Source organism: Streptomyces sp. NBC_00358, assembly GCF_036099295.1.
Lineage (GTDB): Bacteria > Actinomycetota > Actinomycetes > Streptomycetales > Streptomycetaceae > Streptomyces.
Window position 1 is genome coordinate 6490221 of sequence record NZ_CP107976.1, and the last position, 56832, is coordinate 6547052.

Annotated in this window: 50 protein-coding genes, 1 other RNA gene and 1 pseudogene (2 of these 52 running past the window's edge); 26 read left to right on the forward strand and 26 right to left on the reverse strand. The window is 72.6% G+C overall.

Features of this window, described 5'->3' with window-relative positions; all coding sequences use genetic code 11:
* The 3 genes in view from OHT01_RS27605 to OHT01_RS27615 are tightly spaced (at most 10 nt apart) and all read right to left on the reverse strand, a layout consistent with a single transcriptional unit that may run on beyond the window.
* On the reverse strand, positions 1-1082 hold the 5' portion of the coding sequence (locus OHT01_RS27605) for an energy-coupling factor transporter transmembrane component T (RefSeq protein ID WP_328555804.1). 238 nt of this gene lie to the left of the window's left edge; the window shows 1082 of its 1320 coding nt (coding positions 1-1082); it begins with the start codon at positions 1080-1082; its stop codon lies beyond the left edge, outside the window.
* A gap of 10 nt (positions 1083-1092) precedes the next feature.
* Positions 1093-1746 carry an SCO2322 family protein gene (locus OHT01_RS27610; RefSeq protein ID WP_328555805.1) on the reverse strand — a complete coding sequence of 218 codons (654 nt, stop codon included), beginning with the start codon at positions 1744-1746 and terminating at the stop codon, positions 1093-1095.
* Positions 1743-2984: a prenyltransferase/squalene oxidase repeat-containing protein gene (locus OHT01_RS27615; protein ID WP_328555806.1), complete on the reverse strand. Its 1242-nt coding sequence runs from the start codon at positions 2982-2984 to the stop codon at positions 1743-1745. Before OHT01_RS27615 ends, OHT01_RS27610 begins: the two co-directional genes overlap by 4 nt.
* Positions 2985-3335: 351 nt before the next feature.
* Between OHT01_RS27615 and OHT01_RS27620 the strand changes: the two genes are divergently transcribed.
* Positions 3336-3998 carry a phosphotransferase gene (locus OHT01_RS27620; protein ID WP_328555807.1) on the forward strand — a complete coding sequence of 221 codons (663 nt, stop codon included), beginning with the start codon at positions 3336-3338 and terminating at the stop codon, positions 3996-3998.
* Between the two features lie 115 nt (positions 3999-4113).
* Here OHT01_RS27620 and OHT01_RS27625 read toward each other — a convergent pair whose 3' ends face one another.
* Positions 4114-5223: a PP2C family protein-serine/threonine phosphatase gene (locus tag OHT01_RS27625; RefSeq protein ID WP_328555808.1), complete on the reverse strand. Its 1110-nt coding sequence runs from the start codon at positions 5221-5223 to the stop codon at positions 4114-4116.
* A 160-nt stretch (positions 5224-5383) separates the two neighbouring features.
* Between OHT01_RS27625 and OHT01_RS27630 the strand changes: the two genes are divergently transcribed.
* Entirely contained in the window at positions 5384-7480 is a 2097-nt protein-coding gene (locus tag OHT01_RS27630; protein WP_328555809.1) for an ATP-binding protein, read from the forward strand.
* Between the two features lie 145 nt (positions 7481-7625).
* Here the strand turns inward: OHT01_RS27630 and OHT01_RS27635 are convergent, their stop codons facing one another.
* Positions 7626-8705 carry an MBL fold metallo-hydrolase gene (locus tag OHT01_RS27635; protein ID WP_328555810.1) on the reverse strand — a complete coding sequence of 360 codons (1080 nt, stop codon included), beginning with the start codon at positions 8703-8705 and terminating at the stop codon, positions 7626-7628.
* Between the two features lie 234 nt (positions 8706-8939).
* Here OHT01_RS27635 and OHT01_RS27640 point away from each other — a divergent pair, with 234 nt between their 5' ends.
* Together OHT01_RS27640 and OHT01_RS27645 are read left to right on the forward strand one after the other, a co-directional pair.
* On the forward strand, positions 8940-10397 hold the full coding sequence (locus OHT01_RS27640; protein ID WP_328555811.1) for an aldehyde dehydrogenase: 1458 nt from the start codon (positions 8940-8942) through the stop codon (positions 10395-10397).
* Between the two features lie 2 nt (positions 10398-10399).
* On the forward strand, positions 10400-10633 hold the full coding sequence (locus OHT01_RS27645; RefSeq protein ID WP_328555812.1) for a ferredoxin: 234 nt from the start codon (positions 10400-10402) through the stop codon (positions 10631-10633).
* A 236-nt stretch (positions 10634-10869) separates the two neighbouring features.
* Here the strand turns inward: OHT01_RS27645 and OHT01_RS27650 are convergent, their stop codons facing one another.
* Complete coding sequence (locus tag OHT01_RS27650) at positions 10870-11577, reverse strand: TetR family transcriptional regulator (protein ID WP_405917264.1); 708 nt, start codon at positions 11575-11577, stop codon at positions 10870-10872.
* A gap of 240 nt (positions 11578-11817) precedes the next feature.
* Between OHT01_RS27650 and OHT01_RS27655 the strand changes: the two genes are divergently transcribed.
* From OHT01_RS27655 to OHT01_RS27665, 3 genes are read left to right on the forward strand one after another with little or no spacing between them, the layout of a single operon-like run.
* Positions 11818-13296 (forward strand): glycosyltransferase family 4 protein, encoded by a 1479-nt coding sequence (locus OHT01_RS27655; protein ID WP_328555813.1) that lies wholly within the window; start codon positions 11818-11820, stop codon positions 13294-13296.
* Positions 13290-14066, forward strand: a complete 777-nt coding sequence (locus tag OHT01_RS27660) for a class I SAM-dependent methyltransferase (protein WP_328555814.1) — start codon at positions 13290-13292, stop codon at positions 14064-14066. The genes OHT01_RS27655 and OHT01_RS27660 overlap by 7 nt, the downstream gene beginning before the upstream one ends.
* The gene (locus OHT01_RS27665) at positions 14063-15145 is read left to right on the forward strand and encodes a prenyltransferase (protein WP_328555815.1); all 1083 of its coding nucleotides are present in this window, start codon (positions 14063-14065) and stop codon (positions 15143-15145) included. The genes OHT01_RS27660 and OHT01_RS27665 overlap by 4 nt, the downstream gene beginning before the upstream one ends.
* Positions 15146-15220: 75 nt before the next feature.
* Here the strand turns inward: OHT01_RS27665 and OHT01_RS27670 are convergent, their stop codons facing one another.
* Positions 15221-15514, reverse strand: a complete 294-nt coding sequence (locus OHT01_RS27670; RefSeq protein WP_328555816.1) for a hypothetical protein — start codon at positions 15512-15514, stop codon at positions 15221-15223.
* 161 nt (positions 15515-15675) lie between these two features.
* On the opposite strand from OHT01_RS27670, the gene OHT01_RS27675 reads away from it, so the two are divergent.
* Positions 15676-16239 (forward strand): hypothetical protein, encoded by a 564-nt coding sequence (locus OHT01_RS27675; protein ID WP_328555817.1) that lies wholly within the window; start codon positions 15676-15678, stop codon positions 16237-16239.
* On the opposite strand, the gene OHT01_RS27680 is transcribed toward OHT01_RS27675, so the two are convergent.
* The 5 genes from OHT01_RS27680 to OHT01_RS27700 all read right to left on the reverse strand — a co-directional run bounded on the left by OHT01_RS27680 (position 16236) and on the right by OHT01_RS27700 (position 22022).
* Positions 16236-17246, reverse strand: a complete 1011-nt coding sequence (locus tag OHT01_RS27680) for an LLM class F420-dependent oxidoreductase (protein ID WP_328555818.1) — start codon at positions 17244-17246, stop codon at positions 16236-16238. The two genes, OHT01_RS27675 and OHT01_RS27680, sit on opposite strands and share 4 nt — an antisense overlap.
* A 113-nt stretch (positions 17247-17359) precedes the next feature.
* Positions 17360-18193, reverse strand: coding sequence for a hypothetical protein (locus OHT01_RS27685; RefSeq protein ID WP_328555819.1), 834 nt, complete (start codon positions 18191-18193; stop codon positions 17360-17362).
* Between the two features lie 172 nt (positions 18194-18365).
* A complete protein-coding gene (locus OHT01_RS27690; protein ID WP_328555820.1) occupies positions 18366-19343 on the reverse strand; it encodes an N-acetylmuramoyl-L-alanine amidase in 978 nt (325 codons plus the stop codon).
* 22 nt (positions 19344-19365) lie between these two features.
* On the reverse strand, positions 19366-20016 hold the full coding sequence (locus tag OHT01_RS27695) for a class I SAM-dependent methyltransferase (RefSeq protein WP_328555821.1): 651 nt from the start codon (positions 20014-20016) through the stop codon (positions 19366-19368).
* A 260-nt stretch (positions 20017-20276) separates the two neighbouring features.
* The gene (locus OHT01_RS27700; RefSeq protein WP_328555822.1) at positions 20277-22022 is read right to left on the reverse strand and encodes an MFS transporter; all 1746 of its coding nucleotides are present in this window, start codon (positions 22020-22022) and stop codon (positions 20277-20279) included.
* 294 nt (positions 22023-22316) lie between these two features.
* Here OHT01_RS27700 and OHT01_RS27705 point away from each other — a divergent pair, with 294 nt between their 5' ends.
* From OHT01_RS27705 to OHT01_RS27725, 5 genes are all read left to right on the forward strand, one after another.
* A complete protein-coding gene (locus OHT01_RS27705; RefSeq protein ID WP_328555823.1) occupies positions 22317-24593 on the forward strand; it encodes an acyl-CoA dehydrogenase in 2277 nt (758 codons plus the stop codon).
* Between the two features lie 9 nt (positions 24594-24602).
* On the forward strand, positions 24603-25796 hold the full coding sequence (locus tag OHT01_RS27710) for a lipid-transfer protein (RefSeq protein WP_328555824.1): 1194 nt from the start codon (positions 24603-24605) through the stop codon (positions 25794-25796).
* A gap of 152 nt (positions 25797-25948) precedes the next feature.
* Positions 25949-27376, forward strand: coding sequence for an MFS transporter (locus OHT01_RS27715; protein ID WP_328555825.1), 1428 nt, complete (start codon positions 25949-25951; stop codon positions 27374-27376).
* A 51-nt stretch (positions 27377-27427) separates the two neighbouring features.
* On the forward strand, positions 27428-27967 hold the full coding sequence (locus OHT01_RS27720; protein ID WP_328555826.1) for a SigE family RNA polymerase sigma factor: 540 nt from the start codon (positions 27428-27430) through the stop codon (positions 27965-27967).
* Between the two features lie 29 nt (positions 27968-27996).
* Positions 27997-28812: a hypothetical protein gene (locus tag OHT01_RS27725; RefSeq protein WP_328555827.1), complete on the forward strand. Its 816-nt coding sequence runs from the start codon at positions 27997-27999 to the stop codon at positions 28810-28812.
* 190 nt (positions 28813-29002) lie between these two features.
* Here OHT01_RS27725 and OHT01_RS27730 read toward each other — a convergent pair whose 3' ends face one another.
* Positions 29003-29635, reverse strand: coding sequence for a response regulator transcription factor (locus OHT01_RS27730; protein WP_328558292.1), 633 nt, complete (start codon positions 29633-29635; stop codon positions 29003-29005).
* A 368-nt stretch (positions 29636-30003) separates the two neighbouring features.
* Between OHT01_RS27730 and OHT01_RS27735 the strand changes: the two genes are divergently transcribed.
* Complete coding sequence (locus OHT01_RS27735; protein ID WP_328558293.1) at positions 30004-31497, forward strand: alpha-L-arabinofuranosidase B; 1494 nt, start codon at positions 30004-30006, stop codon at positions 31495-31497.
* A 235-nt stretch (positions 31498-31732) separates the two neighbouring features.
* Here the strand turns inward: OHT01_RS27735 and OHT01_RS27740 are convergent, their stop codons facing one another.
* Entirely contained in the window at positions 31733-32542 is an 810-nt protein-coding gene (locus OHT01_RS27740; RefSeq protein WP_328555828.1) for an SDR family oxidoreductase, read from the reverse strand.
* Between the two features lie 149 nt (positions 32543-32691).
* On the opposite strand from OHT01_RS27740, the gene OHT01_RS27745 reads away from it, so the two are divergent.
* On the forward strand, positions 32692-33723 hold the full coding sequence (locus OHT01_RS27745; protein WP_328555829.1) for a TetR/AcrR family transcriptional regulator: 1032 nt from the start codon (positions 32692-32694) through the stop codon (positions 33721-33723).
* Positions 33724-33742: 19 nt separating this feature from the next.
* Here the strand turns inward: OHT01_RS27745 and OHT01_RS27750 are convergent, their stop codons facing one another.
* Genes OHT01_RS27750 through OHT01_RS27760 form a run of 3 tightly spaced genes read right to left on the reverse strand, consistent with a single transcriptional unit; the run spans position 33743 to position 36608 of the window.
* Positions 33743-34993 (reverse strand): sensor histidine kinase, encoded by a 1251-nt coding sequence (locus OHT01_RS27750; RefSeq protein WP_328555830.1) that lies wholly within the window; start codon positions 34991-34993, stop codon positions 33743-33745.
* 14 nt (positions 34994-35007) lie between these two features.
* Positions 35008-35727: an ABC transporter permease gene (locus OHT01_RS27755; protein WP_328555831.1), complete on the reverse strand. Its 720-nt coding sequence runs from the start codon at positions 35725-35727 to the stop codon at positions 35008-35010.
* Positions 35727-36608, reverse strand: coding sequence for an ABC transporter ATP-binding protein (locus OHT01_RS27760; RefSeq protein WP_328558294.1), 882 nt, complete (start codon positions 36606-36608; stop codon positions 35727-35729). The genes OHT01_RS27755 and OHT01_RS27760 overlap by 1 nt, the downstream gene beginning before the upstream one ends.
* A gap of 390 nt (positions 36609-36998) precedes the next feature.
* Here OHT01_RS27760 and OHT01_RS27765 point away from each other — a divergent pair, with 390 nt between their 5' ends.
* From OHT01_RS27765 to OHT01_RS27775, 3 genes are all read left to right on the forward strand, one after another.
* The gene (locus tag OHT01_RS27765; RefSeq protein ID WP_328555832.1) at positions 36999-37856 is read left to right on the forward strand and encodes a MaoC/PaaZ C-terminal domain-containing protein; all 858 of its coding nucleotides are present in this window, start codon (positions 36999-37001) and stop codon (positions 37854-37856) included.
* A gap of 33 nt (positions 37857-37889) precedes the next feature.
* The gene (locus OHT01_RS27770) at positions 37890-38966 is read left to right on the forward strand and encodes a Zn-dependent alcohol dehydrogenase (protein ID WP_328555833.1); all 1077 of its coding nucleotides are present in this window, start codon (positions 37890-37892) and stop codon (positions 38964-38966) included.
* A gap of 106 nt (positions 38967-39072) precedes the next feature.
* A complete protein-coding gene (locus tag OHT01_RS27775; RefSeq protein WP_328555834.1) occupies positions 39073-40029 on the forward strand; it encodes a 3-oxoacyl-ACP reductase in 957 nt (318 codons plus the stop codon).
* Positions 40030-40306: 277 nt separating this feature from the next.
* Here OHT01_RS27775 and OHT01_RS27780 read toward each other — a convergent pair whose 3' ends face one another.
* A complete protein-coding gene (locus OHT01_RS27780) occupies positions 40307-40477 on the reverse strand; it encodes a hypothetical protein (RefSeq protein ID WP_328555835.1) in 171 nt (56 codons plus the stop codon).
* Between the two features lie 48 nt (positions 40478-40525).
* Positions 40526-43231 (reverse strand): hypothetical protein, encoded by a 2706-nt coding sequence (locus OHT01_RS40190; protein ID WP_443043447.1) that lies wholly within the window; start codon positions 43229-43231, stop codon positions 40526-40528.
* A gap of 242 nt (positions 43232-43473) precedes the next feature.
* Between OHT01_RS40190 and OHT01_RS27790 the strand changes: the two genes are divergently transcribed.
* From OHT01_RS27790 to OHT01_RS27800, 3 genes are read left to right on the forward strand one after another with little or no spacing between them, the layout of a single operon-like run.
* A complete protein-coding gene (locus tag OHT01_RS27790; protein ID WP_328555836.1) occupies positions 43474-44334 on the forward strand; it encodes a Nif3-like dinuclear metal center hexameric protein in 861 nt (286 codons plus the stop codon).
* Entirely contained in the window at positions 44331-45074 is a 744-nt protein-coding gene (locus tag OHT01_RS27795) for a zinc ribbon domain-containing protein (protein WP_328558295.1), read from the forward strand. The genes OHT01_RS27790 and OHT01_RS27795 overlap by 4 nt, the downstream gene beginning before the upstream one ends.
* A 12-nt stretch (positions 45075-45086) precedes the next feature.
* A complete protein-coding gene (locus tag OHT01_RS27800; RefSeq protein WP_328555837.1) occupies positions 45087-46673 on the forward strand; it encodes a bifunctional RNase H/acid phosphatase in 1587 nt (528 codons plus the stop codon).
* 108 nt (positions 46674-46781) lie between these two features.
* On the opposite strand, the gene eda is transcribed toward OHT01_RS27800, so the two are convergent.
* Together eda and yaaA are read right to left on the reverse strand one after the other, a co-directional pair.
* A complete protein-coding gene (gene eda / locus OHT01_RS27805; RefSeq protein ID WP_328555838.1) occupies positions 46782-47426 on the reverse strand; it encodes a bifunctional 4-hydroxy-2-oxoglutarate aldolase/2-dehydro-3-deoxy-phosphogluconate aldolase in 645 nt (214 codons plus the stop codon).
* Between the two features lie 78 nt (positions 47427-47504).
* Positions 47505-48305 (reverse strand): peroxide stress protein YaaA, encoded by an 801-nt coding sequence (yaaA, locus tag OHT01_RS27810; protein ID WP_328555839.1) that lies wholly within the window; start codon positions 48303-48305, stop codon positions 47505-47507.
* A gap of 146 nt (positions 48306-48451) precedes the next feature.
* Here yaaA and OHT01_RS27815 point away from each other — a divergent pair, with 146 nt between their 5' ends.
* From OHT01_RS27815 to rnpB, 4 genes and pseudogenes are all read left to right on the forward strand, one after another.
* On the forward strand, positions 48452-49885 hold the full coding sequence (locus OHT01_RS27815) for an RNB domain-containing ribonuclease (protein ID WP_328555840.1): 1434 nt from the start codon (positions 48452-48454) through the stop codon (positions 49883-49885).
* Positions 49886-49990: 105 nt separating this feature from the next.
* Positions 49991-50881, forward strand: coding sequence for an AraC family transcriptional regulator (locus OHT01_RS27820; protein WP_443043448.1), 891 nt, complete (start codon positions 49991-49993; stop codon positions 50879-50881).
* A gap of 145 nt (positions 50882-51026) precedes the next feature.
* A pseudogene (locus OHT01_RS40195) lies at positions 51027-51743 on the forward strand (DMT family transporter); the annotation flags it as partial.
* A gap of 118 nt (positions 51744-51861) precedes the next feature.
* An RNA gene (gene rnpB, locus OHT01_RS27835) (RNase P RNA component class A) lies at positions 51862-52268 on the forward strand.
* A 65-nt stretch (positions 52269-52333) separates the two neighbouring features.
* Here the strand turns inward: rnpB and OHT01_RS27840 are convergent.
* From OHT01_RS27840 to OHT01_RS27850, 3 genes are all read right to left on the reverse strand, one after another.
* Positions 52334-53656 carry a DUF3616 domain-containing protein gene (locus OHT01_RS27840; RefSeq protein WP_328555844.1) on the reverse strand — a complete coding sequence of 441 codons (1323 nt, stop codon included), beginning with the start codon at positions 53654-53656 and terminating at the stop codon, positions 52334-52336.
* A 226-nt stretch (positions 53657-53882) separates the two neighbouring features.
* A complete protein-coding gene (locus tag OHT01_RS27845) occupies positions 53883-54245 on the reverse strand; it encodes a MazG-like family protein (RefSeq protein ID WP_328555845.1) in 363 nt (120 codons plus the stop codon).
* 88 nt (positions 54246-54333) lie between these two features.
* Positions 54334-54879 carry a DoxX family protein gene (locus OHT01_RS27850; RefSeq protein ID WP_328555846.1) on the reverse strand — a complete coding sequence of 182 codons (546 nt, stop codon included), beginning with the start codon at positions 54877-54879 and terminating at the stop codon, positions 54334-54336.
* 132 nt (positions 54880-55011) lie between these two features.
* Here OHT01_RS27850 and OHT01_RS27855 point away from each other — a divergent pair, with 132 nt between their 5' ends.
* On the forward strand, positions 55012-55338 hold the full coding sequence (locus tag OHT01_RS27855; RefSeq protein ID WP_328555847.1) for a nuclear transport factor 2 family protein: 327 nt from the start codon (positions 55012-55014) through the stop codon (positions 55336-55338).
* A gap of 193 nt (positions 55339-55531) precedes the next feature.
* On the opposite strand, the gene OHT01_RS27860 is transcribed toward OHT01_RS27855, so the two are convergent.
* Together OHT01_RS27860 and OHT01_RS27865 are read right to left on the reverse strand one after the other, a co-directional pair.
* Entirely contained in the window at positions 55532-56308 is a 777-nt protein-coding gene (locus OHT01_RS27860; RefSeq protein ID WP_328555848.1) for an ABC transporter ATP-binding protein, read from the reverse strand.
* 92 nt (positions 56309-56400) lie between these two features.
* Positions 56401-56832 carry the final stretch of an ABC transporter permease gene (locus OHT01_RS27865; RefSeq protein WP_328555849.1) on the reverse strand. It continues 1035 nt past the right edge of the window, so only the last 432 of its 1467 coding nucleotides appear in the window; its start codon lies beyond the right edge, outside the window; it ends in the stop codon at positions 56401-56403.

Consider the following 56832-nt stretch of genomic DNA (forward strand, 5'->3'; position numbering starts at 1 on the left):
CGGTACCGCGTCCGCGGCGAGCGGCGGCCGCCCAGCCACAGACCGCCGAGCGCCGCGCCGAGTCCGGCCAGCAGGACCGGCAGACCGTAACGGTCGCCCGCGGCGGTCAACAGCCCGTAGGTGCCCGCGCACACGCCGAGCAGACCGCCCAGGGTGAGGGCTCCGGTGGTCCGGCGGACGGCGGGCGGTACCTGTGCCGTGCGCCCGTACCCGCGGGCGTCCATCGCCGCCGCCAGTGCGACCGAGCGTTCCAACGCCCCCTCCAGGACCGGGAGTCCGACGTGCAGCAGACCGCGAAGCCCCCGGTCGGGGCGGCCGCGGAGCCGGCGCGCGGCGCGCAGTCGCTGGACGTCGGCGATCAGATGCGGCGCGAAGGTGAGCGCCACGACCACCGCGACGCCCGCCTCGTACAGCGCACCGGGCAGCGACTTGAGCAGCCGCGCCGGGTTCGCGAGGGCGTTGGCCGCGCCGACGCAGACGAGCAGCGTGGCCAGCTTCAGTCCGTCGTACAGGGCGAAGAGCAGGCCCTCGGCGGTGACCCGGCCGCCGACGCGGATGCCCTGTGCCCAGTGCGGGAGAGGGATCTCGGGGAGCGTGACCAGGACATGGGTGCCCGGGATGGGCGAGCCGAGGAGGACGGCGAAGCCCAGCCGGACGGCGAGCACGGCCACGCCCAGTTTCACGAACGCGGTGTAGGAGCGGGCCCAGGGGGCGTCGGTGCGGTGGGTGGCCACCACGAAGCCCGCCACGCCTATGAGGAGCGCGAGCAGAAGGGGGTTCGTGGTGCGGGAGGCGGCCGTGCCGAGACCCAGGGCCCAGATCCACCAGGCGCCGGGGTGCAGGGCGTTCGCCCGGTCGGCCCCCGGCGCACGGGAGGAGGAGCGGGCACGGGAGACGGAGCGGGAGACGGAACGGGGGCCGGGCTCGGGCGGCCGCCCGGCCGGGGCGGAGTCCGGTGCAGGGCGCAGGCGCCCCACCGCTCCGGACTCCCGGTCCCGCTCGGCGCCGGGGGAACCCCGGCGCACCGCGGTACGGCGGCCCACGGCGGTCGCGGTGGGGCGTTCACGGTCGCCCTTGGTCATGATCCGCGCCTCAGGCCCTGCGCCGGCGGGCCTGCCAGACGGCCGCCGCGCCCAGCGCGGCCACCGCCGCCGCACCCGCGAGCAGGCCCACCGAGGGGCCGTGGCGGGCCGGTTCGGAGGCGTGCGGGCGGGTGGACGCGGTCGGTCCGGCGGCGACCGGGTCGCCGCAGCCCGTTCGCGGATAGCCCGCGAGGGCGCACAGCAGGGCGTTGGTGTCGTAGCGCAGCGGTTTGGCGACCGTGGCCAGCGCCTCCGCCGTGCTCGCGTCGGGGGCGACACGGGCGCAGGCGGTGCGCGGGGACGGCGGCCGCTCGCCGGACGGCGCGTCGGCGACCGTACCGGGGTCGATGACCAGCGCCACCCGCTTCATGCCGTGCCGGGCGGGAGTCCTGGCGCATATCGAGGTGAACTCCCGCTCCCCGCGCGGCTGTACGGCACTGCGGGAGTCCTCGCTCACCGCGAACCGGAAGCCCTCGACATCACCGTCGGACGGCCGCGCGGTCGACGGACCCTGGGTGGCGTACGTCCACTTGCCGCCGGTCAGGTCCCAGAAGGACCAGTAGCGGTAGCCGACGGCCCGGGCCTGCCCCGCGCCACCGAGGACGAGGAGCAGGAGGGCCAGCGCGAGGGCCAGGGCGGGCGCGGTCGTCCGACGGGAGGTCACAGCTGGCGCTTCTTGTTGCGGCCGCTGATCAGGAAGCCGATGCCGATTCCCGCGACCAGGCCGACGCCGACGATCCACCAGACGCCGAGCCCGTTGCCGTCGTCCTTCTTCTCGTCGTTCTTCTTCTCGCTCGGGGTGGCCGAGGCGCCGGCCGCGACCGGCGCCGGGCCCGTGGCGCCCAGCAGCGCGACCAGGTCGTCGCCGCCGAAGGCGCGCGGGTCGGTGCCGGTGGCGTGCGCGGCGAAGATCAGCTGCGCGTACGCGGCGGGACCGGACTTGGCCGCCCAGTCACCGGAGTTCTTCTCCAGCCAGGTGAGCGGCTTCTGCGCGTCCTTCGTCGCGCCGATGGCCGCGAGGGCCACGACCGCGTCCGCCGTGTTGCCGTAGTCGGGCTGGTCCTTGGCGCCCGGGAGCGCGGACTTCAGGTACGAGGTCTTCGCCATCGCCTTGGCGAGATAGTTGGCGCCGTTCCCCGCCGCGGTCGCCATGTCGGGGGCGTCGGAGATGGCGCAGCCCGTGAGGTCGAACTTGTAGCCGGTCGCCGCCACGAAGCCCTGGCCCATGCCGGCCGTCACGCCCGCCGCGGTCGCGTCCGCGTTCGCCGCCAGCTTGCCCTTCTTGTCGGGCTGGTAGGCGAAGGCGCCGTCGCCCTGGGCGTCGCAGGCCGTCGACAGCTTCAGCAGGGCGTCGAAGGGTGACTTGCCGTCCTTGGAGACGCTCGCGGGCTTCTTGCCGACCGCCTTCAGCGCGCCGATGACGACGGACGTCGAGTTGGTGTCGCTGGGTCCGCCGGCCATGTAGCCCCAGCCGCCGTCCTTGTTCTGCGCGGACTTCAGCCAGGTGACGGCCTTGCCGGTGGCGTCGTCGTGTCCGCCGAGCGCGCCGAGGGCCTGGACGGCGGCCGCGGTGCTGTTGGTGTCGACCTGCGTCTTGGCGTCGCACGCGGCACTCGCGTCGGCGCGGTACGCGGCGAAGGCCCCGTTCGCGCACTGCTGACCGGTCAGCCAGTCCACGGCCTTGGCGGCGGGGCGTACGCCGACGGTGTGCTGGGCGAGCAGCGCGAGCGACTGCCGCCAGACACCGTCGTACGTCGGGTCGGCGGAGCCGTACAGGCCCGAGGGGAGCGCCGTCGAGGGCGACGGCGAGGGGGACGAGCCGGCGGCGGACGCGGCCGGTGCGACGACCGCCCCGATCACGGCGGTGGCGGCCAGTACCGCTGCGGTGCGGCGAACAAACATGACTCTCCCTGCGGGGAGCCGGGCAGCACCGGGCACGCTGAGGTATCCGGGCGGCTCCGGCTCCGTATCCCTCGACGGTGCCGGCCGTCGGCGGGCTGCCGAGGGCACGAGCCGGTCACTTCCCGTGCGAGGCGATCCGGCTCACCACCGAAGTGGCTCACGGTTGCGGGTCAGCGCCGGATTTGCACCGGCTTCTCCTCGTACGGATGTGATGACGACGCGCTCACTCTACCGGCCGCCCGGAATCGCCCGGGTGCCGCCTGTGGAGCGGGTGCGGGACCGGTACCCGGGTTCCGTCGGGACCACCGCGGACCCCGTGGCGACGGGGCCGGCATCCGCTAGGTTCGGGGTATGCGAACGGGGAGACTGCTCGGCTCGGGGCGTTCGGCGGACGTCTACGAGATGGACGAGGCGTGGGTGCTGCGGCGGGACCGCGCCGGCTGGGGCGACGCGACGGCCGAGGCGGCGGTGATGCAGCACGTGCGCTCGCACGGCTATCCGGTGCCGCGGGTGCGGGCGGCGACCCGCGGCGATCTGGTCATGGAGCGGCTGTCCGGGCCGACCATGCTGGAGGCCTTCGGCCAGGGCCTGCTCTCCGCGCAGGAGGCGGGCCTCACCCTGGCCCGGCTGCTGCGCAAGCTGCACACCGTGCCCGCCCGGCTGTCCGCCGACCCCGCCGTCCGCGTCCTGCACCTGGATCTGCACCCCGACAACGTGATGCTCACCCCGGACGGGCCGAAGGTCATCGACTGGTCCAACGCCGAGGAGGGTCCGCCCGGCCTCGACTGGGCCATGTCCGCGGTGATCCTCGCCCAGGTCGCCGTCGGCGGCGAGACGATCGGGGGCGTGGCCGAGGAGGTACTGGAGGCGCTGCTCGACGGGAACGAGGACCAGGTGACCGAGGAGGGGCTCGGGGAGGCGGGGCGACGCCGGGCGGTCAATCCGACGATGAGTGTCCAGGAGGTCGAAGTCCTGGGCGAGGCGGACGCGTTGATCCGCGAACTGCTGCGCTGAGGCCGACGCGGCGAGTAGCGCGCCGTCGTGCCGGACGGCGGTGGGCCGTGGCGGGTCACCGCACCCTCGGAGACCTCGGGCACGGCCGTTTCGGCATCCGCTCCCGGCTCGGGGATCACCGCACCCGCGCCGGGACCGCGGCTTCCACCGGCTGGCACAGCACCAGGGCGAGATCGTCGACCAGGGGCGCTCCGGTGTGCTGGAGCAGGCGCGCGTGCAGGGTGTCCAGGGCGTCCTCGGGGAGGGGTTCGCGCAGGGCGACGGCGGCCTCGCCGAGCAGCGGGAACGGGATGCCCTCCGGATCGCGGCCCTCGGTCAGGCCGTCCGTGTAGAGCAGCAGACGGTCACCGGGCTGGAGCCGCACACGGTACTGGCGGGGATCCGGGCGCAGCCCCAACGGCGGTGTGGGGATCTTCGGTTCGAGGAACTCGATGCTCCGGCCGGAGCGCAACGGCGCGGGGTGACCGCAGTTGACCAGCCGCACCTCGCCGGGCGCGAACTCGGCGAGCAGGGCGGTGACGAAGTCCTCCGGTCCGAGTTCCGGAGCCAGCCGGGTGTCGAGACCGTCGGCCAGGGCGGGCAGATCGGGCGCGGTGTAGGCGAGTTCACGGAATCCGGCGATCGTCTCGGCGGTCAGCCGCAGGGCTTCCAGACCATGACCGCGTACGTCGCCGACCAGGACCCGCAGCCCGTACGGGGTCACCGCGACGTCGTACAGATCGCCGCCGACCGACGACTCGGCGGCCGAGCAGTGGTAGCGGGTGCACACCTGAGTGCCGCCCAGCGTGCGGGAGATGGGCCGCAGGATCGCCTCCTGGGTGACCCGGGCGACCTCGCGGACCCGCGCCAGCGTGGCGGTCAGACGCTCGTGCCGGCCGGCGGCGTACACGGTGATCGCGCAGCCGAGCAGCAGCCCGCCGAAAGGGACGCCGAACGCGGGGCGGGTCAGCCCGTCGTCGGTCAGACCCGTGGAGAGCCCGAGCACCAGTGACCAGCAGCAGACCAGCAGGGTGCACCGCGCCCCGGAGCGCGCGCACGCCAGAACCGGCCCGATCAGCAGCAGCGTGACCAGGGGCGGCAGCCGGTGGTCCAGCAGATGCGGCAGAACGGCCGCGAGACACGCGGCCGGTGGCACGAGCATCGGCCAGGAGAACCCGGCTCCGGCGGTTTTGCCCCCTCCGCCGTCGGCGGACGTCCGTTCGTCCCGCTGCTCCCTCTCGTGCATCACCCGACAATCGCCGAAAAAAGCCCCGGTCGCCCACACCGACGGTGAGTTGATCACATATCGTCGGAAGGTGCCCGGAAGTGACGTCGTGCGGTGGGCCTTTTGTCCGAGTGGAGGGAGCGGGGCATCGCACGCGTGCGATCGGGTCACACTGGTGCGCGTGTCCGACAACACGACCGGTGGACGGCCCGGCAGCACATACGGTGGACGGCCCGGCAATCTACCCTCACCGACGCGGAGTTTCATCGGCCGGCTGGAGGAACTCGGCCGGCTGGAGCGGGAACTGGATCCGGGTGCGGGGACCGGCCGGCCGGTGAGCCTGGTCGGCGTCGGCGGAGTCGGCAAGACCCGGCTCGCCCTGCGGGCCGCCGGCCGGATCGAGAGCGCCTACCCCGACGGCGTCTGGCTCGTCGAACTCTCCCCGCTGCACACCGCCGGGCTGGTGGGCCTGGCGGTGGTGGAGGCGCTGCGGCTCTCCGACCGGTCGACGCGGCCGGTCACCGAGGTCGTCGCGGAATGGGCCGAGGGGAAAAGGCTGTTGCTCGTCCTCGACTCCTGCGAGCACGTCCTCGCGGACTGCGTGGAGTTCGTCGAGGCGCTGCTGCCCCTGCTGCCGGGACTGCGCGTCCTGCTCACCAGCCGCGAGCCGCTCGGCCTGCCGGGCGAACGAGTGCTGCGCCTGGACCCGCTGCCGGTCACCGGCGACGCGGTCGCCCTGTTCGCGGACCGCGCGGCCGAGCGCGGGTTCACGCTCGACGACACCGACCGCCCCGCCGCGGAGGCCGTCTGCCGACGCCTCGACGGCATCCCGCTCGCCATCGAACTCGCCGCCGTCCGGCTCGGCGAACTCACCCTGGACCGGTTGAGCGGCCTGCTCGGCCGGCGGCTGCCGTCCCGGCTCGACCTGCTCGCCGCGCGCGAGGGCGAAGGGCCGCCGCGCCACCAGACCCTGCGGACGGCCATCGGCTGGAGCCACGAGCTGTGCGCGCCGCTGGAACGGCTGCTGTGGGCCCGTCTGTCGGTGTTCGCGGGCGGCTTCGGCGCGAGCGCCGCCGAAGAGGTCTGCGCGGGTGGTCCGCTGCCCGCGGGCCGGATCCCCGGCCTGCTCGACCGGCTCGTCGAGCAGTCCATCGTGAGCCGCCACCCCACCGACCCCGACCGCTACCGGCTCCTCGACACCGTCCGGGAGTTCGGTGCCGACTGGCTGCGCGCGCTGGGCGAGGAACACACCCTGCGGCTGCGTCACCGCGACCACTACCGGCGGCTGGCCCGCGAGGGCTGCGCGGAGTGGAACACCGGACGCCAGGCGGCCTGGTGCGAGCGCGTCCTCACCGAGCACGCCAATCTCCGCGCGGCCATGGACTGCGCGCTCACCGGGCCCGACGGGCGGGTCGCCCTGGCGATGGCGTCCGACATCGGCTTCCTGTGGCGGCACTGCGGCCGTCTCCGTGAAGCCCAGCACTGTCTCGACAGGGCGCTGATGAGCGGTGCGCCGCCCGGCCCCGACCGCGTCCGCGCGGTGTGGACCCGGGGCGCGGTCGCGCTGCTCCAGGGCGACCTGGAGGCGGCGGCCAACTGGGCGGTGCGCTGTGCCGACGTGGCAAGGGAGCAGGGCGACCCGGTGGCGGTGGTGGCCGCCCTGTACCTCCGGGGCGGACAACTCGCCCTGAGCGGACGCCTGTCCGAGGCGGTCCAGGTGCTGGCCGGCGCGCCTCGGCTGCCCGTCCGGCGGGACTGGTTCGGGGCGGCGCAGCTCCAGGTTCGGGTGGCGCTGGCCTTCGCGTACCTGTTGAGCGGGGACCACGGGCGGGCGCGCGCGGTGGCCGAGGAGGTGCGTGCGGAGAGTGCCGCGTGCGGGGAGTCATGGGCGGGCGCCTTCGCCGACAGCGCCATGGCCCAGACCGATCTGGCTCGCGGGGACATCGGCGCGGCCGTCGACAACGCCCGCACGGCACTGGCCGGGCACGGGCTGCTGCACAACACCGTGGGCGCCGCGATGGCCCTCGACGTGCTCGCGGCGGGAGTCGTCGCCGCGGGCGACGGCCACCGCGCGGCCTGTCTCCTCGGCATCGGCGAACGCGTCTGGGGACTCACCGGGCGGGCCCAGATGGACTCGCCCGACCTCATGGCCACCCGCCGCTCGCACGAACTCCGCGTCCGCGCCGAGATCGGCGACCCGGCCTACGAGAAGGCGTACGAGAAGGGGCGCACGATGCCGTACGAGGAGGGGCTGGACTACGCGGTCCACGACCGCTGAGACACGGTCCTCGACGCCCGCTTCGGCGTCGTTCGGCGACCGGGCGACCCGGCGACCGATGACCGCTGACGGCTTCCCGGTCAGGGGCGACCCGGCGGTCCGACGAGGGCGAGGGGCGACCCCTGGCTCGCGGGGCGGGGGCGCGTCATACCGCCATGTACGTCACCGGATCGCTGCCGGTGACCGCCTCCGCGCGGCCCAGCTTCACCAGCCGGCGCACATGGGCCTCGGCCTCCGAGACCGCGATGTTCCGTGATCCGTAGGGGATGTCGGCCCACGGGCGGTTCCACTCCATGCGCTCGGCGAGCTGCCAGGGCGTGAGCGGGACGGAGAGGAGGGCGAGCAGACCGGTGAGCCGCTCCTCGTGGTGGCCGATCAGCTCCGCGACGCGGGAAGGAGCGTCGGTGAACACATGCTGGTGGGCCGGGAGGACCTCGGCGGGGTCGAGACGGCCGACGCGCTCCAGGGAGTCGAGGTAGTCGCCGAGCGGATCGGCGATCTCCCCGAGGCTCTCGATCCCGTTCGGGTAGGGGGGACGCCCGTGGGCGCCGGGGTCCTCGTAGAGGCCGATGTGCGGGGTGATCCTCGGCAGCAGGTGGTCGCCGGAGAACAGGCGGCCGTTGCCCGGCAGTTGCGCCGGGTGGGCCTCCTCCAGATGGAGGCAGACGTGTCCGGGGGTGTGGCCGGGGGTCCAGATCGCGCGCAGCCGGCGGCCGGGCAGGGCGACGAACTCGCCGGGGACGATCTCACGGTCGGGAAGGGCGGGGGAGAAGCCGGGCAGGGTGCTGGGCCGGCGGACGGACCCCTGGGCCGCGCGCAGCGGGGCGACATGCTCGTCCGGGGCGCCGGACGCCGCCAACTTGGCCGCCATGTAGGCGAACCAGCGCTCGGGCCGGTTGTCCCGGGTGCGCCGGACGATCGCCGTGTCGGCGGCGTGCATCGCGATCCAGGCGCCGGACGCCTCCCGGACCCGGCCCGACAGACCGTGGTGATCGGGGTGGTGGTGGGTGATGACCACACCGTGGATCTCCGACACGGAGGTTCCGCAGCCGGTGTTTCCCTCGACGAGCGTGTCCCAGGAAGCCGGGTCGTCCCAGCCCGTGTCGATGAGCACGGGTCCCGCGTCGGTGTCGACCAGGTACACCAGCGTATGGCCGAGCGGGTTGTCCGGGATGGGGACCCTGATCGACCGGACGCCCCCGCCGTGATCGGTCACCTGCGTCATGCGCTTCCACCCATCGCCGAGTTCTCGCCACTATAACTAGAACGAGTTCCAATGGGAGCCCAAGTCGACTGTCTGTGGCCCGAGTCGGCCGCCGGGTGTCCGAGTCGGCCCTGTGCGTCCTTGTGGACGGTCGTGTTCGCGCCGTGGACTCATCTCGCCGGAACTGGTATCAGTTCTCGTATCTGATGAAGCGTCAGAAATGGTGGCGGAGAGCGTCCTTGGAGGCAGTCGGCCATGACCGAGCTCGTGGAACACGGACAGCTGTTCATCGGCGGGGAGTTGACCGACCCGCTGGGCAAGGGCGTCATCGAGGTGATCTCGCCGCACACCGAGGAGGTCATCGGCAGGGTGCCGCACGCCTCCGCGGCGGACGTCGACCGGGCCGTCGCCGCCGCGCGCCGGGCGTTCGACGAGGGACCCTGGCCGCGGATGAGCCTCGACGAGCGGATCGCGGTCGTCACGCGGATCAAGGACGCCATCGCCGTACGCCACGAGGAGATCGCCCGGGTCATCTCCTCCGAGAACGGCTCCCCCTACTCCTGGAGCGTCCTCGCGCAGGCCCTCGGCGCGATGATGGTGTGGGACTCGGCGATCACGGTCGCGCGCGGCTACACGTACGAGGAGAGGCGGGACGGAGTCCTCGGCAAGCTCCTCGTCCGCCGTGAGCCGGTGGGCGTGGTGGCGGCGGTGGTGCCGTGGAACGTCCCGCAGTTCGTGGCGGCGGCCAAGCTCGCGCCCGCGCTGCTGACCGGCTGCACCGCCGTACTGAAGCCGTCGCCCGAATCGCCCCTGGACGCCTACCTGCTGGGTGAGATCGCGAAGGAGGCCGGGCTGCCCGAAGGGGTGCTGTCGATCCTCCCGGCGGACCGCGAGGTCAGCGAGTACCTGGTCGGACACCCCGGCATCGACAAGGTCTCCTTCACCGGCTCGGTCGCGGCGGGCAAGCGGGTGATGGAGGTCGCCGCGCGCCATCTCACCCGCGTGACGCTGGAGTTGGGCGGCAAGTCGGCCGCTGTCGTACTGCCGGACGCGGACCTCGGCACCTCGGTCCCGGGGATCGTCTCGGCGGCCTGGATGAACAACGGCCAGGCCTGCGTCGCCCAGACCCGCATCCTCGTACCGCGCTCGCGCTACGACGAGTTCGCGGACGCGTTCGCGACGGCGGCGAACGCGCTGGTCGTCGGTGACCCGCTCGACCCGGCGACCCAGGTCGGCCCGCTGGTCGCCGAGCGCCAGCGGCGGCGCAACCTCGACTACATCCGCATCGGCCAGGAGGAGGGCGCCAAGATCCTGGCGGGCGGCGGACGTCCGCGGGGCCTCGACCGCGGCTGGTACGTCGAGCCGACCCTCTTCGGCGACGTCGACAACTCGATGCGCATCGCCCGGGAGGAGATCTTCGGCCCGGTGATCTGTCTTCTCCCGTACGGCGACGAGACCGAGGCCGTGAAGATCGCCAACGACTCCGACTACGGGCTGAGCGGCAGCGTGTGGACGGCGGACGTCGCCCACGGCATCGACATCGCCCGCCAGGTCCGTACCGGCACCTACTCGGTGAACACCTTCAGCCTCGACATGCTGGGCCCCTTCGGCGGCTACAAGAACTCGGGCCTGGGGCGGGAGTTCGGGCCGGAGGGATACGGCGAGTTCCTGGAGCACAAGATGATCCATCTGCCGGCCGGCTGGGAGGCCTGAGGATGGGCGACCGCTGGCAGGTCGAGGTCGACCGCTCCGTCTGCATCGGCTCCGCCCAGTGCGTCCACCACGCCCCGGACGCCTTCCGCCTCGACGTCGGCATGCAGTCCCACCCGGTCGAGCCGGAGACCGACGCCAACGAGAAGATCCTCGAAGCGGCCGAGGGCTGCCCGGTCGAGGCCGTCATGATCTCCCTGCTGGGCAGCGGCGAGCCGGTGTTCCCGCCGGAGGAGTAGGCCGCGGGCCGGACCGGGCCAGTCCGGGCCGGGGCGGCGGTGGCGGCGGGCCCGGATGCGGGAACGTCCGCGTGGCGAGGGCACCCATCAGCGGGAACGCGATGTCCGGCGGGCGTCCGGGCGGTGTCGTCGGCGGCCCCGGAACCGGAGGCGCGCCGGCTGCCGGAGAGCCCGTCCGGGGAGAGGGCGATCGGATGGACCGGGACCTGGACCTGGAGCGGACCGGATCGGGTGGGTCAGTTCTGCCGGCCCCTCGGGTCGGTCAGGTCGATCAGGCGGCATACCGTTTCGATGTCTATCTTGACCTGGGCGATGGACGCGCGGCCGGAGAGCCAGGTGATCAGCGCCGAGTGCCAGGTGTGCTCGATGACGCGGACGGCGGAGAGCTGGGCCGGTGTCGGGTCGTCGAGGCCCATCGCGTCCAGGATGATCACCGTGGTCTGCCGGGAGACCTGGTCGACCTCGGGGCTGACGCTGCGGTCCGCGAACGTCAGCGCGCGGACCATGGCATCGGCCAGGTGCGGTTCGCGCTGCAACGCCCGGAACGCCCGCATCAGGGTCTCCGCCACCCGCTCCGAGGCCGTGTCCCCGGCCGGCGGCTTCCTGCGCAGTGTGCCGTGCATGTGCGCCAGCTGGTCCTGCATCGTGGCGACCAGCAGATGCACCTTCGAGGGGAAATAGCGGTACAGGGTGCCGAGAGCCACCTGCGAGGACTCCGCGACCTCACGCATCTGCACGGCGTCGAAGCCGCCCCGGCTGGCCAGCTGCGCGCTCGCGTGCAGGATCCGGCGACGGCGCGCCTCCTGCCGCTCGGTGAGCGGGGGAGAGGCGGGTGGCGACATGGGGTGCGGAGTGGAGCGCGCGGCGGTGGAGGGTGCGGCGGGCGTGCTGGCCCCCGGCGCCGGTCGCGCGTTCTTCGAGTCCGCCTTGGCTTCCGCAGGCATGGGTCCGTTCCGTGACATCAGCGAGAGGGAGCGACGAGTCGGCGGGGCAGGACGCCGCACCCCTGTGCGGACCAGCCGACCCCGCCGCGCCGTCGTGGCGTGAATCACCTGATCCTCCGCTCACAGCGGCGCTACCTGCCGGTAGATTCAATGCTCCTTGAACGATCAAGTCTGAAACTTGTTCTAGATTAGCGTCCCGGCGTAATCTCGCGGGAAAGTGCAGGGAGAAGGGGACCGGAAGTGACCGCTGAGGCCATGGAGGCGGGCCCCGGTAAGGGTGCGGCTGCCGACGGGGACCGACCCCTGCGCATCGCGCTCCTCACCTACAAGGGAAACCCTTTCTGTGGCGGCCAGGGTGTGTACGTACGACACCTCTCGCGCGAGCTCGCCCGCCTCGGCCACCGTGTCGAGGTCATCGGATCCCAGCCCTACCCCGTGCTCGACGAGGGCCTTCCCGAGCTGAGCCTCACCGAGCTGCCCAGTCTCGACCTGTACCGCCAGCCCGACCCCTTCCGGACCCCCGCGCGCGAGGAGTACCGGGACTGGGTCGACGCACTGGAGGTCGGCACGATGTGGACCGGCGGCTTTCCCGAGCCGCTGACCTTCTCGCTGCGCGCCCGCCGTCACCTGCGGGCCCGGCGCGGCGAGTTCGACGTCATCCACGACAACCAGACGCTCGGATACGGCCTGTTGGGGAATGTCGGTGCCCCGCTGGTGACCACCATCCACCACCCCATCACCGTCGACCGGCAACTGGAGCTGGACGCCGCGGAGGGCTGGCAGCGCCGCGCGTCCGTCCGCCGCTGGTACGCCTTCACCCGCATGCAGAAGCGCGTCGCGCGCCGCCTGCCGTCGGTCCTCACGGTCTCCGGCACCTCCCGCCAGGAGATCGTCGACCACCTGCGCGTCGAGCGGGACCGCATCCACGTCGTCCACATCGGCGCGGACACCGACCTCTTCTCGCCGGATCCGTCCGTGCCCCAGATCCCGGGCCGTATCGTCACCACGTCCAGCGCGGATGTGCCGCTCAAGGGCCTGGTCTTCCTCGTCGAGGCCCTCGCGAAGGTGCGCACCGAGCACCCGGGCGCGCACCTCGTCGTCGTCGGCAGGCGCGCCGAGGACGGGCCGGTCGCCCAGACCATCGAGCGGTACGGCCTCGACGGTGCCGTCGAGTTCGTCAAGGGCATCTCCGACGCCGAACTCGTCGACCTGGTCCGCTCGGCCGAAGTCGCCTGCGTGCCCTCCCTGTACGAGGGCTTCTCGCTGCCCGCCGCCGAGGCGATGGCCACGGGGACCCCGCTGGTGGCGACCACCGGCGGAGCGATCCCTGAGGTCGCGGGACCCGACGGCGAGACCTGCCTGGCGGTCCCGCCGGGCGACTCGGGGGCGCTGGCCGGAGCCCTCACCCGGCTCCTCGGCGACCCCGGACTCCGGGCGCGACTGGGCTCCGCCGGGCGCGAACGCGTCCTCGCCCACTTCACCTGGGCCAAGGCCGCCGAGGGCACGGTGGCCCACTACCGTGCGGCGATGGCCCTTTCGGCGTCCCGCCCGGGATCGCGCGGGCCGGCCTCCGCCGCCCCGGGCACCGACGGGCGCGCCCGGGCGCAGGACGCCGGCCCCTCGGCGACCGCGGCTCCCGACCGCTCCGAGGCCGCGGACGGGACCCTCCCCGCCGAAGAACTAGTTGCAGCCAACCGCGAAAGCAGGGCCACGTGCTGACCGTCGACTTCTCCCGGTTCCCGCTCGCCCCGGGCGACCGCGTCCTGGACCTCGGATGCGGTGCCGGTCGGCACGCGTTCGAGTGCTACCGGCGCGGCGCGCAGGTCGTGGCGCTTGACCAGAACGGCGAGGAGATCCGCGAGGTCGCGAAGTGGTTCGCGGCGATGAAGGAGGCCGGGGAGGCGCCCGCGGGGGCCACCGCGACGGCCATGGAGGGCGACGCGCTCGCGCTGCCCTTCCCCGACGAGTCCTTCGACGTCGTGATCATCTCCGAGGTCATGGAGCACATCCCGGACGACAAGGGCGTCCTCGCCGAGATGGTCCGCGTGCTCAGGCCCGGCGGCCGGATCGCCATCACCGTGCCCCGCTACGGGCCGGAGAAGGTCTGCTGGTCCCTGTCCGACGCCTACCACGAGGTCGAGGGCGGCCACATCCGCATCTACAAGGCGGACGAACTGCTCGGGAAGATCCGCGAGGCCGGGCTGCGGCCCTACGGCTCCCACCACGCGCACGCGCTGCACTCGCCCTACTGGTGGCTGAAGTGCGCGTTCGGCGTCGACAACGACAAGGCGCTGCCCGTGCGGGCGTACCACAAGCTGCTGGTCTGGGACATCATGAAGAAACCGCTGGCCACCCGGGTCGTCGAGCAGGCGTTGAACCCGCTGATCGGCAAGAGCTTCGTGGCGTACGCGACCAAGCCGCACCTGCCGACACTCGCCGACGCGACGACCGCTTCCGCGGCGGACGCCTCCGAGGCGGACGCCACGTGACCACTCCCCGGCGGACAGAACACCTCGTCCTGCCCGGGGTCCTCACCGTCGAGGAGGCCGCCGTCACCGTGCGCGGAATCCTCGGGGTGCAGCGCCCCGACGGAGCCATCCCGTGGTTCCGCGGCCACCACCTCGACCCGTGGGACCACACCGAGGCCGCCATGGCCCTCGACGCGGCCGGCGAGCACGAGGCCGCCGAGCGGGCCTACACGTGGCTGGCCCGGCATCAGAACGCGGACGGGTCCTGGTACGCGGCCTACGCGGACGGGGACTTCGAGGACGTCACCGACCGCGGCCGGGAGACCAACTTCTGCGCCTACATCGCGGTGGGCGTCTGGCACCACTACCTGGCGACCGGCGACGACGTCTTCCTGGACCGCATGTGGCCGGCCGTCTTCGCGGCCGTGGAGTTCGTACTGCGGCTCCAGCAGCCCGGCGGGCAGATCGGCTGGAAGCGCGAGGACGACGGGACCGCGGTCGACGACGCGCTGCTGACCGGGAGTTCGTCGGTCCACCATGCGCTGCGCTGCGCGCTCGCCATCGCCGAACAGCGTGAAGAGCCGCAGCCCGACTGGGAGTTGGCGGTCGGCGCGCTACGGCACGCGATCCGGCTCCACCCGGAGCGGTTCCTCGACAAGGACCGCTACTCGATGGACTGGTACTACCCGGTGCTCGGCGGCGCGTTGACCGGCGCCGAGGCCAAGTCCCGTATCGAGGAGGGCTGGGACCGTTTCGTCGTACCCGGTTTCGGGGTGCGCTGCGTCGTTCCCAACCCGTGGGTCACCGGTGGCGAATCGGCCGAACTCGCCCTGGCCCTCTGGGCGGTGGGCGAGTCGGACCGCGCGCTGGAGATCCTTCAGTCCATCCAGCACCTGCGCGATCCGAAGACCGGTCTGTACTGGACGGGTTATGTCTTCGAGGACCAGGCCATCTGGCCCGAGGAGCTCACCACCTGGACGGCGGGTTCCCTGCTGCTGGCGGTCGCCGCACTGGGCGGCGACGAGCCCACCTGCGCGGTCTTCGGCGGCGAGCGCCTTCCGACCGGCCTGGACCCGGACTGCTGCGCAGAGACCCGCTGAACCGTCCGGACGGGCCGGGCCGTCGGGGCCGCGGCGCCGTCCGGACGCTCCTGACTCTCGGGGTGTTCGGGGCCGTCAGTGCCGGTGCATGCGGTTGGCCACCGCGTGGCCCACGAACAGGTAGACGACGGCGGCGAGACCGTAGCCGGCGACCACGCGTGCCCACTGCTCGTCGAAGGTGAACAGGTCACGCGACCAGCCGGCCAGCCAGCTCGCCATGTGGTGGATGAACTGCACGAGGTCGTTGCCACGGTTGGCGTCGAGCAGATACATCAGAATCCAGAGACCGAGGATGACGGCCATAACATCCGCGACGATCGCGATGACCGTCCCCGCAGAATTCGAGCCGTTGCGATATCGAGGGGACATGGACAGCGGGTTGCCCGTCAATCCTGGATGAAACCCGAACGGGTTCACTCAAGTGGCACGGTGGCCGGGGCCGGGTGAGGCTGCCGGGGAGAGCCGTCCTCCCCCGCGAACGGGGAGAACCGGCGGACCGGGGACAACCGTTCCCTCATCCGGAGGATCCCGTGCCCGTACCGATACGCCGCCTGATCGTGGCGCTGACCCTCTCCTGTGTCCTCATCGGCGGCGCCACGGCCTGCGGTGGCGGATCGGACCAGGACACCACCGCGGCTGCCGCCAGTCCCACTCCGACCACTTCGGCGCAGAAGCAGAAGTTCGCCAAGACCCGCTTCGTGGCCAACGCCGGGCTCGCGGCCGGCGCCACCTACCAGTGGATCGTCAAACCCTGGAAGGCGGGCACGTTCAAGAAGGGCGCGAAGGGCCGCAGGGTCGCCCTGGTCAAGGCCGGGCTCGCCGGCGCCTTCGCGTACAACCGGCTCAAGGCCGCCTCGAAGAACGCCGAGGGCGATCCCTTGCTGTCCAAGGCCCTCGCCCCGCTCGCCGTGGGTATCGCCGCGCTCAAGGGCCTGCCCGCGAAGCTGCGGAACGGCGACTCCACCGACGCCGTCGTGAACTCCTTCGACGACATCATCAACAAGGTGAAGGCGGCGGGGAAGAGCGCGGGTGCCGAGGTCCAGGACAAGGTGCCGTCGGTGTCCCAGCTCAGCGGAAGCCAGGACACCACCTAGGAGTTCAGCTCGGCCAGTACGCGGAGCGTGTGGGGGTCGGGGGACAGGAGCAGCAGGTCGGTCACCGGGCCCTTGCGCCACAACTCCAGCCGCTCGGAGATGCGTTCACGTGGTCCGACGAGCGAGATCTCGTCCGCGAAGGCGTCCGGTACCGCCAGTACGGCCTCCTCCCGGCGGCCTTCCAGGAACAGCCGCTGGATCCTGCGGGCCTCCTCCTCGAAGCCCATCCTGGCCATCAGATCGGCGTGGAAGTTGCGGGCCGCGTGCCCCATCCCGCCGATGTAGAAGCCGAGCATCGCCTTGACCGGCAGCAGCCCCTCGGCGAGGTCGTCACAGACGTGCGCGCGGGCCATCGGCGCGACGGTGAAACCTTCGGGCAGGTCGGCCAGCGAGGCCTCGTACGCCTGCGGACGGGTCGGCGACCAGTACAGCGGCAGCCAGCCGTCCGCGATCCGGGTCGTCTGCGCGATGTTCTTCGGGCCCTCGGCACCGAGCAGGATCGGCAGTTCGGCCCGCAACGGGTGCGTGATCGGCTTCAGCGCCTTGCCGAGCCCGGTGCCGTCGGCGCCCCGGTACGGGTGGGAGTGGAAGCGCCCGTCCAGCTCGACCGGCCCCTCGCGCCTGAGGACCTGGCGTACGACCTCGACGTACTCCCGGGTCGCGGTCAGCGGCGACTTCGGGAACGGCCTCCCGTACCAGCCCTCGACGACCTGAGGTCCCGACAGACCGAGGCCGAGCAGCATGCGCCCGCCCGAGAGATGGTCCAGGGTGAGCGCGTGCATCGCGGTCGCGGTGGGGGAGCGCGCGGCCATCTGCGCGATCGCCGTGCCGAGTCGGATGCGCGTGGTGTGCGCGGCGATCCAGGTCAGCGGGGTGAAGGCGTCCGAACCCCATGACTCGGCGGTCCACACCGAGTGGTAGCCGAGCCGCTCCGCCTCCTGGGCGAGCGGCACATGGTCCGCCGAGGGGCCGCGCCCCCAGTAACCGAGCGCCAGACCGAGCCGCATGTCGCCTCCAGAAGCAGGATTCTGACGATTCGTCAGTTAGCGAGGTGCTGCGACTGTACGACAACGGCCCCCCGCCGGAAAGGGCGAGGGGCCGTTGCCACGACGTCGGCGGATCAGCCGCGCTGGATCCCCGAGGTGTCCTGGAGCACACCGCGACGGCCGTCCTGCGTCTGCGCCACCAGGGTCGCACCGCGCTGCTCGACGGCCAGGTACCAGGTGCCCGGCGCCAGTTCGGCGATCGGCGCCTGCGAACCGTCCTCCGCGAACAGCGGACGCGCGACCGGCACGGCGAACCAGAACGGCGAGAAGTCCTGAGCCGGCATCTGCGTCTGCGGGGCCGGCGGCTGGCTCGGCTGCCCGCCGAACGACGGCTGCCCCGGCTGCGACGGCTGAGCACCGTAGGGCTGCTGACCGGGTTGGCTCGGCTGCCCCGGCTGCGAGGCGCCCGGGTACCCGTAACCACCCTGCGGCTGACCGCCGTAGGGCTGGGGAGCGGGAGTCGCCGGCGCGCCGACGAGGGCGGCGCCCAGAGCCGGGACCAGCGGGGTGGCGATCGCGGCCGCCGCCAGGAGCAGGGTGCCGATCAGGCCGAGGATGAGACCGGCGCCCGCGCCGATGTCACCGATGGTGGAGCCGCTGTACGGGCCCAGCGGGTCGATGATCGTCCAGAACGCCGTCCAGACCGAGAACAGGGCGAGCGCGACACCGAGCTGACCGAGGTCCAGTCCGATGACCTTGCGCGGTTGCGGAAGGGCGCGGGAGACAACGATCAGAGCCGCACCGGCGATGCCACCCACGTACATGCTCATCACCAGGCCCAGGTTGTCCCAGGCGTTGGGGGCGTTGGTGCCGTCGGCGTCGAACGTGTGCAGGAACGACGCGATGAACAGCAATACCGCTGCTCCGATCACCACGCCGTCGCCTCGAGTGAGGGAGCGGATATTCACTTCAGGTCCTTCGTCAGTCGTCTCGTCGTCGGTGAGGCATCGCTGTTCACCGTGTCGCCGTCATGGTGCCGTCGTCGGGACTCGGTGTGAAGCGCGGGGGTGGCCCTTTATCGTACGGAAGACACTATCGCCCGGACGATCAGGGTGTCCCCCGGGTTGGGGCCGTAGATCACTACCCGTGCAGGAAACCAACGATTCCTTCAGAGATCCCCCGTGCCGCCTTCTCGCGCCACGCGCCACTGGTGAGCAGCGCCGCGTCCTTGCTATCGCGCATGTTGCCGCACTCGATGAACACCTTGGGAACCGTTGACAGATTGAGACCGCCGAGATCCTTTCGGACCACCAGTCCGGTGCCGTCACCGACGTAGTTGGAGGGGGCGCTGCCCGTCTCGCGGACGAAAAGACCCGCGATGCGCTCGCCCAAGTCGCGGGAGGAGGCGACGATCGGGCGGGTGTCGGCGGCGCCCGCGTGCACCGACGCCGGAAGGATCACATGGAAGCCGCGGTTGCCGGCCGCCGATCCGTCGGCGTGGATGGAGACGACCGCGTCCGCGTGCGCCGCGTTGCCGATACGGGCCCGCTCGTCGACGCACGGTCCGAACGAGCGGTCGCCGTCCTGGGTCAACTTCACGGTGGCGCCCTGCTTTTCGAGGATCGCCCGCATCCGGTGCGCGACGTCGAGGGTGAACCGGGCTTCCGTGTAACCCGCGTTGGTCGACGTGCCGGTCGTGTCGCACTCCTTCCGGTTCGTGCCGATGTCCACCTGGCGGTTGATCTCGGACGTGTGCCGGAAGTTGCTCGGGTTGTGCCCCGGGTCGATGACGATGACCTTGCCCTTGAGGGAGCCGGAGCCGGAGCCGGAGGCAGTGGGCCCGGAGGAGGACGGCGCAGGGGCCGACGGCGTACCCCCCTTGGCGTCGTCCGCCGTCGAGGCGGACGCCCGCGGGGAGGGAGAGCCGGAGCCCGGCGCGGAGGACGAGGACCCGGGAGCGGCCCGGTCGGACCCGCCCCCCGAATCGTCTCCCACGGCCTGGTACACCAGCCAGCCGGCCAGCGCGCCCGGTACGAGCGCGGCGAGCGCGACGGTGAGCGGTCCGCGCCGGGAGCGGCGCGGCTGGGGCGGATCGAAGTCAGGGCCTACGTACGACACGTCAGCGACTCTAACCGGGCGCTCAGATCCCTGCTCCGGTTCGCCGCAGGACGCGCAGTGAGCCGTTCACCGCGATCTCGGTGAACGCGCCCGATTCCAGGGCCCTGAGGTAGACGCGGTAGGGGGCCTGCCCGGTGAACTCGTCGGCGGGGTCAGGGAACACGTCGTGGATGACGAGGAGGCCGCCCTCGGCGACGTGCGGGGCCCAGCCCTCGTAGTCGCCGCTCGCGTGCTCGTCGGTGTGGCCGCCGTCGACGAAGACGAGCCCGAGGGGCGTGCGCCAGAAGCCGGCGATCTGCGGCGAGCGGCCGACCAGCGCGACCACGTGGTCCTCCAGGCCCGCCCGGTGGAGCGCCCGGCGGAAGGTGGGGAGCGTGTCCATGAGACCGATCTCGGGGTCGACCGTCGACGGGTCGTGGTACTCCCAGCCCGGCTGCTGCTCCTCGCTGCCCCGGTGGTGGTCGACCGTGAGCGCGGTCACCCCGGCCTCGCGGGCCGCGTCGGCGAGCAGGATCGTGGAACGGCCGCAGTAGGTGCCGACCTCCAGGAGCGGCAGCCCGAGCCGTCCGGCCTCGACGGCGGCCTCGTACAGCGCGAGCCCCTCATCCCTCGGCATGAACCCCTTCGCGGCCTCGAAGGCGGCGAGGATCTCGGGCTTGGGTGCCGCGGGCATGGGGTCTCCTCCATCAAGGGCGAACGGCGGTTCGCGAACAGCGGTGTACGGACATCCGGCACGGACGACCGGCGCGGACGACCGGCACGAGCGGTGGGCGGCACCGACATCCGGCGCGGACCTCGGGTACGTGCGTCGGGCCCGTGCGTCCGGTGCGAACGAACCGGGTGGACAGGGCCCTGGCCCGCCCCATCGTGCACCAAACCCCCGCCGCGTGGGCGGCGGGGGTGTCGATGATCACTTCGCGGCGGGTCCGCGTGTCAGGCGGTGACCTCGGCGTTCTCGCCCGGCAGGGAGAGGTCGAGGGCGACCGGCCGGTCGTCCCCCTGGTGCGTCGCCGACGAGGCGAGCGGGCCGTGTCCGGCGGCCCGCGCGGCCAGCACGTACGCGCCCTGGGCCGGCACGGCGAGCGCGTAGCTGCCGTCCTCGGCGGAGTGGGTGGCGCCCGCCTGACGGCCGCGCCGGTCGATCAGGGTGACCTTGGCCCGGGGGACCGGGTCGCCGTCGGCGTTCAGGACCCGGCCGTGGAAACCGCCGAGCACCTCGTGCGCCCGCTCCACCGCGGCGTCCTCCTCGCTGCTGGCGCGCAGCTGGGTCCTGGTGGCCGGGGGGCGGCCCGGCAGGAACAGCGCCATGAGCAGGCCGACCGCGACCGCGCCGGTGGCGATCAGGAAGGACACGCGGAAGCCGTGCATGGTCGGCACCGCGACCCCGCCGACGTGGTTCGCCGTGTTGGCGAGCACCATGCCGATGACGGCGCTCGACACGGACGTACCGATGGAGCGCATGAGGGTGTTCAGGCCGTTGGCCGCGCCGGTCTCCGAGGCCGGGACGGAACCGACGATCAGCGCGGGCAGCGAGGAGTAGGCGAGGCCGATTCCCGCGCCCAGGACCACCGCGATGACCAGGGACTGCCAGGCGGCGTTCATCAGGCCGAGGCCCGCGCCGTAGCCGATGCCGATGATCACCATGCCGATGATCAGCGTGACCTTCGGGCCGTACTTCGCCGACAGACGGGCGTACACGGGCGCGGTGAACATCATCGTCAGGCCGAGCGGCGCGACGAGCAGCCCCGCCTTCACCATCGACTGGCCCAGGCCGTAGCCGGTGGACGTCGGCAGCTGGAGCAGCTGCGGCAGGACGAGGGAGACGACGTAGAAGGAGACGCCGACCATGATCGAGGCGAGGTTGGTGAAGAGGACCGCGGGGCGGGCCGTGGTGCGCAGGTCGACCAGCGGGGCCTTCAGACGCAGCTCCATCACGCCCCACAGCAGGAGCACGGCGACGGACGCGCCGAAGAGTCCGAGCGTGGTGGGCGCGGTCCAGCCCCAGTCGCTGCCCTTGGTGATCGGCAGCAGGAAGAGCACGAGCCCGACGGACAGGCCTATCGCGCCGAGCACGTCGAAGGTGCCCTCGGCGCGCATCGGGGACTCCGGCACGACGAGGAGGGTGAGGACGATGGAGAGGACACCGAGGCCGGCGGCGCCGTAGAAGAGGGCGTGCCAGTTCGTGTGCTGCGCGACGAGGGCCGCGGCGGGCAGCGCGAGTCCGCCGCCGACTCCGATGGAGGAGCTCATCAGGGCCATCGCCGAGCCGAGCTTCTCGCGGGGCAGCATGTCGCGCATCAGGCCGATGCCCAGCGGGATCGCGCCCATCGCGAAGCCCTGGAGCGAACGGCCCACGATCATCGGCACCAGGGCGCTGGTCAGCGCGCTGATCAGGGCGCCGACGACCATCACGGCCAGGCTGGTGAGCAGCATGCGCCGCTTGCCGAAGAGGTCACCGAGACGGCCCATGATCGGCGTGGCCACGGCGCCCGAGAGCAGGGTCGAGGTCAGGACCCAGGTGGCATTGCTGGGCGAGGTCCCCAGCAGCGTCGGCAGGTCCTTGATGACCGGGACGAGCAGGGTCTGCATCACCGCGACCACGATGCCCGCGAAGGCGAGCACGGGCACGGTCGCGCCGCTCGGCCTCCGTGCGGGCTGGCCGGTCGTCGTGTGCGTCATTACGGGGGGCCTCCAGGCCGTAAGAAAGGAGCTCTCGCGAGAGAGAAGTGAGGGGGTGATCCGTGCGGATGCGGGGACGGTCGGTCGGGTGATCCATGGGGACACGGAGACGTCGGTCGGGTGATCCGCGCGGGATACGTGCAGGGGGAACCCGGTGCGCCGGGGCAACTATTCCGATGCTTCGGCGTACTAACGAATTCTTGACCGATCCATGGGTATCTGACCTACCGTCAGAATGAAACGTGTTCTAGTCTGGCGCGGATCCACGCACCTTGGGCCTTTGGGGAGGCACGCATGGGCATCGCGATCACGCCGGAGCAGCGGGAGCTGGCCGAGGCCGTACGCGGCTGGATCGCTCGCGCGGTGCCGCCCGAGGAGGTCCGCAAACTCCTCGACGCCCCGGGCAGCGGCAGACCGCCGTTCTGGGACGCGCTCGCCGCCCAGGGGCTCCTCGCCGTCCATCTTCCCGAGGCGTACGGCGGGGGAGGCGGCGACCTCGTCGACCTCGCCGTCGTCGTGGAGGAGGCCGCGCGGGCCGCGCTGCCGGGACCGTTCCTCGCGAGCGTCCTGGCGTCGGCGGTGCTGCGGGCGGCCGACGCGGACCCCGCTCGGGCCGGGGGGACGGCTGGCGCCGCCGATGCCGGAGGGATCGCCGATCTCGTACGGGCCCTGGGGTGCGGGGAGCGCATCGGCGCCGTCGCGTTCGGCGCCGGCTCCCTGACCGCCCGAACGGTGGACGGCGGATACGTGCTCGACGGGACGGCGCCGCCCGTGCTGTCCGGCGCGGACGCGGACGTGCTGGTGCTGGCGGCGGTCCGGTGCGACGGGCACGGCGGGGGCACGGAGCCGGGCGGGGCGGTGGCGTCCGGCCCCGCCACGCAGGCGGGCCGAGGGGCTGTGACCGACGCCACCCTCTGGCTGGCCGTGGACGCCGCCGACCTCGTCGTCCGGCCGCACGAGAGCGCCGATCCGACGCGGGCGACCGCGGAGGTCCGGGCGGACGAGGTGCGGGTCACCGCGGACCGCGTCCTCGCGGTGGACCCGTCGCAGGTCCGCGATCTCGCCGCCGTCGTCCTCGCCGCGGACGCCTGCGGCACCGCGTCCTGGGCGCTGGACACCGCCGCCGGGCACGCGAAGGTCCGCGAGCAGTTCGGCCGGCCCATCGGGCACTTCCAGGGCGTGAAGCACCTGTGCGCCGACATGCTGGTACGGCTGGAACAGGCGCGCGCGCTCACCTGGGACGCGGCCCGCGCCGAACAGGAACCTTCCGGCGTACGGGAGTTGGTGGCCTCCCTCGCGGCCGGTACCGCCCTCGACGCCGCCTGCTCCTGCGCCAAGGACTGCGTCCAGATCCTCGGCGGCATCGGGTTCACCTGGGAGCACGACGCCCATCTCTATCTCCGACGGGCCCTGGTCGCACGGCAGTTGCTCGGGGCCGGGAGCGGGCACCTGCGACGGGCCGCCCGGCTCGCGCGGGACGGGGTACGGCGGGAACTGCGGCTGGAGCTGCCGCCCGCGGCGGACGGGTACCGGACCGAGGTCCGGCAGGTGATCGACCGGGCGCGCGGACTCGGTCCGGCCGCCGCCCGCCGGTCGCTGGCCCCCACCGGGTACGCCGCCCCGCATCTGCCCCCGCCCTACGGACTCGGTGCGGGACCCGTCCAACAACTCGCCGTGCAGCAGGAGTTGGCGGCGGCAGGGGTGCGGATCAGTGACCTGGGCATCGCCACCTGGGTCGTACCGTCCCTCATCGCGTACGGGACCGGCCCCCAGCAGGAGCGCTATCTGCTGCCCACCCTGCGCGGCGACCTGCTGTGGTGCCAGCTCTTCTCGGAGCCGGGCGCCGGGTCCGACCTCGCCTCGCTGCGGACCCGCGCCGAGCGCACGGCCGACGGGCGGTGGCGGATCAGCGGGCAGAAGGTGTGGACGAGCGCGGCACAGTGGGCCGACCACGGAATCCTCCTCGCCCGGACGAACCCGGAGGCGCCCAAGCACAAGGGGCTCACCTACTTCCTCGTCGACATGAAGAACACGGACGGCATCGACATCCGTCCCCTGAAGGAGATCACCGGGGACTCCCTCTTCAACGAGGTCTGGTTCGACGACGCGCTGCTGCCGGCGGACGCGGTCGTCGGCGAGGTCGACGACGGCTGGCGGGTCGCCCGCAACACCCTCGGCAACGAACGCGTCCACATGGCGGACCAGTTGACCTTCGACACCGGCCTGGAGGCGCTGATCCCGGCCGCCACCGACGACGCCCGGCTGGGAGCCCTGCTCGCCGAGGCGCACGCCCTGGCCTGCATCACGCTGCGCACCACCCTGCGCCAGGTCTCCGGCGTGGAACCGGGCGCCGGCGCCTCGGTCCGGAAACTGGTGCAGACCGCGCACCAGCAGAAGGTCGCCGAACTCGGACTCGAACTCCTCGGCCCCGACGGCGCCTTGTGCGAAGGACCGGGCGAACGGGCCGTGCACGGATTCCTGCTCTCCCGCTGCCTGACCATCGCGGGCGGCACCACCCAGGTCCAGCTCAACGTCGTCGCCGAGCGCATCCTCGGCCTGCCGCGAGACTAGGAGCGCGCCATGAAGACGTACGTCGTCGGTGTCGGTATGACGAAGTTCGAGAAGCCCGAGACCCGGGAGTGGCAGTACTGGGACATGGTCCGGGAGGCCGGCTCCGGCGCCCTCGCCGACGCGGGGATCTCGTACACGGACGTGGAGCAGGTGCCCGTCGGCTACTGCTTCCAGGCCTCCACCGCCGGTCAGCGCGCCGTCTACGAACTCGGCCTGACCGGCGTCCCCGTCTACAACGTGAACAACAACTGCGCCACCGGGGCGAGTGCGTTGATGCTGGCCCGGCAGTTCGTGGCGGGCGGGATCTCCGACTGCGTGCTCGCGCTCGGCTTCGAGAAGATGAAGCGGGGAGCGCTCGGATCGGGCGCGGACAGCGGGGACTTCTCGGCCTCACCGGTCGCCCGCCACTACGGGATCATGGCCGCCCGGCACGGCTTCGAGATGTCCCCGCCCACCGCGCAGATCTTCGGCGACGCGGCCCGCGAGCACATGGAGCGCTACGGCACGACACCGGCTCAGCTCGCCGCCGTCGGCGCCAAGAACCACCGCCACTCGGCGCACAACCCGTACGCCCAGTTCCAGGACGTGTACTCCGTCGACGAGATCCTCGCCGCCAAGACCGTGCACCGGCCGCTGACCAGACTCCAGTGCTCGCCCACCTCGGACGGAGCGGCCGCGGCCGTCGTCGTGTCCGAACGGTTCGCCGAGCGGCACGCGTTGGAGGACCGGGCCGTCGAGATCGTCGCCCAGTCGATGACCACCGACACCGAGGAGTCCTTCGCCTCCGGCTCCTGCGTCGACGTCGTCGGGCAGCCGATGTCCCGGGAGGCCGCCCGCCAGGTGTACGAACGCTCCGGGCTCGGCATCGAGGACGTGGACGTCGTGGAACTCCACGACTGCTTCTCGATCAACGAACTGCTGACCTACGAGGCGCTCGGCATGTGCGGGGAGGGGGAGTCGGGCAAACTCGTCGAGTCGGGGGCGACGACGTACGGCGGACGCTGGGTGGTGAACCCCTCGGGCGGCCTGATCTCCAAGGGACATCCGCTGGGCGCGACCGGGATCGCCCAAGTGGCTGAACTGGTGTGGCAGTTGAGAGGGCAGGCCGAAGCCCGGCAGGTTCCGGGGGCACGGGTCGGGCTCGCCCACAACATCGGACTGGGCGGCGCGGCGGTGGTCACGCTGCTGCGCGCGGGGGCCTGAACGGCACGGGGGCGCCCGAGCACCGCGCCCCGGCCGATGTGATGCCGGGCCGGGCTCCGGTCGCCGCCCGACCCGCGTGCGGTCCTAGGTCCCGCGGCGCACGCCCGGCTGCGTCGAAATCCTGATGCAAGGACCGTAAGCCGGTTGAGAACATGACACCCATGCTCCGAGCCGCTGAAGACACCCGGACACCCGCCCGTATCGCGCCACCGACCTGGGTGGTGATCGCGCTCGCGTGCGCCGGACAGTTCCTGGTCGTCCTGGACGTGTCCGTAGTCAACGTGGCCCTGCCGTCCATGCGGACCGACCTGGGGCTGAGCGCCCCCGGGCTGCAGTGGGTGGTGAACGCCTACTCGATGGCCTTCGCCGGATTCATGCTGCTCGGCGGGCGGGCCGGTGACCTGTACGGGCGCAAGCGGATGTTCCTGGTGGGCCTCGCGCTCTTCACACTCGCCTCGGCAGCCGGCGGCCTCGCCCAGGAAGGCACCCAACTGCTGCTCGCGCGGGCCGCGCAGGGTCTGGGGGCCGCGGTGCTCGCGCCCTCCACGCTGACGATCCTGACGTCGGCCGTCCCCGAGGGCGCCGCCCGTGCGCGGGCCATCGCGACCTGGACCGCCGTCGGCGCCGGTGGCGGCGCCGCGGGCGGACTCGTCGGCGGACTGCTGGTCGACGGGCTGTCCTGGCGATGGGTGCTCCTCATCAACGTGCCCGTCGGCGTGGTGGTGCTGGCCGCCGCGGCGCACTGGCTGGTGGAGAGCCGGGCCGGGGACGGGCGACGGCTCGACCTGCCGGGCGCGCTCCTCGTGACGTCGGGCCTCGCGACCCTGGCGTACGGGATCGTGCGGACGGAGGCCGAGGGGTGGACGGCGGCGGCGACGCTGGTGCCGCTCTGCGCGGGAGCGGCTCTCCTCGGGGTCTTCCTGGTCGTCGAGGCGCGGACTGCGGCACCGCTGATGCCGCTGAAACTGCTGCGGCTGCGGTCGGTGTCCTCGGCGAACGCGGCCATGTTCGTCTCCGGCTCCGCGATGTTCTGCATGTGGTTCTTCATGACGCTGTACGCGCAGAACGTGCTCGGCTACTCGCCGCTCGGCGCGGGCCTCGCCCTGGTGCCGAGTTCGCTCGCGGTGGTCGTCGGCTCGAAGTCGGCGCCGCGCCTCATGCCGGTCGTCGGGGCGCGCAACGTGGCGGTTCTCGGCACGCTCCTGGCCGCGGCAGGCTTCGGCTGGCAGTCGACCATGACGGCGGACGGCCCGTACCTCACGGCGATCATGCTGCCGGGCATCCTGATGATGGCGGGCGCCGGCCTGGCCGCGACACCGCTGGCCGCTCTGGCGACTTCCGGCGCGGCGCCGGAGGACGCGGGGCTGGTGTCGGGCCTGGTCAACACCTCCCGGGTGATGGGTGGTTCGCTGGGACTCGCGGTCATGTTCACGATCGCGGCGACCCGTACAGGGGAAAGCACCTCCGGGGAGGCCCTCACCGCCGGGTACGCGCTGGCGTTCCGGGTCAGCGGGGTGCTGCTGCTGGCCGGGGCGGCACTGATGCTCGTATGGCTGCCGCGGACGATCCCGCGGCGGTGAGGCAACGAAATCCGGTGCTCGTGGACTCCTTCAAACATCTAGGAGGTGCTCATGGGGGATCGAAAACAGGCTCGGGACGAGGAGTTCCAGAGTTTCGTCGTCGGCCGCTGGCCGCGGCTGATGCGTACGGCGTTTCTCCTGACGGGGGAGCAGCACGGGGCGGAGGACCTGGTCCAGACGACGTTGGAGCAGGTGTACGTGGCCTGGCGCAGGGTCGGCGCGGCCGACGAACCGGAGGCGTACGTACGGCGCGTGATGATCAACGCGCACGCTCGCAAGCACCGCAGAAAGCTCAAGGAGTTCCTCGCTCCGAAGGACGACTCGGGACTGACGCACGAGGTCCCCGACAGCGGTGACCCGATCGCCCGCGCCGACGACCGCGGCGCGCTGCTCACCGCACTCGCCCAACTGCCCGCGCGCCAGCGCCAGGCGGTGGTCCTTCGCTACTGGGAGGACCTGAGTGAGAGCCAGACGGCAGAGGCGATGGGCTGCTCGGTGGGCGCCGTGAAGAGCAACGCGGCCAAGGGGATCGCGAAACTCCGCGTCATACCGGGCCTGTCGGACACGGTGACGCACGGAGGACGGAAGTGATGAACGCGAACCGGGAGACGAATAACGGCATGGCGACGGACACGGACATCGCCTTCCTGCTGGCCGAGGCGGCGGACGAGGTCGAGATCGGTATAGCCCCCTACCAGGCGGTGCTGCGCGGCGGACGCCGCCGCAAGGCACGCCGCTGGGCGATCGCGGCAGCGGCGGCGCTCGTCGTCGCCGGTTCCACGGGGACGCTGGCGCTGGCGGGGGGTACGCACGACGGCGGCGGCCGGGTCGCCCCGGCCGCGACACAGTCGGCTTCGCCGGAGCAGCGGCATGTGTTCAGGCCGCAGGTGACCACCGTGGCGCGGGGGACCGAACTCGGCAAGGAGTGGGGGGCACAGGTCCTGGTGTGGGGGGCGCCGTTGAACGCGGCGGAGGCGCGCCTTCAGCGGACCCGGATGAGCGCGTACGGAGTCTCCCCGACGGGGATCCGCGTCTCCTCGGGCCTTGTCGGCAAGGGGTGGGTCTTCGTCCGCCTGATCGTGGGTGACGGCGCGTGGAATACGGTGCTGGACGGAGCGGTGGAGAAGGGCGACAGGTTCTCGGGCAACGACCTCGAGTCCGCTTCGATGCCGTTTTGGTCCGGAGGGCCCGGTCAGGCCTCGGCGTCTCAGCGGCTCGTGATCGGCCAGGTCGCTCCGACCGCCCGGGAGGTCACCTGCACCTGGGACGACGGCACGACGATCAAGGCCACGAAAGCCGCCCCGGGGACCGGCCTCGGCGCGCACTTCGAGAATCTGATCCGGCCGGTGGACGGCTCCCAGTCGAACTGGTTCGTGTGCGTGGCCCCGGACGGCAAGCACTACAAGTCGGCGGTGGCGAAGGTGACGAAGGAATGACGGGTCTCCCGGGGTCCGGATTCGACATCGGGCCCCGGGAGTTGGGCTTGCCCGCCCCCCGGTAGCCGGGGGGCTGCCCGGGCCTCGGGGCGCGGGCTGTCCGACCCCCCCCTGGCAGCCGAGGCCCTTACCTACCGGCCGGGGAGAGCCGGCGGTCGACCGTTCGGTCCGGCCGACGGGCGTCGGCCGGCTACAGCCACCCCTGCTGGCGGGCCTCCCGCATCGCCTCCATGCGGTTGCGGGTGGCTGTCTTGCCGATGGCGGAGGAGAGGTAGTTGCGGACGGTCGACTCGGAGAGGTGCAGCTTGCCGGCGATGTCGGCGACGGTGGCGCCGTCCGCGGAGGCCTTCAGCACGTCGCACTCGCGGGCGGTGAGCGGATTGGGCCCGGCGCTCAGCGCGGCGGCGGCGAGCGCCGGATCGATGACGGTCTCCCCGGTCAGCACCCGCCGGATCGCCTCGGCCAGTTCCTCCACCGGCCCGTCCTTGACCAGGAACCCGGCGGCACCCGCCTCCATGGCCCGCCGCAGATATCCGGGGCGTCCGAAGGTGGTGAGGATCAGTACCCGGCAGTCGGGCGCCTGCTCACGCAGTTCGGCGGCGGCGTCCAGCCCGCTCTTCCCCGGCAACTCGATGTCCAGCAACGCCACATCGGGCCGGCTGATCAGCGCGGTGTCCACGATCTCGTCCCCGGCGGACACCTGCGCGACCACCTCGATGTCCGGTTCCATCCCGAGCAGCAGAGCGAGTGCCCCACGCATCATTCCCTGGTCCTCGGCGAGCAGGACACGGATGGACTTGGCGGGCCGGTGGTCCTGGGGCATCTCGTTCACGGGCCAAGAGTAGGGCGGGACAGGCCCCCGGTCCCTCGCGGTGTGCGTGTCGGTGGCCGCGTCGGGGGCCGATAAAAAAATCGTCCTCGTTCGAGTCCGCGAGTCTTGACGGTCCCCTGCTGCGGGCAAATAATCGCCTCGGAATTCAGGGATCCCCTTTGCAATTCCTGAGCTGGGTCGATTTTCGCAAACGTTCGGCATTTCGACCGTGAATTGGTTCGGTATTTCGATCGAACGTTGTCCGGTATCTCGACCAGGCACCCGCACTGCCCTACCAGGAACGGAAGAGGTGCACCGTGTTGTCATCCTTAGTGCCGTTGCGGCGTCTCAGAAGCGCGGCCCTGGCCGTGCTGTCGGTGATGGCGGCCGTCGTCGCGCTCGCCTTCGGCGCGCCGCAGGCCGCCGCCGCGGGGTCGCTCCCCTGCGACATCTACGCCACCGCGGGCACCCCCTGCGTCGCCGCGCACAGTCTCGTCAGAGCGCTCTACACGTCGTACAGCGGATCGCTCTACCAGGTGAAGCGCGCCTCCGACAGCGCCACCGCCGACATCGGCCTCCTGGCCGCCGGCGGATACGCGAACGCGGCCGCGCAGGACTCCTTCTGTTCGGGGACGACCTGCATCATCACCAAGATCTACGACCAGTCGTCGCGCCACAACGACCTCACGGTCGAGGGGGCCGGCGGGGCGGGAGCCGCCGATGTCGGAGCGCCCGCGGACGCCCTGCCGGTGACGGCCGGCGGTCACCAGGTCTACGGCCTGGAGATCTCGGCGGGCATGGGATACCGGGACAACTCCACCTCGGGCGTGGCCGTCAACGGGGCGGCCGAGGGGATGTACATGGTGACCTCCGGCACCCATGTGAACGGCAGTTGCTGCTTCGACTACGGCAACGCCGAGACCAACAACAAGGACACCGGCAACGGTCACATGGACGCGATCAACTTCGGCACCGAGTGCTGGTTCTCGCCCTGTTACGGCCAGGGCCCGTGGGTGCAGGCCGACCTGGAGAACGGGCTGTTCCAGTCGGACTCCGGATACAGCAAGAACACATCGAACACCGGAACCGGGGCGATGCCCTTCGTGACCGCTTTGCTGAAAAACAACGGTCAGGACCATTTCGCGCTGAAATACGGCAATGCCCAATCGGGCAGTCTCACGACCACCTATTCCGGGGGTGAACCCACCACCAGTGGCTACTCGCCCATGCATCAGGAGGGCGCGATCGTCCTGGGCACCGGCGGAGACAACAGCAACGGTTCCATCGGGTCCTTCTTCGAGGGCGTCATGACCTCCGGCATCCCGACGGACGCGGCCGACGCCTCGGTGCAGTCGAACATCGTCTCCGTCGGCTACGGCGCCGCGACCGGCAGCAGCGGCTCGCTGACGGCCGGTTCGGAGATCTCGCTGCGCGCGACCACCTCGTGCTGCACGACCGACTACATCCGCCACCAGGCCAACGCGGCGGTCGTCTCGGCGATCACGTCGAGCAGTTCGGCACTCGACAAGAGCGACGCCACCTGGATCGTCCGCAAGGGTCTCGCCGACAGTTCCTGCTACTCCTTCGAGTCACGCAACTACCCCGGCGACTTCCTGCGGCACTACAACTACCAGCTCCTCAGGCAACCCATGGTCGGCACCGCGCAGTTCAGACAGGACGCCACGTTCTGCGCGGGGACGGGGAAGAGCGGAACGGGGACCTCGTTCGCGTCGTACAACTACCCGACGAGATTCATCCGGCACTACAACTACAACGTCTACATAGCGAGTGACGGCGGCTCGAACGCCTTCGACAGTGCCACCTCGTGGACGGACGACGTGAGCTGGGCGGTCACGGCTCCCTGGGCTCCGTAGCGGTCGGTGAGGGCGCCGAGTCCACCCGTTCCGACGGGAGCTCGGCGCTGACTGCGAAGACGTCGCGCGAAGACGTCGCACAAAGACGTCGCACGACGACGGGCGTGGAGGCGGGCGTGGTGGTGGGCTTGCCCCGCGGGGCGCGCCCGTCGCCTGCCGTCGCCGTCCGTCGCCGTCCGTCGTCGCGCGGCGCTTCGCCGCCCTCGCCGGGCGGTGCCGCCCGGCGAGGGCGGGCTCAGCGGCCCGTCGGCAGGTTGGCTCCGCCGGTGCAGTCGAGGACGACGCCGGTCATGAACCCGTTGGTGGCCAGTAGGTGCAGGGCGCGGGCTATGTCGCCGGGCCGGCCCACCCGGCCCACCGGGGTGGTCTCGGTGAGCCCCTGGAACAGGGTCTCGCGCTGCGCGGCGGGTACGGCGTCCCACCACGGTGTGTCCACGACCCCCGGGGAGACGGCGTTGATCCGCAGCGGGGCCAGTTCGACGGCGAGCGGCGGGACCATCGCCTCCAGGGCCCCGTTGATCGCGGCGAGCCCCGCCGACCCGGGGAACGCGGCGCGCGCGGAGGCGGCGGTCACCAGCGTCACGGAGCCGTCCGCGCGCAGGTGCGGCAGGGCGGCCCGCAGGATACGGACGTAGGGCCAGAACTTCGCGGCGAATCCGGTCTCCAGCTCGGCGAGGTCCAGTTCGGCGAACAGGCCGGAACCCGCGGCCCCGCTGAGCGTGAGGATCAGGTGGTCCACCGGGCCCGACTGCGCGAAGAACGCGTCGATCTGGGCCGGGTCCGTGCCGTCGAGACCGTACGTGGTCGTCTTGCCGCCGATCCGCTCGGCCGCGGTCTCCAGCTTCTCCCTGTCGCGGCCGGTGATGACCACCTCGGCTCCGTCCGAGGCGAAGAGGGCCGCGGCGGCCTCGCCGATTCCGGAGCTGCCGCCCATCACGACGGCGCGCTGCCCGGCGAGCGGGAGGGCCGGGGAGGTGCTGGTGCTCGTGCTGATGTCTGTGCCGGTGCTGTTCGTGGTGCTCGTGGTGCTCGGGGTGGTGCTCATGACGTGGCTTCCCCTTCTGGAGCGTCGAGGCTCTGAGGCTCTGTCGAGCCACTTGACGAGACTGGTGGTCTCGTTAAAGTGTTACCGAGACTGCTGGTCTCGTCAAGTGTCGGCAGGGTCGACGGGGCGGAATGGGAGAGGATCGGGCCATGGAAGCGAACGACGCACCGGCGAGGCGGCCGGACCGTGCCCCGGGCGGCGACGGCACCCGTGACGAGGAGGCGTCCGCCGGCGCGCTCCCGGGCGGCCCCGCCTCCGCGCACCCTGTATCGAGGTCCGCCGTATCCGGTGTCCGGGGCGGTGACGAGAGCCTGACCTGGGGCGTTGCCGGGTCGCCCGGTTCCGGGCATCCCGTACCGGGGCGCGCCGTATCCGGCGTGGGGCGTGGTGGCGAGGGTCTGACCGGGGGCGTTGCCGGGGGTCCCGCTTCCGGGCGCCCCGCCTCCGAGGCTGCCGCGTCGGGCGGCGTCCGCGCGGCCGGGGGAGCGGCGCGCGCCCCTGTCGCGGGCGGTGCCGTGTCCGGCGGCTCCGGACCGGGTGACTCCGTGGCGGACGAGGCCGCGCGCGACGTGGCGGACGAGACCGCCGGCGACGCCGGGGCCGTGGTGCGTCCGCATACCGGGCGGCGGCGGAACGAGGCTGTCCGGCGGGCGATCCTCGACGCGGCCCTGCGCCTGCTCGTGGACTCGGAGGGCGCACCCATCACCGTGGAGGCCGTCGCCCGCGCGGCGGGCGTGGGCAAGCAGACCCTCTACCGCTGGTGGCCCTCGAAGGGGGCCGTACTCCTGGACGCGCTCACCGACCGCGCCGGCCAGGACGTGCCGCCGCCCGACACCGGTTCACTCCGCGAGGACCTGCGCACGGTCGTCGCCGCCACCTTCGACGCCTCCCAGCGTGCCCCCTGGGCCCCGGCCCTGCGCACCCTCGTCCACGAGGCGGCCGCCGACCCCCACCTCGCCGAACTGCTGCGCACGTACACGGGAACCCGGCGCGACCTCCTGCGCGGCGTACTCGACCGCGGCCGTGCCCGGGGGGAGCTCCCCGCCGACCGAGACCTCGACCTGATGGTCGACCAGGTCTACGGCCTGTTCTGGTATCGCTTCCTGCTCGGCCACGCCCCCCTCGACCGGGCGGCCGCCGAACGCCTCACCGACTCCCTGCTCGGGGACGACGGCCCGTAGCCTCCGCAGGAGGCGCCGATCAGATCCCTGCCTCCGTCAAGTCGGCTGCCTCCACCGGGAGTTCGGCCCGCACCTCGAAGCCGCCGCGTGGGGTCCGCCCCGCGCTCAGGGAGCCGCCGGCCGTGGCGAGGCGTTCGGTGAGGCCCTTCAGGCCGGTGCCGCCGACGCCCGGTTCGGGATCGGCGGGCGTGGCTTCGGTGCCGTTGTCGGAGACGGTCAGACGGACGAGGTCAGGGGTGCCGTCGACGGTGATCTCACAGCGGGTCGCGTCACTGTGGCGCACGACGTTGGTGACCGCCTCGCGGAGCACCCAGCCGAGCAGCGCCTCCGTCTGCGGGACGAGCGGTGGCCCGGACTGCCGTACGACCGGTTCCACCCGCGCCGCGGACAGCGCCGAGCGGGCGCGGTCCAGCTCCGTGGCGAGGCTGCCCTCGCGATACCCGGTGACCGCCTCGCGGATCTCCGTCAGGGCCTGTCTGCCGACCGACTCGATGTCCGTGACCTGGACGAGCGCCGCGTCCATGTCGCGCGGGGCCAGCCTGCGGGCCGCCTCCGACTTCACCACGATGACCGAGAGCGTGTGCCCGAGCAGGTCGTGCAGGTCGCGGGAGAAGCGCATGCGTTCCTTCTCGACCGCCCGGCGCGCCAACTCCTCGCGGGCCTCGCGCAGTTCACGTACCGCCTCGGAGAGGGAGAGGATCGCGGCCGTCACCATCGTGGACAGGAAGGTGCCGTAGGCGATGTTCAACGCGTCCCAGCCCGCCCGGACCGCGGAGACAGCCGCGGCGAGCGCCGTCAGACCGAGGCCGATCTGCCCGAGCCAGGGGCCGCGCGTCACCGCCCCGGTGGCCAGCCCGAGCAGCGGGAAGAAGTACAGCCAGCTTCCGCCGTACCCGAGGGCCAGCGCACAGGTGATCACGCCCATCAGGACGAGTGCCACCCGGGTCGACCGTGCCTCCCGCTTCGTCCTCACGAACGCGCGGAACGTCACGTAGATGTACAGGGAGTTGAAGACGAACAGGCCGAGGCCGCCGATCCAGGGCTGCGGCGTCCTGCCCTGGAGGAGGTTGGAGAAGGAACCCATCCCCAGCAGCAGCCACGGCAGCAGCGCGAAGCCCGTCGGCGGCGGTCCCGGGTTCTCCGGCATCTCGCCGCCGTTCCTGCGCGCGGCCCGCTGCCCGGCCTTGAACCGCTCCACGTCGGCCTTCCAGCGGATCCGCTCGGCCCGCCACACGCGGACCTGGCAGCCGATGCTCTTCATCAAGGGCATGTCCCGTTCCCCGTTCAGACGGTTCGTGCGGATCGACGGTACGAGAGCACAGCGTACGAACCGAACACCAGCAGCCAGGCGGTCAGTACCGCCACCGCCCCGAGGCCCGGCGCCCGGCCCTCGGTGACCGACACGCCGAGCTGGGCGAAGCGGTTCGTGGGCGTGTACGCCGATATCGAGCGCAGCCAGCCCGGGAACAGGGCGAGCGGGAACCACAGGCCGCCGACCACCGCGAGCCCCAGATTGCACACCATGTTCGCCACGCCCGTGGTCTGCGCGGTCATCCGGTAGCCGTTGCCGAGGCCCAGCAGAGTGAAGGGGATCGAGCCCAGCCACAGCAGCACGGCCGTCGCGGCCCACTGCCAGACGTCCAGCCGTACGCCGTCGACCAGGCCGCCGGCCGCCAGTACCGCGACGATCGCGGGCAGCACGGTCACCGAACCGGTCAGCGCCCGCCCGAGCACCACCTCGCGCGGTGTCATCGGCGTCACCCGAAGCTGCCGCAGCCAGCCGGTCACCTTGTCCTCGGCGACCCCGCCACCGGTGTTCAGCGCCGAGCCGACCGCGCCGTACGCGGCCATGCCGACCATCGACGCCGTCCGCCACCCGTCGTCGTCGCCACCGCCGAGGTTGGTGAACAGCAGATACATCATCACCGGCATCGCGACGCCACCGATCACGAAGCCGGTGTCGCGCAGCGTCCGGCGTACTTCGAGCCGCAGATAGTCGAACATCACATCTTCTCCCGAGCGTCTGAGGTGAGGGCCATGAACGCGTCGTCCAGGGACGCCGGGACGACCTCAAGGCCGCGAATCGCGCCCCGTTCGGCCAGCGCGACCACCGTCGCGTCCGAGTCCTCCGTACGCAGCCGGGCGCGCTCCCCGCGCACCTCCACCGCCACCACGCCGGGCAGCAGCGCCAGGCCCTCCGGCCCGTGCCCCGCGAGGTCGAAGGAGACCAGACTGCCGCCCGCCGCCCGCTTGAGCTCCTCGCCGGTCCCGTTCGCGACGATCCGCCCCCGGTCGATGACGACGATCCGGTCGGCGTGCGCGTCGGCCTCCTCCAGATAGTGCGTGGAGAAGAGCACGGTGTGGCCGCGCAGGGCGTAGGCCCGCATCGACTCCCAGAAGGCGTGCCGTGCCTCCACGTCGAGCGCGGCGGTCGGCTCGTCGAGCACGATCAGCGCGGGGTTCCCGGCGAGCGCCACCGCGAACCGGACCCGCTGCGCCTGCCCGCCGGACAGCCGGTCGACGCGCCGTCCGGCCAGTTCCGGGATGCCGGCGAGCCGCAGTGCCTCGGCCACCGGCAGCGGCGCGGGATAGCGCCCCGCCACGAAGGAGACGAGCTCCTGGACGGTGACCCGCGGCACCGGCCGGGTGTCCTGCAGCATCGCGCCGACCCGTCCGGCGCGCACCGACTCCTCCGGACGCCCTCCGAAGAGCGCGACCTCGCCCTCGTCCGGCTCGTCCAGACCGAGCAGCAGCGAGATCGCCGTCGACTTGCCCGCGCCGTTGCGGCCGAGCAGCGCCACCGTCTCGCCGGGCGCCACGTCGAGATCGAGACCCGCCACGGCGCGTACGTCGCCGAAGGTCCTGACCGCCCCCCTGAAGGACACCGCCGGTGGTGTCCCCGTGGCCCCCGTCCCCGCGGGCGTTCCCGCCGTCGTCACCGTGGTCGTCGCCGCGGTCGTCCCCGTCGTCCGTGTCATGGAAACGACGCTAGGGGTCCGGGCGGGTGCTCCGGCAGATGCACATGTCGGCGATCGGCCGGGACAAATGTCACGGCCGACCGCCGCGGCACGGTCCCGCGAAGAGGCGTCGTGGCGACTCGATCTGACATGGCGTCAGTAGTCTTCACAAGTAATGGGCGCTGGGCTATACAAGGGGTCGCCGGACTGGAACGCGTTCTAGAACGAGCGGGTTCCACGGCCCAGTGTCGACCTCGGTGCGGCCGACGGTGCGGACGGCCGCACCGAGGTCTTTCGCGCAGTCGAGTCAGGAGCCACATGCCCATTGACGCCGCCAAGGCCGTCGCAGCGGAACCGCGGACCGGAGAGATCTCCTGGACCTCCAAGGACGTCCAGCTCTACCACCTGGGCCTGGGCGCGGGCGTCCCCGCGACCGACCCCGACGAGCTGCGCTACACCCTCGAATCCAGGCTGCACGTCCTGCCGAGCTTCGCCACCGTCGCGGGCGCCGGCTCGCCGGGCGTGATCAGCGGTCTGTCCATGCCCGGCGTCGACGTGGACCTCGCCCGCGTCCTGCACGGCGGCCAGACCGTCCTGCTGCACCGGCCGATCCCCGCCGAGGGCACGGCGACGGCCACCGGGCGCATCGCGGCGGTGTACGACAAGGGCAAGGCCGCCATCCTCGTGATGCGCACCGAAGTGGCCGACGCCGAGGGCCCGTTGTGGACGAACGATGCCCAGATCTTCGTACGGGGCGAGGGTGGCTGGGGCGGCGACCGAGGTCCCGGCACCCGCCTGGAAGCGCCGACGGGCCCGCCGGACCGAACCGTCGAACGCCCGATCCGCGAGGACCAGGCCCTGCTCTACCGGCTCTCCGGGGACTGGAACCCGCTGCACGCCGACCCCGAGTTCGCCAAGCTCGCCGGATTCGACCGGCCGATCCTGCACGGCCTGTGCACGTACGGCATGACGCTCAAGGCCGTCGTCGACACCCTGCTCGGCGGCGACGTGACCCGCGTCCGCTCGTACACCACCCGCTTCGCCGGAGTCGTCTTCCCCGGCGAGACCCTGCGCGTCCGTATGTGGCGGCGCGACGGTGAGGTCCGGGTCGCGGTGAGCGCGGTCGAACGGGACGACGCGCCGGTCCTCGCCGACACCGTCGTCGATCACGTCTGACACCTTACGAACCGTCCTGAGGGGAGCCGCACCATGCGCGCAGCCATACAGCACGAGATAGGCCAGGACAAACTCGAAGTCCTCGACGACATCGAGGCGGTGGGCTTCGGACCCGGCAAGGTGCGCATCCGGGTACGGGCCACGGGGCTGTGCCATTCGGACCTGTCCGCGATGAACGGCGTCCTGCCGCAGCCCGCGCCGTTCGTCCCCGGACACGAGGGCGCCGGCGAGGTCACCGAGGTCGGCGACGGCGTCACCCATGTGAAGCCCGGCGACCGGGTCGTCGTCTGCTGGCTGCCGGCCTGCGGCCTCTGTCCCGCCTGCAAGCGCGGCCAGACGGAACTGTGCCTGGCAGGTTTCATGAATGCGGGCACCCCCAACTTCAAGCGCCCCGGCGGTGACGTGTTCGGCTTCGCCGGCACCGGTACCTTCGCCGAGGAGGTGGTCGTCGCCGCGGGCTGCGCGGTCCCCATCCCGGACGACGTGCCCTTCGACATCGCCGCCCTGATCGGCTGCGGTGTCACCACGGGACTCGGCGCGGCCCTCAACACCGCCGACGTGGAGGCCGGTTCATCGGTCGCCGTGATCGGCTGCGGAGGCGTCGGCATCTCCGCGATCCAGGGCGCCCGGCTCAAGGGGGCCGCCGAGATCGTCGCCGTCGACCCGGTCGCCTCACGCCGCGAGGCCGCGCTCCGCTTCGGCGCCACCCGGGCCGTCGCGCCCGACGAACTCGCCGACGCCAAGCAGTCGGTGACCGCGGGCGAGGGCTTCGACTACGTCTTCGAGGTCGTCGGCAGGTCCGCCACCGCACGCACCGCCTACGACCACACCCGCCGCGGCGGAACCCTGGTCGTCGTCGGAGCCGGCGCCATGGACGACCACCTCCAGCTCAACATGTTCGAGCTGTTCTTCGACGAGAAGCGCATCCTGCCCTCCATGTACGGCGGCGGGGACGTCCTCCGTTCCTACGAGCGCACGATCGCTCTGTGGCGCGCGGGCCGCATCGACCTCGAAGGCCTGATCACCCACCGGGTACCGCTGGCCGAGATCAACGAGGCGCTCGACCAGATGCGTTCGGGCACCGCGCTGCGGACGTGCATCGAGATCTGACCCGGCCACGACCGCGGAGGACCTCCACGGCGCCGGGACCCTCCACGACGCCGAGGGCGCCCCGGGCCGCGGAGGACCACCCCCACGACAACCGTTAAGGACCTTGATGTCACTGCCACTTGAAGGGCTCACCGCGATCGTCACCGGCGCGGGTCGCGGGCTCGGCCGGGCCGAGGCGCTGGAACTCGGCCGGCTGGGAGCGGCCGTCGTCGTCAACGACTACGGGCAGCCCGGACGGGACGGCTCGGGAGAGGCCTCGGCCACCCCGGCCGAGGAGGTCGCCGCCGAGATCCGTACGGCGGGCGGCCGGGCCGTCGCCCACACCGGGGACGTCGCCGACCACGAACAGGCCCGCGAACTGGTCGAGTCGGCGGTCGCCGCGTTCGGGAAGCTGGACATCCTCGTCAACAACGCGGGCATCCTGCGCGACCGGATGGTCTTCTCGATGACCGAGGACGAGTGGGACTCGGTCATCAGGGTGCACCTCAAAGGCCACTTCAACACCACCCACTTCGCCTCCGTCCACTGGCGGTCCCGCTCCAAGGCGGCCGACGGGCCCGTCTACGGGCGGATCGTGAACACCTCCTCGGAGGCGTTCCTCGCCGGCTCCGCCGGACAGCCCAACTACGCCGCGGCGAAAGGCGGGATCGTGGGCCTGACCACCTCGACTGCGCTGGCCCTCGCCAAGTACGGCGTCACGGCGAACGTCATCTGCCCGCGCGCCCGGACCCGTATGACGGAGGACGTCTTCGCCGGATTCGGACTGCCCGACGACGGCCTCGACCCGTTGGCACCCGAACATGTCGCCCCGCTCGTCGGCTACTTGGCCTCGCCCGCCGCCGCTCAGGTCAACGGTCAGCTCCTCGTCGTGCACGGCGGCATGGTCGCGGTCGTCGAACGGCCGCGGGTTGCCGCGAAGTTCGACAGCAAGCAGGACACGTTCAGCCACGACGAACTCGACGCGCTGCTGACCCCGTACTACGCGGACCGGCCGGGCGGCGAGACGTTCGCGGCGGTGGAGGTACTGGGACTCAAGCGGGACCGGGAGGGCTCTCCCCGCTGAGCGGCCGGACGTCGGCGGAGGGGGAAGGCGCCGCGAGCCGCGGCGGGTGGTACCCGGACGACACGGATACGGCCCCGCTCGCCATGGTGCGAGCGGGGCCGTATGCCGGTTCGGCGTGCCGTGGGGCCGGTCGGGCCGTCGTACGTGCGGGCCGTCCGTCCTCAGGCTGTCGTGCGTGCCGTGCCTGCTGTTCGCGTGATGCGTGTGGTGCGTGCCGTGCGTGTTGTTCGTGCCGTTCCCGGTCGGGCGCTGTCCTGCCCGGCCTGTCCTGATGCCCTCAGACCGTCGTGGCCGGCTGGCCGGACGGCTTGCGGTGGCGGCCCTGAGGGGTCGCCTCGTCGTCGTGGCCGGAGACCGGGCCGCGGTGTCTGCCGTGGCCTTCGGACCGGACCGCCGACGTCTCGTGGACGTCCGTGGCCGGTGCTTCCATCGTGCTGAAGTCGTTCATTGAAGTGTTCACCCCGTATGCAAGATCCTTCTTTACAGCCGGGGGATTCTAACGTGCGGTCATCGCACGGACGTCGGAGGGTGACGTTTCTTCGCCCGTGTTGTCCTTTTTCTCCCCGTCCGTGTGAGCAGTCGCACCCGTACCCCCGGCGGGCACGACGGTCTTGCTGCCGGAGACCGGACCGGCAGGCGGGAGCGGGCCGGCGTGCAGAGGCCGACGGGCGGGATGCGTGACGGCGCCGGCTCCCGCGTTCTCCTGGTGCTGCGCGGGCGGCTGAGGGATGGCGGAGAGCATCGGGGCCCGTACCGGTGCCTGCGGGTGGGCGGCGAGCGCCGAGGCCGGTTCGGTCGCCGAGCCCGGAGGGCTCACCGCGGGCCTCAGCGCCACTTGGCCCCTGAACTCCCCGAGGGCGTGCAGGGCGTCAGCACTTCCGTTCCCGTTCCCTCGCTCCCTGCCGTTGCCGCTCCCGTGCTCGGACCCGAATGCCGGGCCGGTCGGAAAGGTCCCGACGGCTCTGGAGCCGAGGCTCATGCCGGGCGGGGGTGTCTCGGCGACCTTGGTCCAGAGGCCGGGCTCGGTGGTGAGCGCTTCGGCGGTCCTGGCCCAGGGGTTCGGCTCGGGCGTCGGCGGTTCGGCCGTTTCGGGGCCCGGTCCAGGGCCTGGGCCTGCGACCGGTGGCAGCGGTTCGGCGGTGCTGCGGCCGGGACCCGCGACCGCCGGGAGCGGTCCGGCGGTGCGGGCGCCGTGGCCGGCGACGGGCGGGAACGCCTCGACGCGATCGTTCCCGCCGATACCTGCATCGGTTCCGGTTCCGGTTCCGACACCGGCCCAGGCTCCGACACCTGCATCGGTTCCGGTTCCGACACCGGCCCAGGCTCCGACACCTGCATCGGTTCCGGCTCCGACACCGGCCCAGGCTCCGACACCTGCATCGGCCCCGGTTCCGGCCTGCGGACCGGCATCGGCTTCGGCTCCGACACCGGCTACGGCCTGCGGACCCGGGTCGGCCCCGGCATCGAGTCCCCCCGTGGGCGGGAGCGGTTGGGGCGTTTCGGGGCTGATGCCGATGCTCATGCTGCCGGGGAGTGTTCCGTCGGCCCTTGTCCTCAGACTCATGCCGGGGGGAGGCGTCTCGGCGACCTTGGTCCACAGGTCCGGTTCGGTCGTCGGCGTCCTGGCGACCTCGGTCCGGGGCCCCGGCTCGGGCGTGGGTGTTCCGGTGACCCTGGTCCAGCGGCTCGGCTGGGGCCGCGGCGGTCCGCAGGCCTCGGGGGCGGTCGGCGACAGGGGCCGGAGGGGTTCGGCCTTCTCCGTGGTGAGCCGTACGACGGGCGGGGCCGCCCCGGCGGGCTCGTCGCCGGGATGCGAACCGGTCCACCGCGCTTCGGCGGGTGAGGTCCTGGCGACGAGGCTCGTCACCGTCGACATGGTGTCCGGGCCGACCGGTACGGGACCCGTACCGGCGGCGGGCGACGCCCCGATGGCGTCCACCGCGTGGACCGCTTCGTCGCGCGGGGGGCGGGCCGTGGCCGGTCTCAGGGCCAGGCGGACCTGGAGCGGCCGGGGCGGGCCCGTTCTCGGGGCAGGGTGGGGCGGATCGGCCGGCCGGCTCTTCAGGGGCGCCTGCTGGAGGGGCATCGGCCGTCGCGCGGGGCGTTCCGTGGGAGCCGGATCCCCCGTGTCCGGCTCCCACGCGCCCACGGGTGCCTCCAGGCGGGCGACACCGCACCGTACGGTCCCTGTCGCGTACGGCAGCCGGAGCACCCCCTCCGTGGTCCACAGCCCGATGCCGGGCAGCCAGCCCTCGGGCGCCGGGCGATGGTGGATCCGCCGCTCGGACGGGCGCCACAGGCCCACCCAGGTGCCGCCCGGTCCGTCGAGGCGCAGGCCCACGGCGCAGGTCTCCGGGGTCAGCACCTGGCCCGGCTGGATCGCGAACGGGGTGATCGAACACCCCGTCGCGGTCAGGCAGTCCGGGAAGCGGACGGGCAGGGTGCTGCCGAGCACGCCCCAGCCGAGCCGGTCCCGGCCGGGGGACGGCGCGTCGGAACGGATGAGCAGGAGGCCGCTGTCCGCGTCCGCGAGGAGGAGCCGGTCGTTGCTGTGCTCGGCGATCTGGAGCAGCGGCGACACCTCTCCGCCGCGCTCCAGGTCGACGACGACGGTCTTGGTGCGGCCGTTCTGGAAGCGGTCCAGCGCGAGCAGGCGCCCCGTGCCGTCCAGCCACACCCCGCCCGAGCAGTGGCCCGGCACCTCGGCCAGGTGCTCCGGGCCGAACGGGCCGCCCGCCACGAGCCACACGGCCGTGGATCCCCGGCCCACCGCGAGGGCGTACGCCCGTTCCCCGTCCGGCGCGGGAGGCAGCAGTCGCAGCACGGTGCCCGCGTCGGGGCACTCCACCGCGCCGAGTGGGAGCTCGCCGGTGCCGGGCCCGGTCGGGTAGAGGAGGGAGAAGGCGTGCCGGCCGTCGTCCACGCGGTGGATCAGCACCCTGCCGTCGGTCAGCGGCAGCACCTCGGTGCCGGGCTCCTCCGGCTGCGGGCCGGGCAGTGGAACGGCGTACGGCTCGGGGCCGTCCAGCGTCCAGCGCTCCGGGTACCAGGACTCGCCGTGGCGGGCGAGCCGCGCTCCGTAGGTGCCGTCGGCCGTGACCACGCAGCCGGGACGGGCGGCCCACCGACTCGCGTCGTCGCCGTACTCGTCACCGCTCGCGCGCTCGCCGCGCACCACGGGTTCTGTCGCACCGGCCGTCATCGTTCGGTCACCTCCGGCGACGAAGGTAGTTTTCGCACGCACAGACGCGGGGGCGACGGGCTGCTGCTTCACACATAAGGGTGGCCAAGTCGGGATTCGCCTGAGGGAACGCGGCGGATGTGCTGAACGATGGTGGAAGGGCGGGGCCGGGGCGACGGGGACCGCGTCCGCCCGCCGCCCGAGCGCAGGCCCCGTGGTCCGCGACCGGTCGGACAGGGACGTAAGGCAGGTAGCCTTTCCCCGTGCCCCGTCTGTCTGAAGTCATCGCCGCGCTCGACGCCCTCTGGCCCCCGGAGCAGGCCGAGGGGTGGGACGCGGTCGGCACCGTCTGCGGAGACCCCGACCAGGAGGTCACGCGCGTTCTGTTCGCCGTCGACCCGGTCCAGGACATCGTCGACGAGGCGGTGAAGCTGGACGCCGACCTGCTCGTCACCCACCATCCGCTCTATCTGCGCGGTACGACGACCGTCGCGGCCGGCACCTTCAAGGGCCGTGTCGTGCACACGCTGATCAAGAACGACATCGCGCTGCACGTCGCCCACACCAACGCCGACCGCGCCGATCCGGGCGTCAGCGACGCCCTCGCCGGGGCGCTTGACCTGCGGGTCGTACGACCCCTCGTGCCGGACGCCACCGACCCCGAGGGGCGCCGTGGCCTCGGCCGCGTCTGTGAGCTGGACCACCCGCTGACCGTGCGCGAGCTGGCCGCGCGGGTCGCCGAGCGGCTGCCCGCCACCGCGCAGGGCATCCGTGTCGCGGGCGACCCCGAGGCGCTGGTGCGGACCGTCGCGGTCAGCGGCGGCTCCGGGGACAGCCTCTTCGACGAGGTGCGCGCCGCGGGTGTCGACGCCTTCCTCACCGCGGACCTGCGGCACCACCCGGTGTCGGAGGTCATGGCGGATCACGCCCACAGTCCTCTCGCGCTGCTCGACGCGGCGCACTGGGCCACCGAGTGGCCCTGGTGCGAGCTGGCCGCCGCCCAGCTCGACGAGATCTCCGACCGGAAGGGATGGGGACTGCGTGTCCACGTCTCCCGGACGGTCACCGACCCCTGGACCGCCCACGCGGCCTCACACACCGACACATCAGGAGCCCCCAACTGAACGCCGCGCCCGCCGACCAGATCCGACTTCTCGACGTCCAGACCCTCGACGCCCGCCTGCAGCAGCTCGCGCACAAGCGGAGGTCGCTGCCCGAGCACGCCGAGATCGAGTCGCTGAACAAGGACCTCACCCAGCTGCGCGACCTGCTCGTCGCCGCGCAGACCGAGGAGAGCGACTGCGCCCGCGAGCAGACCAAGGCCGAGCAGGACGTCGACCAGGTGCGTCAGCGCGCCGTCCGCGACCAGCAGCGCCTCGACTCGGGTGCCGTCACCTCGCCCAAGGACCTGGAGAACCTCCAGCGCGAGATCGTCTCCCTCGCCAAGCGCCAGGGCGACCTGGAGGACGTCGTCCTTGAGGTCATGGAGCGCCGCGAGTCCGCCCAGGAGCGGGTCGCCGAGCTGACCGAGCGCGACGCCTCCGTCCAGGCGAAGATCGACGACGCGACCGGGCGCCGTGACGCCGCCTTCGAGGAGTTCGACGGCGAGGCGGCCACGCTGACCAAGGAGCGCGAGGTCATCTCCGCCTCGGTGCCCGCCGATCTCCTCAAGCTCTACGACAAGCTGCGCCTCCAGCAGGGTGGCGTCGGCGCCGCACGGCTCTACCAGCGCCGCTGCGAGGGCTGCCGCCTGGAGCTCAACATCACCGAGGTCAACGATGTGAAGGCGGCCTCCCCCGACACCGTGCTGCGCTGCGAGAACTGCCACCGCATCCTCGTGCGCACGTCCGAGTCCGGCCTGTAGGGAGTCGGGCGCGTGCGGGAGTTCATCGTCGAGGCCGACGGGGGTTCCCGGGGCAACCCGGGGCCCGCCGGCTACGGCTCCGTGGTCATCGACGCGGCCACCGGGGAGACGCTGGCGGAGCGCGCCGAGTACATCGGCGTCGCCACCAACAACGTCGCGGAGTACCGGGGCCTGGTCGCCGGTCTTGAGGCGGCCCGCGACCTGGACGCGACCGCCCGGGTCCGGGTCCGGATGGACTCCAAGCTCGTCGTCGAGCAGATGTCCGGGCGCTGGAAGATCAAGCACCCGGACATGAAGCCGCTGGCCGCGCGGGCGGCCCGGGTTCTGCCGCCCGCCCAGGTCACGTACGAGTGGATGCCGCGCGAGCGGAACAAGCACGCGGACCGGCTGGCCAACGAGGCGATGGACGCCGGCAAGCGCGGCGAGGCCTGGTCGCCGTCGGCGTCGACCGCCGAGCTGGACGCCCGCGCGACCCGCTCCGCGGCCCCCGAGCCGACCGGCCCGCCCGGCGACGCGACAGCGGGCGCTGCAAAGGCCCGAGCGGCCCTGAAGGAAACCCGCACCGAAGCCCCCCACAAGGACCGCGAGGAACCGCGCGCCCAGCCGACGCCGGGCGACACTCACGCGCCCCGCGAGGGGCGCGGGGAACTGCGCGACCGGCCCACGGCGGGCGGCAGCCGGGCGACGGCGACGGGTGGCACCCCGCTCCCCGGCGGCGAAGCCGCGATTCCGGTGGTGGGGTCAGTGCCCCGCGAGGGGCGCGGGGAACTGCGCGACCGGCCCACGGCGGGCGGCAGCCGGACGACGGCGACGGGTGGCACCCCGTCCCCCGGCGGCGAAGCCGGCAAGGCGGCCGCAGGGCCGGGGGACGCCGAATTTGCCGCGAAGGCGGGCGACGATCAGCGGGCCGCGAGGAACGTGGCCGCCGCTCCGACGCCCACGCCCGCGGCGGGCTGGGGCGCACCCCCGGACATGGGCGCCCCGGCCACCTTCGTACTCCTGCGGCACGGCGAGACCCCGCTGACCCCGCAGAAGCGGTTCTCGGGCAGCGGGGGCAGCGATCCGTCGCTTTCCGCCGTGGGCCGGGAGCAGGCGGAACGGGTGGCCGCGGCGCTGGCCGCGCGTGGCACCGTTCAGGCGATCGTGGCCTCCCCGCTGGCCCGCACCCGGGAGACCGCGGGAGCCGTCGCCGCCCGGCTCGGCCTGGACGTCGTCATCGAGGACGGCCTGCGCGAGACGGACTTCGGCGCCTGGGAGGGGCTGACCTTCGGCGAGGTGCGCGAGCGCCACCCCGACGACCTGAACGCCTGGCTCGCCTCACCGGAGGCCGAACCGACCGGCGGCGGTGAGAGCTTCGCCGCGACCGCGCGGCGCATGGCGGCCACCCGCGACAGGCTGATCGCCTCCTACGCGGGCCGCACGGTCCTGCTCGTCACCCATGTCACCCCGATCAAGACGCTCGTACGGCTGGCCCTCGGCGCCCCGCCGGAGTCCCTGTTCCGGATGGAACTGTCGGCGGCGTCGCTGTCGGCGGTGGCCTACTACGCGGACGGCAACGCGAGCGTCCGGCTCTTCAACGACACCTCGCATCTGCGCTGAGCGGCGCCCGACGAGGTCGCCGGTCCGGCGTACGCGGCCGGTCCGGCCACGATCCGCCGGGGTCTTCGCGGGAGGCCGGACCTTCGGGGCCCGCCTGGGCCGCCGCGTTCACCGGCGAAGAGCCGACGCCTCCCGTGCGAGGTGCTCCACGCGGCGCCAGTCCCGGGCGGCGATCGCGTCAGCCGGGAGCATCCAACTGCCGCCCACGCAGCCGACGTTGGGCAGGGCGAGATAGTCCGGAGCGCAGTCGGGGCCGATGCCTCCCGTGGGACAGAACCGCGCCTGCGGGAGCGGCCCCGCCAGTGACTTCAGATAGGCCGTGCCGCCCGCCGCCTGCGCGGGGAAGAACTTCATCTCGCGCACCCCCCGCTCCAGCAGCGCCACCACCTCCGAGGTGGTCGACACCCCCGGCAGGAAAGGCACCCCGGACGCCTTCATGGCGCCGAGCAGGACGTCCGTCCAGCCGGGGCTGACCAGGAAGCGGGCGCCCGCCGCCACCGACGCGGTCACCTGTTCCGGCGTCAGGACCGTGCCCGCGCCCACCACCGCGTCCGGCACCTCGGCGGCGATGGCCCGGATCGCGCCGAGCGCCGCCGGGGTCCGCAGCGTCACCTCGATCGCGGGCAGCCCGCCGGCGACCAGCGCCCGCGCCAGCGGCACCGCGTCGGCGGCGTCCGTGACCACGACGACGGGGACGACGGGCGCGAGATCCAGGACGGAGGCGCGCGGAGACGGGGGCGATGACGAAGTCATGCCCACATCCTGCCCGCGTGGTGCAGCATGCGCAAAGGTCATTGCACATGCTGCAACGTCATGAAGGCCGGTCGTCGCTCAGTGGATCTCCCGCACCACCACGTCGAGCGCCCACGGCCTGCCCGCCCTGCCGGGGGCCTCCGCCTCCACCGTGTACCCGAGGTCGCGCAGCGCCTCGACCAGCTCCGCCGGGTTCCTCGGAGCCGCGCCGGTGGTGAGCAGACCGCGGACGATCCTGCCCTTGGTCGCCTTGTTGAAGTGGCTGACGACGGAACGCTTCTCGACCCCGTCCACCACCTGCGCGTGCAGCACCCGGACCGTCGCCGTCCGGCCCGCGACCTCGCCCTTGGGCTTCCACGCCGCCGTGTACGCCGAGGAGCGCAGGTCGAGCACGAGCCCGTCGCCCGCGGCCTCGGGGAGCGCGGCGGCCATCGGCGTACGCCAGTGCGCGCCCAGCGCTCCGAGGCCGGGCAGCTTCACGCCCATCGAGCAGCGGTACGAGGGGATCCGGTCCGTCACCCGCACCGCCCCCCACAGTCCGGAGAAGACGAGCAGCGAGCGGCCCGCGCGCCGCTTGGCGGGGGTGTCCAGCGAGGCCAGGTCCAGGGCGTCGTAGAGGACCCCCGTGTAGATCTCCCCGGCCGGGCGCGCGCCCGCCGTCCGCAGTTCCGTGTTCTTCGCGATCTCGCCGCGCAGCCCCTCGCTCAGTCCGAGGACCTCGCGGGCCTTCTCCTCGTCCGCCACGCACAGCTCGACCAGCTCGTCGAGGACCGCCTGACGCGCCTCGGCGAGACCGGGCAGGGACAACGACTCCGGCTTGAGCGCGGTTCCCCGGCCGGAGGGCGCCTTGCCTTCGGAGGGCGGCAGCAGCACGAGCACGGTTGGTTCTCCTCACAGTGGATACGGCCGGCGCCAGCCTACGGGGTACCCCCGGGCCGCCCTCGCCCCCCGACCCCGCTCCCACCCGGGCCCACCGACCGTCCACTCGGGGTGCTCAACGGTCGGCCCCGGCCTAGGCTCGACCCATGCCTCGCCGTCACGTCCGCGTCACCGGTGCACCGGAGGCTCCGCTGCGAGCCGCCCTCCGCGCGTTGCGGGCGGAACTCGGTGTGCCAGGGAGTTTCCCGGCCGAGGTCCTCGCGGAGGCCGGGCGGCCGCCCCGCATGCCGGAGTACGACGCGACGGACATCCCCCTCTTCACCATCGACCCGCCGACGTCCCGCGACCTCGACCAGGCGATGCACCTGTCACGCCGCGAGCGGGGCGGCTACCGCGTCCGGTACGCCATCGCCGACGTCGCCGCCTTCGTGGTGCCCGGCGGAGCCCTGGACGCCGAGGCGCACCGGCGCGTGATGACCCTCTACTTCCCGGACGGGAAGATCCCCCTCCACCCGCCCCAGCTCTCCGAGGGCACCGCGAGCCTGCTCCCGGACCAGATCTGCCCGGCCGTCCTGTGGACGCTCGACCTGGACCCGGACGGCCGTACGGAGACCACCGGCGTCCGCCGCGCCCTCGTCCGCAGCCGCGCCAGACTGGACTACGCGGAGGTGCAGCGGCGGATCGACGCGGGCACGGCCGAGGAACCGCTCGCCCTGCTCAAGGACATCGGCGCCCTGCGCGAGGCCCTGGAGGTCGAGCGCGGCGGCATCTCGCTCAACGTGCCCGAGCAGGAGATCGTCGAGAAGGACGGGACGTACGAACTCGCCTACCGGGCCCCGCTGCCCGCCGACGGCTGGAACGCGCAGATCTCCCTGCTGACCGGCATGGCCGCGGCCGACCTGATGCTCGCGCACGGCACGGGAGTGCTGCGGACGCTCCCGGCCGCGCCGGACGGGGCGGTCGGACGGCTGCGCCGCACCGCGCGGGCCCTGCGCATCGACTGGCCGCACCACGTCTCGTACGCGCGGCTCATCCGCTCCCTCGACCCGCACCGGCCGCACCACGCCGCGTTCCTCCTGGAATGCACGACACTGCTGCGCGGCGCCGGATACACCGTCTTCCGGGACGGGGTGCTCCCCGAGGTCACCGCGCACGCCGCCGTCGCCGCGCCCTACGCCCACTGCACGGCCCCGCTGCGCCGGCTCGTCGACCGCTACGCCTCGGAGATCTGCCTCGCGGCCGCCGCCGGTCAGCCGCCGCCCGAGTGGGTCCTCGCGGCCCTCGACGCCCTGCCCAAGGAGATGGCGGACGGCGGCAGGCGGGCCGGCACCGTCGAGCGCGAGTGCGTCGACATCGTCGAGGCCGCGCTGCTCAAGGACCGGGTGGGTGACCTCTTCGAGGCCTGCGTGGTGGACGTACACGAACACGAACCCACGGTCGGCACCGTGCAGTTGGAGAACCCGGCGGTCTTCGCCCGGATCGAGGGCGGCACGACGGAGCTGCCCCTGGGCGAACGCCTGCGGGTCCGGCTCACCCAGGCGGACCCCGGCACGGCGAAGGTGCAGTTCGCCCCCGCGTGACCGCGGGGCCGAGGTCCCGGCATGGAATCCGGGCCACCAGGTGTTGCGCCTTTGGCGGCGAGCGCGGCCGGACACGGTGAACACGACGGTACGGGGGAGACGGCGATGAAGGAGCCCGCGAAGGGATCCGCGCGGGGACCCGTGAAGGGATCCGCGCAGGGATCCGTGAAGGGATCCGCGAAGGAAGAGGCCCGCTGGACCCGGGCCACCCTCGGCCGGGACGGCCGGCCCCTGGACCTGCTGACCGCCCGCTTCGACCGGCACCGCTACGCCCCGCACGCCCACGACGAGTTCACCATCGGGGTCAACGTCGGCGGCTCGGAGATCATCGACTACCGCGGCGGCCACATCAGGACGGGCCCCGGGTCCATCGTCGTACTGGCGCCCGGAGAGATGCACACCGGCGGACCGGCCGCCTGTGACGGTTACGCCTACCTGGCCCTGTACGCGGAGCCGGCCCTCCTCTCCGAGGGCGCCGTCGGCGGCCTCCCGCACTTCCGTGAACCCCTGCTCGACGACCCCGAACTCGCCGCCGCGCTGCGGGCCGCGCACACCGAACTGAGCGCCTGCCCCGACCCGCTGGAGGCCGAGTCCCGCTTTCCGTGGCTGCTCGCCGCGCTGACCCGGCGCCACTCCACGGCCCGGCCGGACCGCGACGCGGTCCCGGGCGCCGCGCACATAGCCGACGTCGTACGGGACCGCCTCGCCGGCGAACTCCAGGACCCGCCCTCCCTCGCCTCCCTCGCCACGGACCTGGGCCTGTCCCGCTACCAGCTCCTGCGCGCCTTCCGTACGACGACGGGGATACCGCCGTACGCCTGGCTCGCCCAGCACCGGGTGCACCGGGCCCGGCGGCTGCTGGAGTCCGGACTGCGCCCCGCCGAGGTCGCCGGGCTCGTGGGCTTCGCGGACCAGGCGCATCTGACACGCTGGTTCCGCCGGGTTCTGGGGGTGACACCGGCGGCGTACCGCACGAGCGTGTACCCGTCGCCGTGAGGCGGACGGCCACGTCTGCCGTCGTCGTCGGCGCGCAACAGCGTTCAAGACGCCCCACCGGACGGTGACCGAGACTGCCCGTATGACTGCACGCGGCTGGTTTCTGTTCTCCCTGATGGGAGTGATCTGGGGCATCCCCTATCTGATGATCAAAGTGGCGGTGGACGAGGTGTCCCCGTCGGTGGTGGTGTTCACGCGATGTGCGGTCGGCGCGCTGCTGCTGCTTCCCTTCGCGATCCGTCAGGGCGGCCTGACCAGGACGGTACGGGCCCACTGGCGCCCGATGCTGGCCTTCGCGATCATCGAGATCATGGTCCCCTGGTGGACCCTGACGGACGCCGAACGCCATCTCTCCAGCTCCACCGCCGGCCTCCTCATAGCCGGGGTGCCGATCATCGGGGTGGCCGCGGCCCGCTTCTTCGGCGACACGGAACGGCTCGGCGCGCGGCGGATCGCGGGCCTCGCCCTCGGTCTGACCGGGGTCGCGGTCCTCACGGCCCCGCACCTGACCGGCGGTGACGCCCGATCCCTCGTCGAGGTGCTGCTGACGGTCGTCGGCTACGCCACCGCGCCGGTCATCGTCGCCCGCCACCTCAAGGACGTGCCGTCGCTCCACCTCACCGCCCCCTGCCTGGCCCTGGCGGCGCTGGTCTACGCCCCCGCGGCGGCGGTGACCCGGCCGGACGCGCTGCCCTCCGGACAGGTCCTGGCCGCCCTGGTGGGCCTGGGTGTCATCTGCACGGCCGTCGCCTTCGTGGCCTTCCTGGAACTGATCAAGGAGGCCGGCCCGACCCGGGCGACGGTGATCACGTACGTCAACCCGGCGGTCGCGGTCGCGGCCGGCGCCGTCTTCCTGGACGAACGCCTCACCCCCGGAATCCTCGCCGCCTTCACCCTCATCCTGGCGGGCTCGGTCCTGGCCACGGCGACGGCAGGTCCTCGGCGTCCCGACCGCCCGGTACCATGGTCGGCACGGCAGACGAGCCGGGCGGACGGCCGCGTGAAGTCCCCTTAGGGGGCTTCCCGAGGAACGTCCGGGCTCCACAGGGCAGGGTGGTGGCTAACGGCCACCCGGGGTGACCCGCGGGACAGTGCCACAGAAAGTAGACCGCCGAGAACTCCGGTTCCCGGTAAGGGTGAAACGGTGGTGTAAGAGACCACCAGCGCCTGAGGCGACTCAGGCGGCTAGGTAAACCCCACCCGGAGCAAGGTCAAGAGGAGCCGCTGTAAAAGGTGGCTCTGCGCGGACGTTCGAGGGCTGCCCGCCCGAGTCCGCGGGTAGACCGCACGAGGCCGGCGGCAACGCCGGCCCTAGATGGATGGCCGTCTCCCCGGCCGCCGCGAGGCGACCGGGCGACAGAACCCGGCGTACAGCCCGACTCGTCTGCCAACAGGGCTTCGGCCCGGCCCCCTGGGCCGGGCCGAAGCCCTGTTCCCGTGGTTCCCGCGGCCTCAGTTCGTGACCGTGAACCAGGTGGCGCGGGACTTCTTCCACTCGTCGTGGGTGAGGTCCTTGGCCTCCGTGCCGTCGCCGTACAGATCGGCGGAACCGTCGTCCGTGATCAGCTGGGCGCGGGCGCCGGACACGGTGAGGTCGGGGACGTCGACGACCGCCTCCCAGCCGCCGGGGTCCGAGGTGGGCAGGTCCAGGCGCTTGACCGGCGCGTGCGCCGGGTCGCCGTCCCAGGAGTAGAGGGCGTACGGGTCCGAGTTGTCGTCGGCGGCCCAGGAACCGGCCACGATCAGGTACTGGTTCGAGGCGTTCTTGCGGATGTCGCGGATCGCCAGACCGCCGAGGTCGAGTTCGATCGGCGTGCCGAAGGTGGCCGCCGTGCCGCTGCTCAGCACCTTGTCGAAGTTGGTGACCGGCACGATGAGGGCCTTGCCGCCGGTCACCGCGGGGGACAGCGGGGCGCGGAAGCCGACGTAGGCCGTGGTCGTCGAGCCCGGCGCGAACTCCAGGCCCTCCACGTTGAACCCGTTGATCTCCTTGGGGATCTGGCCGTCCGCGGTGCCCGCCGCGAAGCCGTAGCGGTTGCCGTTCGCCTTGTCCCAGGCGACGAGGTTGTCCCGCAGCTTCTTGTACGAACGGCCGTACGCCAGGGCGGTCGAGGCGCCGGAGCCGGTCACCGTGGTGGTGAAGACGGTGTTGCGGTCCGCCTTGTACTCGCCGTCCTTGTTGTTGCCCAGCGAGCCCGTCCAGTAGATCGTGTCGCCGACGCGGGTGGCGCCCTCGATGTCGATCTCCTTGGAGGCGCCGATGTTCGAGGAGAAGTCCCACGTCCTGACCGGCGCGCCCGACACCGAACGGTCGTACAGGCGAAGGACGTTGGACTCGTCGTCCGCGACGATCGTGTAGCCGCCGCCCGCGTCGACGGCCGCCGAGGCGTCGCTGGACCCGGTGAAGTACCGGCTGTCGGAGGCGTATTGGACGGCGGCCGACGCGGCGTAGTGCAGCGTCTTGGTGGCCGTCTGGCCGTCGACCCCGGTCACCTTCACGGTGAGGTCGGTGTAGCCCTGGGCGCGCGCCGCGACCACGACCTTGCGGGTGGCGCCCGTGCCGGTGACGCTGACGTCCGCCGTGGTCGCCACCGCGGTCTTGCTGCTCTTGGTGACGGTGACGGTGAGCGCGCCGGCGTCGGCCCCGCTCTGCGCGACGGTCACGTTCACGGCCGGATCGGCGGTCGCGCCCACCGCGCCCGACAGATACGCGGCCGACAGCGAAAGGCTCGGCGTGCCGTAACTCGCCGCCTGCGCCTGGCTTCCCAGACTCACGGCCGTGAGCGTCAGCACGCCACCGATCAGGGCGACTGTCCTGCGGCCTGAGGAGAAAACGTAGTCCTGCACGGGGACCCTTTCGTCGGCTCTGCGTCGACGAGAAGGCTGAGCTGTGATCGCCAACTCCGTACTGCGCGAACGCGTCCACGGAGTGAACACTTCCGGTCGCCGCGGGCACGCTGCCCGGCGATGCCGAATCCTGTCCGCCGACTCCCCTTCCCGGTCAGGGAGTTGGAGTCGTGCCGAGCGAGCGTTCGGCGACCGACGCCAGGTGGGCGGTGAAGACCTCACGCGCGTCCGGCGCGAGCGTGCGCAACGCCACCATCGCCGTGATCATGACGTCGCACAGTTCCGACCGGACGTCGTCCCAGGTGTGGCTCACGCCCTTGCGCGGGTTCTGGCCCGTCGCGCCGATCACCGCCTGGGCGACCTCGCCGACCTCCTCCGACAGCTTCAGCACGCGCAGCAGCAGGCCCTCCCGGCCGCCGTGCGCCCGGTCGGCGTCCAGCCAGGCGCACAGCCGGCCGATCGTGTCCCAGAGGTCCTCGTCCTGCCCGGCCGGGTCGTCCGGAGTGTGGTCGGTCATGGACCGAGCCTCCCCCGACTCCGCGGGGCCGACCCCTGTTTCGCCGGGCGAGGGCCGTCTCCTCATCACCGGGCGAGGGGCCCGGCTCCTACTCGTCGAACAGGGCTTCCTGCTCGCCCTCCCGCGCCCTGCGCACCCGGTTGTTCCGCATGCCCACGACGACCGCGGTGACGGCCGCCGTCGTACCGAGGGCGATCGGCACCATCCAGCCGCGGTTCACCGCGTGGCCCAGCAGATGGTCGAGGGACAGCCGGCCCGGACCCGTCACCGCGAGGCCCGCCGCCGCCAGGCCGAGCGACGCCGTGTACTCGTAGCCACCGCTCATTGCGAAGAACCCGTTCGGTACGTGCACCGCCGCCGCGCCGGCCATCGCACCGGCCGCCGCGGCGCCGGCCGCGGGTGTGGCGAGCCCCAGCGCCAGCAGGGTGCCGCCGCCCGCCTCCGCGAGGCCCGCCGCCCGGGCGCTCGCCTTCCCCGGCGAGTAGCCCATGGCCTCCATGGCCGCCCCGGTGCCTTCGATGCCGCCTCCGCCGAACCAGCCGAACAGCTTCTGCGCTCCGTGCGCGGCCAGTACGCCGCCCGTGCTCAGACGGAGCAGCAGCAGTCCCAGATCACGCCGGTCGATACAGGTCACGGTGACTCCCAGTGCAGACAGCGGCAACGGTTCCCTCCCGGGTGTCCACCGTCGCACCGATCGGACGGGCCCGGCCTGCCCGCGCGGCCGTTCGGGTGGCGGCCCCGGGGGACCGGTGTGAATCTGGCTGCCATGACGATTCAGGCAGCGAAGCTCAGCGACCCGGCCGTCCGGGCCTTCGTCTCCGCGGTGAACGCCCATGACCGCAACGCCTTCGAGGCGCTTCTCGCGCCGGGCGCCACGATGTCCGACGACGGCTCCGACCGTGACCTCGACGACTGGACCGACCGGGAGATCTTCTCCTCCCGCGGCCACATGGACGTCGACAACGAGTCCGCCGGCGGGCGTCGCCTCATCGTGCGGTACCGCAACGACACCTGGGGCGAGATGAAGACGAGGTGGAGCTTCACCGTCGACGACGGCGGCAGGATCAGCCGCTTCGAGACCGGCCAGGCGTAGCGGTCCGAGGGGAACGCGAGGCGGATCGCCGAAGGCCGCTCACCGCCGCGCGGTCGACGGGGTCGACGGCGTGCTCGGACGGTGAGCGGCCCGGAGACGTGCGGGGCACGCACGGGCGGTGCGTGCGGGAGGCGCCAACGGCCGCGGTGGCCCCGCGGGTTCAGTGGCCCGGGGCCGGCCGGGCCCCGTGGGTTCAGTAGCCCTGAGCGGCGCCCTGACCGGCGCCGTACTGCTGCGCGTACTGCTCCCGCTCCGGCGCCTCGGCGGCCGGACGAGGGGCGGCGCGGTGGGCGCCGGCCTGCTCGGTCAGGCTGATCTGCCCGGCCTTGATGGTCGCGAGCCGCGGAGCGCGGCGGGCGATGGACGAGTCGTGGGTGACCATGATGAAGGTCAGCCCGTACTCGTGCCACAGCCCTTCTAGCAGTCCCATGATGTCGTCGCGGGTGCCTTCGTCGAGGTTGCCGGTCGGCTCGTCCGCGAGCAGCACCTTCGGCTTCTTGACCAGCGCGCGGGCGATGGCGACCCGCTGCTGCTGCCCGCCGGACAGCTCGGTCGGGACGTGCGTCAGCCGCTCGCCCAGACCGACCGAGCGCAGCGCCTCGGCGGCCCGGTCGCGCCGCTCGGCGGGCTTCACCCCCAGCGGGACGAGGGCGGTCTCGACGTTCTCCTGCGCGGTCAGTGTCGGGATGAGGTTGAACGACTGGAAGATGATGCCGATCTTCTCGGCACGCAGCCGGGTCAGCTTGGCCTCGCTGATCGAGGCCAGGTCCACGCCGTCCAGCACGACACTGCCGGAGGTCGGCCGGTCGAGACCGCCGATCATCTGGAGCAGCGTCGACTTGCCGCCGCCGGTGGGGCCCTGGATGACGAGCTGGTCGCCGTCCTCGATGGCGAGGTCGACGCCGCGCAGCGCCTCGACCGTCTCCTTGCCCCGCGTGTAGCGCTTGGTGACGCCGGTGAGCTTGTACATGAGGTTTCTCCGAGGATGAAGGGGTGGGGCGCCGCGGCCCGGGGGGAGTGGCCGCGGCGCCCCGGCTCAAGGGGTGTGGCCCGAGGTGCGGGTCAGGAGACGCTGCGGAGCGCGTCCGCCGGGCGCATCCGGGAGGCGCGCCAGCCGCCCATCGCGCCGGCGATCAGACCGCCGGTGATGGCCAGGCCCGCGGCGAGCGCGATGGTGGTCAACGAGACGGGCGCGGTGAGCGCGATGTCGATCGTGTTCTTGGCCGCGGAGGCCGCCTGCTGGCCGGGACCGCCGCCACCGGGGCCGCCGCCCATGCCACCGCCGCCGGTGGAGCCGAGCTCCGCCGTCAGCTTCGGGCTGATCGCGGTGACGGTGTAGGCCGCGCCGAGACCGAGGGCGATACCGAGCACGCCGCCGAGCAGTCCGTTCACGATCGACTCGCCGACGACCTGCCGGGTGACCTTGCGGGACGGCCAGCCCAGGGCCTTCAGGGTGCCGAACTCGCGCACCCGGCGGGAGACGGCGGAGGAGGT

Bases quoted from the DNA above. Each gene is read 5' to 3' on its own strand.
- OHT01_RS27745 (WP_328555829.1), top strand. From the start codon at position 32,692: ATGGAAGCGAACGACGCACCGGCGAGGCGGCCGGACCGTGCCCCGGGC.
- OHT01_RS27730 (WP_328558292.1), bottom strand. From the start codon at position 29,635: ATGCCCCAGGACCACCGGCCCGCCAAGTCCATCCGTGTCCTGCTCGCC.
- OHT01_RS27780 (WP_328555835.1), bottom strand. From the start codon at position 40,477: ATGAACGACTTCAGCACGATGGAAGCACCGGCCACGGACGTCCACGAG.
- OHT01_RS27625 (WP_328555808.1), bottom strand. From the start codon at position 5,223: ATGCACGAGAGGGAGCAGCGGGACGAACGGACGTCCGCCGACGGCGGA.
- OHT01_RS27820 (WP_443043448.1), top strand. From the start codon at position 49,991: ATGAAGGAGCCCGCGAAGGGATCCGCGCGGGGACCCGTGAAGGGATCC.
- OHT01_RS27705 (WP_328555823.1), top strand. From the start codon at position 22,317: ATGGGCATCGCGATCACGCCGGAGCAGCGGGAGCTGGCCGAGGCCGTA.
- OHT01_RS27670 (WP_328555816.1), bottom strand. From the start codon at position 15,514: ATGTCCCCTCGATATCGCAACGGCTCGAATTCTGCGGGGACGGTCATC.
- OHT01_RS27735 (WP_328558293.1), top strand. From the start codon at position 30,004: ATGGCGGCCGTCGTCGCGCTCGCCTTCGGCGCGCCGCAGGCCGCCGCC.
- OHT01_RS27720 (WP_328555826.1), top strand. From the start codon at position 27,428: ATGGGGGATCGAAAACAGGCTCGGGACGAGGAGTTCCAGAGTTTCGTC.
- OHT01_RS27770 (WP_328555833.1), top strand. From the start codon at position 37,890: ATGCGCGCAGCCATACAGCACGAGATAGGCCAGGACAAACTCGAAGTC.
- OHT01_RS27775 (WP_328555834.1), top strand. From the start codon at position 39,073: ATGTCACTGCCACTTGAAGGGCTCACCGCGATCGTCACCGGCGCGGGT.
- OHT01_RS27650 (WP_405917264.1), bottom strand. From the start codon at position 11,577: ATGCCTGCGGAAGCCAAGGCGGACTCGAAGAACGCGCGACCGGCGCCG.
- OHT01_RS27680 (WP_328555818.1), bottom strand. From the start codon at position 17,246: ATGCGGCTCGGTCTGGCGCTCGGTTACTGGGGGCGCGGCCCCTCGGCG.
- OHT01_RS27715 (WP_328555825.1), top strand. From the start codon at position 25,949: ATGACACCCATGCTCCGAGCCGCTGAAGACACCCGGACACCCGCCCGT.
- OHT01_RS27765 (WP_328555832.1), top strand. From the start codon at position 36,999: ATGCCCATTGACGCCGCCAAGGCCGTCGCAGCGGAACCGCGGACCGGA.
- OHT01_RS27725 (WP_328555827.1), top strand. From the start codon at position 27,997: ATGGCGACGGACACGGACATCGCCTTCCTGCTGGCCGAGGCGGCGGAC.
- OHT01_RS27620 (WP_328555807.1), top strand. From the start codon at position 3,336: ATGCGAACGGGGAGACTGCTCGGCTCGGGGCGTTCGGCGGACGTCTAC.
- OHT01_RS27640 (WP_328555811.1), top strand. From the start codon at position 8,940: ATGACCGAGCTCGTGGAACACGGACAGCTGTTCATCGGCGGGGAGTTG.
- OHT01_RS27645 (WP_328555812.1), top strand. From the start codon at position 10,400: ATGGGCGACCGCTGGCAGGTCGAGGTCGACCGCTCCGTCTGCATCGGC.
- eda (WP_328555838.1), bottom strand. From the start codon at position 47,426: ATGACTTCGTCATCGCCCCCGTCTCCGCGCGCCTCCGTCCTGGATCTC.
- OHT01_RS27615 (WP_328555806.1), bottom strand. From the start codon at position 2,984: ATGTTTGTTCGCCGCACCGCAGCGGTACTGGCCGCCACCGCCGTGATC.
- OHT01_RS27845 (WP_328555845.1), bottom strand. From the start codon at position 54,245: ATGACCGACCACACTCCGGACGACCCGGCCGGGCAGGACGAGGACCTC.
- OHT01_RS40190 (WP_443043447.1), bottom strand. From the start codon at position 43,231: ATGACGGCCGGTGCGACAGAACCCGTGGTGCGCGGCGAGCGCGCGAGC.
- OHT01_RS27635 (WP_328555810.1), bottom strand. From the start codon at position 8,705: ATGACGCAGGTGACCGATCACGGCGGGGGCGTCCGGTCGATCAGGGTC.
- OHT01_RS27750 (WP_328555830.1), bottom strand. From the start codon at position 34,993: ATGCCCTTGATGAAGAGCATCGGCTGCCAGGTCCGCGTGTGGCGGGCC.
- OHT01_RS27700 (WP_328555822.1), bottom strand. From the start codon at position 22,022: ATGACGCACACGACGACCGGCCAGCCCGCACGGAGGCCGAGCGGCGCG.
- OHT01_RS27695 (WP_328555821.1), bottom strand. From the start codon at position 20,016: ATGCCCGCGGCACCCAAGCCCGAGATCCTCGCCGCCTTCGAGGCCGCG.
- OHT01_RS27740 (WP_328555828.1), bottom strand. From the start codon at position 32,542: ATGAGCACCACCCCGAGCACCACGAGCACCACGAACAGCACCGGCACA.
- OHT01_RS27755 (WP_328555831.1), bottom strand. From the start codon at position 35,727: ATGTTCGACTATCTGCGGCTCGAAGTACGCCGGACGCTGCGCGACACC.
- OHT01_RS27855 (WP_328555847.1), top strand. From the start codon at position 55,012: ATGACGATTCAGGCAGCGAAGCTCAGCGACCCGGCCGTCCGGGCCTTC.
- OHT01_RS27710 (WP_328555824.1), top strand. From the start codon at position 24,603: ATGAAGACGTACGTCGTCGGTGTCGGTATGACGAAGTTCGAGAAGCCC.
- OHT01_RS27860 (WP_328555848.1), bottom strand. From the start codon at position 56,308: ATGTACAAGCTCACCGGCGTCACCAAGCGCTACACGCGGGGCAAGGAG.
- OHT01_RS27815 (WP_328555840.1), top strand. From the start codon at position 48,452: ATGCCTCGCCGTCACGTCCGCGTCACCGGTGCACCGGAGGCTCCGCTG.